The organism is Lysobacter sp. ISL-50 (genome assembly GCF_018612875.1).
Classification (GTDB): Bacteria; Pseudomonadota; Gammaproteobacteria; order Xanthomonadales; family Xanthomonadaceae; genus Lysobacter.
The window spans coordinates 1-57671 of the sequence record NZ_JAGGRI010000026.1; the positions used below are offsets into that span (position 1 = coordinate 1).

At 67.0% G+C, this 57671-nt stretch carries 44 protein-coding genes and 1 pseudogene (1 of these 45 running past the window's edge); 17 read left to right on the forward strand and 28 right to left on the reverse strand.

The window, feature by feature from the left end:
* Positions 1-93 precede the first annotated feature (93 nt).
* From J7J50_RS16130 to J7J50_RS16165, 8 genes are all read right to left on the reverse strand, one after another.
* A complete protein-coding gene (locus tag J7J50_RS16130; RefSeq protein ID WP_215058332.1) occupies positions 94-1107 on the reverse strand; it encodes a diguanylate cyclase in 1014 nt (337 codons plus the stop codon).
* Positions 1104-2123, reverse strand: a complete 1020-nt coding sequence (locus tag J7J50_RS16135) for a chemotaxis response regulator protein-glutamate methylesterase (RefSeq protein WP_215058333.1) — start codon at positions 2121-2123, stop codon at positions 1104-1106. Before J7J50_RS16135 ends, J7J50_RS16130 begins: the two co-directional genes overlap by 4 nt.
* Positions 2120-4360, reverse strand: a complete 2241-nt coding sequence (locus J7J50_RS16140) for a hybrid sensor histidine kinase/response regulator (protein WP_215058334.1) — start codon at positions 4358-4360, stop codon at positions 2120-2122. Before J7J50_RS16140 ends, J7J50_RS16135 begins: the two co-directional genes overlap by 4 nt.
* On the reverse strand, positions 4357-4947 hold the full coding sequence (locus J7J50_RS16145) for a chemotaxis protein CheW (protein ID WP_215058335.1): 591 nt from the start codon (positions 4945-4947) through the stop codon (positions 4357-4359). Before J7J50_RS16145 ends, J7J50_RS16140 begins: the two co-directional genes overlap by 4 nt.
* Complete coding sequence (locus J7J50_RS16150; protein WP_215058336.1) at positions 4944-6227, reverse strand: protein-glutamate O-methyltransferase CheR; 1284 nt, start codon at positions 6225-6227, stop codon at positions 4944-4946. Before J7J50_RS16150 ends, J7J50_RS16145 begins: the two co-directional genes overlap by 4 nt.
* Positions 6224-6688: a chemotaxis protein CheW gene (locus J7J50_RS16155; RefSeq protein ID WP_215058337.1), complete on the reverse strand. Its 465-nt coding sequence runs from the start codon at positions 6686-6688 to the stop codon at positions 6224-6226. Before J7J50_RS16155 ends, J7J50_RS16150 begins: the two co-directional genes overlap by 4 nt.
* A gap of 47 nt (positions 6689-6735) precedes the next feature.
* A complete protein-coding gene (locus tag J7J50_RS16160) occupies positions 6736-8355 on the reverse strand; it encodes a methyl-accepting chemotaxis protein (RefSeq protein ID WP_215058338.1) in 1620 nt (539 codons plus the stop codon).
* An 815-nt stretch (positions 8356-9170) separates the two neighbouring features.
* Positions 9171-10679 carry an XVIPCD domain-containing protein gene (locus J7J50_RS16165; protein WP_215058339.1) on the reverse strand — a complete coding sequence of 503 codons (1509 nt, stop codon included), beginning with the start codon at positions 10677-10679 and terminating at the stop codon, positions 9171-9173.
* Positions 10680-11001: 322 nt separating this feature from the next.
* On the opposite strand from J7J50_RS16165, the gene J7J50_RS16170 reads away from it, so the two are divergent.
* From J7J50_RS16170 to J7J50_RS16180, 3 genes are all read left to right on the forward strand, one after another.
* Entirely contained in the window at positions 11002-12168 is a 1167-nt protein-coding gene (locus J7J50_RS16170) for a benzoate/H(+) symporter BenE family transporter (protein WP_215058384.1), read from the forward strand.
* A gap of 391 nt (positions 12169-12559) precedes the next feature.
* Positions 12560-12889 (forward strand): hypothetical protein, encoded by a 330-nt coding sequence (locus J7J50_RS16175; protein ID WP_215058340.1) that lies wholly within the window; start codon positions 12560-12562, stop codon positions 12887-12889.
* A gap of 191 nt (positions 12890-13080) precedes the next feature.
* Positions 13081-14094: a transporter gene (locus J7J50_RS16180; RefSeq protein WP_215058341.1), complete on the forward strand. Its 1014-nt coding sequence runs from the start codon at positions 13081-13083 to the stop codon at positions 14092-14094.
* A 10-nt stretch (positions 14095-14104) separates the two neighbouring features.
* On the opposite strand, the gene J7J50_RS16185 is transcribed toward J7J50_RS16180, so the two are convergent.
* The 7 genes from J7J50_RS16185 to J7J50_RS16215 form a co-directional block, all read right to left on the reverse strand.
* The gene (locus tag J7J50_RS16185) at positions 14105-15238 is read right to left on the reverse strand and encodes a M23 family metallopeptidase (protein WP_215058342.1); all 1134 of its coding nucleotides are present in this window, start codon (positions 15236-15238) and stop codon (positions 14105-14107) included.
* 102 nt (positions 15239-15340) lie between these two features.
* Positions 15341-16789, reverse strand: coding sequence for a hypothetical protein (locus J7J50_RS16190; protein ID WP_215058343.1), 1449 nt, complete (start codon positions 16787-16789; stop codon positions 15341-15343).
* 110 nt (positions 16790-16899) lie between these two features.
* Complete coding sequence (locus J7J50_RS16195) at positions 16900-17649, reverse strand: glycoside hydrolase family 16 protein (protein WP_215058344.1); 750 nt, start codon at positions 17647-17649, stop codon at positions 16900-16902.
* Positions 17650-17787: 138 nt separating this feature from the next.
* Entirely contained in the window at positions 17788-19188 is a 1401-nt protein-coding gene (locus tag J7J50_RS16200) for an efflux transporter outer membrane subunit (RefSeq protein WP_215058345.1), read from the reverse strand.
* 8 nt (positions 19189-19196) lie between these two features.
* Positions 19197-22406, reverse strand: a complete 3210-nt coding sequence (locus J7J50_RS16205) for an efflux RND transporter permease subunit (protein ID WP_215058346.1) — start codon at positions 22404-22406, stop codon at positions 19197-19199.
* Positions 22403-25504: an efflux RND transporter permease subunit gene (locus J7J50_RS16210; protein ID WP_215058347.1), complete on the reverse strand. Its 3102-nt coding sequence runs from the start codon at positions 25502-25504 to the stop codon at positions 22403-22405. The genes J7J50_RS16205 and J7J50_RS16210 overlap by 4 nt, the downstream gene beginning before the upstream one ends.
* Positions 25501-26646, reverse strand: coding sequence for an efflux RND transporter periplasmic adaptor subunit (locus J7J50_RS16215; protein ID WP_215058348.1), 1146 nt, complete (start codon positions 26644-26646; stop codon positions 25501-25503). Before J7J50_RS16215 ends, J7J50_RS16210 begins: the two co-directional genes overlap by 4 nt.
* 1046 nt (positions 26647-27692) lie before the next feature.
* Between J7J50_RS16215 and J7J50_RS16220 the strand changes: the two genes are divergently transcribed.
* Positions 27693-29294, forward strand: coding sequence for an alkaline phosphatase D family protein (locus J7J50_RS16220; RefSeq protein ID WP_215058349.1), 1602 nt, complete (start codon positions 27693-27695; stop codon positions 29292-29294).
* A 436-nt stretch (positions 29295-29730) separates the two neighbouring features.
* Here the strand turns inward: J7J50_RS16220 and J7J50_RS16225 are convergent, their stop codons facing one another.
* The 3 genes from J7J50_RS16225 to J7J50_RS16235 all read right to left on the reverse strand — a co-directional run bounded on the left by J7J50_RS16225 (position 29731) and on the right by J7J50_RS16235 (position 34669).
* Positions 29731-30699, reverse strand: coding sequence for a glycosyltransferase family 2 protein (locus J7J50_RS16225; protein ID WP_215058350.1), 969 nt, complete (start codon positions 30697-30699; stop codon positions 29731-29733).
* Positions 30696-33020, reverse strand: a complete 2325-nt coding sequence (locus tag J7J50_RS16230) for a hypothetical protein (RefSeq protein WP_215058351.1) — start codon at positions 33018-33020, stop codon at positions 30696-30698. Before J7J50_RS16230 ends, J7J50_RS16225 begins: the two co-directional genes overlap by 4 nt.
* 323 nt (positions 33021-33343) lie before the next feature.
* Positions 33344-34669 carry an MFS transporter gene (locus tag J7J50_RS16235; RefSeq protein WP_215058352.1) on the reverse strand — a complete coding sequence of 442 codons (1326 nt, stop codon included), beginning with the start codon at positions 34667-34669 and terminating at the stop codon, positions 33344-33346.
* Between the two features lie 407 nt (positions 34670-35076).
* Here J7J50_RS16235 and cyoA point away from each other — a divergent pair, with 407 nt between their 5' ends.
* From cyoA to J7J50_RS16285, 10 genes are all read left to right on the forward strand, one after another.
* Entirely contained in the window at positions 35077-36126 is a 1050-nt protein-coding gene (gene cyoA, locus J7J50_RS16240; protein ID WP_215058353.1) for a ubiquinol oxidase subunit II, read from the forward strand.
* A 72-nt stretch (positions 36127-36198) separates the two neighbouring features.
* The gene (gene cyoB / locus J7J50_RS16245; protein WP_251044601.1) at positions 36199-38205 is read left to right on the forward strand and encodes a cytochrome o ubiquinol oxidase subunit I; all 2007 of its coding nucleotides are present in this window, start codon (positions 36199-36201) and stop codon (positions 38203-38205) included.
* 92 nt (positions 38206-38297) lie between these two features.
* Complete coding sequence (gene cyoC, locus J7J50_RS16250; protein WP_215058354.1) at positions 38298-38927, forward strand: cytochrome o ubiquinol oxidase subunit III; 630 nt, start codon at positions 38298-38300, stop codon at positions 38925-38927.
* The gene (gene cyoD / locus J7J50_RS16255) at positions 38924-39337 is read left to right on the forward strand and encodes a cytochrome o ubiquinol oxidase subunit IV (RefSeq protein ID WP_215058355.1); all 414 of its coding nucleotides are present in this window, start codon (positions 38924-38926) and stop codon (positions 39335-39337) included. Before cyoC ends, cyoD begins: the two co-directional genes overlap by 4 nt.
* A 208-nt stretch (positions 39338-39545) precedes the next feature.
* On the forward strand, positions 39546-40325 hold the full coding sequence (locus J7J50_RS16260; RefSeq protein WP_215058356.1) for an SURF1 family protein: 780 nt from the start codon (positions 39546-39548) through the stop codon (positions 40323-40325).
* A 9-nt stretch (positions 40326-40334) separates the two neighbouring features.
* Positions 40335-41717, forward strand: a complete 1383-nt coding sequence (locus J7J50_RS16265) for an ATP-binding protein (protein ID WP_215058357.1) — start codon at positions 40335-40337, stop codon at positions 41715-41717.
* Positions 41710-42291, forward strand: coding sequence for a response regulator transcription factor (locus tag J7J50_RS16270; RefSeq protein ID WP_215058358.1), 582 nt, complete (start codon positions 41710-41712; stop codon positions 42289-42291). The genes J7J50_RS16265 and J7J50_RS16270 overlap by 8 nt, the downstream gene beginning before the upstream one ends.
* Before the next feature lie 147 nt (positions 42292-42438).
* Entirely contained in the window at positions 42439-42606 is a 168-nt protein-coding gene (locus tag J7J50_RS16275) for a hypothetical protein (protein WP_215058359.1), read from the forward strand.
* Positions 42607-42806: 200 nt separating this feature from the next.
* On the forward strand, positions 42807-45143 hold the full coding sequence (locus tag J7J50_RS16280; RefSeq protein WP_215058360.1) for an isoamylase: 2337 nt from the start codon (positions 42807-42809) through the stop codon (positions 45141-45143).
* A 436-nt stretch (positions 45144-45579) separates the two neighbouring features.
* Entirely contained in the window at positions 45580-46272 is a 693-nt protein-coding gene (locus tag J7J50_RS16285; RefSeq protein ID WP_215058361.1) for an alpha/beta hydrolase, read from the forward strand.
* 165 nt (positions 46273-46437) lie between these two features.
* On the opposite strand, the gene J7J50_RS16290 is transcribed toward J7J50_RS16285, so the two are convergent.
* Positions 46438-47217 (reverse strand): helix-turn-helix transcriptional regulator, encoded by a 780-nt coding sequence (locus J7J50_RS16290; RefSeq protein WP_215058362.1) that lies wholly within the window; start codon positions 47215-47217, stop codon positions 46438-46440.
* Positions 47218-47454: 237 nt separating this feature from the next.
* Here J7J50_RS16290 and J7J50_RS16295 point away from each other — a divergent pair, with 237 nt between their 5' ends.
* Both J7J50_RS16295 and J7J50_RS16300 read left to right on the forward strand, forming a co-directional pair.
* Positions 47455-48606, forward strand: a complete 1152-nt coding sequence (locus J7J50_RS16295; protein WP_251044606.1) for an MFS transporter — start codon at positions 47455-47457, stop codon at positions 48604-48606.
* A gap of 131 nt (positions 48607-48737) precedes the next feature.
* Positions 48738-49325: an alpha-ketoglutarate-dependent dioxygenase AlkB gene (locus tag J7J50_RS16300; RefSeq protein WP_215058364.1), complete on the forward strand. Its 588-nt coding sequence runs from the start codon at positions 48738-48740 to the stop codon at positions 49323-49325.
* A 211-nt stretch (positions 49326-49536) separates the two neighbouring features.
* Here J7J50_RS16300 and J7J50_RS16305 read toward each other — a convergent pair whose 3' ends face one another.
* The 4 genes and pseudogenes from J7J50_RS16305 to J7J50_RS16320 form a co-directional block, all read right to left on the reverse strand.
* Positions 49537-49728 carry a hypothetical protein gene (locus J7J50_RS16305; protein WP_215058365.1) on the reverse strand — a complete coding sequence of 64 codons (192 nt, stop codon included), beginning with the start codon at positions 49726-49728 and terminating at the stop codon, positions 49537-49539.
* A gap of 70 nt (positions 49729-49798) precedes the next feature.
* Positions 49799-50413, reverse strand: a complete 615-nt coding sequence (locus tag J7J50_RS16310) for a GIY-YIG nuclease family protein (RefSeq protein WP_215058366.1) — start codon at positions 50411-50413, stop codon at positions 49799-49801.
* 215 nt (positions 50414-50628) lie between these two features.
* Entirely contained in the window at positions 50629-50997 is a 369-nt protein-coding gene (locus tag J7J50_RS16315) for a BON domain-containing protein (protein WP_215058367.1), read from the reverse strand.
* A 113-nt stretch (positions 50998-51110) separates the two neighbouring features.
* Positions 51111-51281 (reverse strand): annotated as a pseudogene (locus tag J7J50_RS16320) (HupB); the annotation flags it as partial.
* Positions 51282-51553: 272 nt separating this feature from the next.
* On the opposite strand from J7J50_RS16320, the gene J7J50_RS16325 reads away from it, so the two are divergent.
* The gene (locus J7J50_RS16325) at positions 51554-52033 is read left to right on the forward strand and encodes an MgtC/SapB family protein (protein ID WP_215058369.1); all 480 of its coding nucleotides are present in this window, start codon (positions 51554-51556) and stop codon (positions 52031-52033) included.
* 9 nt (positions 52034-52042) lie between these two features.
* On the opposite strand, the gene ligD is transcribed toward J7J50_RS16325, so the two are convergent.
* From ligD to J7J50_RS16350, 5 genes are all read right to left on the reverse strand, one after another.
* On the reverse strand, positions 52043-54640 hold the full coding sequence (gene ligD, locus J7J50_RS16330; RefSeq protein WP_215058370.1) for a DNA ligase D: 2598 nt from the start codon (positions 54638-54640) through the stop codon (positions 52043-52045).
* Positions 54641-54680: 40 nt separating this feature from the next.
* A complete protein-coding gene (locus tag J7J50_RS16335; protein ID WP_215058371.1) occupies positions 54681-55586 on the reverse strand; it encodes a Ku protein in 906 nt (301 codons plus the stop codon).
* A gap of 2 nt (positions 55587-55588) precedes the next feature.
* Entirely contained in the window at positions 55589-56161 is a 573-nt protein-coding gene (locus J7J50_RS16340) for a low affinity iron permease family protein (RefSeq protein WP_215058372.1), read from the reverse strand.
* Entirely contained in the window at positions 56158-56544 is a 387-nt protein-coding gene (locus J7J50_RS16345; protein ID WP_215058373.1) for a hypothetical protein, read from the reverse strand. The genes J7J50_RS16340 and J7J50_RS16345 overlap by 4 nt, the downstream gene beginning before the upstream one ends.
* Positions 56545-56946: 402 nt before the next feature.
* A protein-coding gene (locus J7J50_RS16350) for a DEAD/DEAH box helicase (RefSeq protein WP_215058386.1) crosses the window boundary here: on the reverse strand, positions 56947-57671 show its 3' end. 3724 nt of this gene lie beyond the right edge of the window; only the last 725 of its 4449 coding nucleotides appear in the window; its start codon lies off the right edge, out of view — the gene reads right to left on this strand; the stop codon is at positions 56947-56949.

Here is a 57671-nt window from a genome sequence, read left to right on the forward strand (position 1 = left end):
GCCGCGATCGGAAAAGAAAGCATCGGGGGCGGTCGCTTCGGCGATCGCCCCTTTCAGGGGCTCATTGCCCTGCCCTCGCCTCGCGCCGCCGGCTCAGCCCAGCTCGCGCAGGACCGCCTGGTTCTTGCCCAGGCGCTTGGCCTCGTACAGCGCCAGATCCGCGCTCTCCAGCAACGGGCCGTAGGAGTCGATGCGGCTGAGCGCGCACGAGGCGCCGCCGACGCTGACGGTGATGCGCTCGGTCGTCGCGCCCTTGTTCGGAATGCCCAGCTCGTAGACGCTGGTGCAGATCTGCTCGGCCACGCGGCTGGCGCCTTCGAACGACGTCGACGGCAGGATCAGCGAGAACTCTTCGCCGCCGTAACGCGCGGCCACGTCGGCCGGACGCTGCGCGCAGCGCTGGATCGCCAGCGCGACCGCCTTGAGCGCTTCGTCGCCGGCCAGATGGCCGTAGATGTCGTTGTAGACCTTGAAGTTGTCCACATCGATCATGAGGATGGAAAAATCGCTGCGCTCGTTCGCGGCCCGGCGCCATTCCTTATCGAGGTAACTGTCGAGGTAACGCCGGTTGTTGAGGCCGGTGAGTCCGTCCACGTCGCTGAGCCGGCGCAGGGTCTCGTTCAATTCCAGCAGCATCTGCTGGCTCTCGCGCAGGGCCTGATAGGCGATGTCGCGCTCGACCTGGTTGAGATAGGCCTGGGAATGATGGCGGATGCGCGCGATCAGCTCGATCGGATCGGGCAGCTTGACCAGATAGTCGGCCGCGCCGGTGGCGAAGGCCTGACTCTTGACCGCGGCGTCCTCCTTGCTCGACAGCACCACGATCGGCACGTTGCGCAAGGTGGCGTGGACCCGATACAGGTGCACCAGGGTCATGCCGTCCACGTCCGGCATCACCAGGTCCTGCATGATCACCGTGGGCTGCAGCGCTTCGGCCATCGCGATGGCGTCGGCCGCCGAGCCGCAGTAATGGAATTCGATGTCCTGTTCTTTCGCGATGGCGCGGCGCACCGCTTCGCCGATGAACGGCTGGTCATCGACCAGCAGCACGCGGCAGCGGCGTTCGTGCGGCAATCCGGACGGACGATTCAAGGGAGGTACGGTCATGTGGATACGTTCCTGGTGTCTGCGCAGAGCATCCGCAGCTTTGAGGCGATTTGATTCAAGGCGAGGATATCGACCGCGGCGCCGCGATCGGCGGCGGCCTTGGGCATGCCGTACACGGCGCTGCTGGCGCGGTCCTGGGCGATGGTGTGATGGCCGCGCAGGCGCAGCGATTCCAGGCCGCGGGCGCCGTCGCGGCCCATGCCGGTCAGCAGCACGCCGACGATTTCGCCGGACCACTGCCGGTTGATGCTGTCGAAGAACACATCGACCGAAGGCCGGTACGGTTGATCGACCGGTTCGCGGGTGTATTCCAGGGTGCCGCCGGCTTCCATCACCAGATGTTCGTTGGTTCCGGCCAACAGCACCGTGCCGGCGACGGGGCGCTCGCCCGGAATCGCCAGACGCACCGGATTGCTCGAATAACGATTCAGCCAGTCGGCCATGCTCAAGGCGAATTTTTCGTCGATGTGCTGGACGATGACGATCGCGGCGGGAAAGTTCGCCGGCAATCCGCCGAGCAATTCCACCAGCGCGGCCGGGCCGCCCGCGGACGCGCCGATGGCGATCAGCCGCTTGGTGCCGTTGGCGCGCGCGGGCGCGCGTTGCGGCCGGCGCGCCGGCGCGTCGCCGATCAAGCGGCCGATCAGGTCGATCTTGGCCAGCAGTTCCATCGCCCCGGCCTGATCGCCGTTGGCCAGGCTGGGAACGTCGGTGGCGTCCATCGCGCCGTAGCCCATCGCTTCGAACACCAGCGGCGCGTTGCCGCCGACGCTGGCGGTCACGATCAGGATCGCGCACGGGCTGGCGGCCATGATCTGCCGGGTCGCCTCGACGCCGCCGATGCCGGGCATCAGCAGATCCATCAACACCAGATCCGGCGGGTCCTGCGCGCAGCGCTTGACCGCATCCTCGCCGTTGGACGCGGTCCAGGCCACGCTGTGTTCGCGGCGCGGGGCGATGGCGCGGCGCAAGGCCTCCACCGCGAGCGCCAGATCGTTGACGATGCCGATCCTCATGGCGCGGCCTCGCCGATCAGATCCACCACCGCCTGCAGCAACGCTTCTTCATGGAAGCCGCCCTTGGTCAGATAGAAATCCGCGCCGGCTTCCAGGCCGCGGCGGCGGTCTTCCTCGCGATCCTTGTACGACACGATCATCACCGGCACCGCGCGCAGGCGCGGGTCTTTCTTGATCAGGCTCACCAGCTCGATGCCGTCCATGCGCGGCATGTCGATATCGGTGACCACCAGATCGAAATGCCCGGTGCGCACCGCGTTCCAGCCGTCCATTCCGTCCACCGCCACCTCGACGGCGTAGCCGCCGTTCTCGATCAGTTTGCGTTCCAGTTCGCGCACGGTCAGCGAATCGTCCACCACCAGCACACGCTTGCGTTCGGCCATGCGCGCGTGATCCTGATAGCGCAGCTGGGCGAGGCGGCCGGTGGAGACCAGACGCTCGACCGAGCGCACCAGATCGTCGACATCGACGATCAGCACCGGCGTGCCGTCGTCGAGCAAGGCGCCGGCACTGATGTCCTTGACCTTGCCCAACTGCCCAGGCAGCGGCTGCACCACCAGTTCGCTGACGCCGCGATAGCGATCCACGGCCAGGCCGTATTCGTGCACGCTGCCGGCGGTGCCGACCACGATCACCTGCAGTTGCTCCGGCGAGGTCTGCGCGTCGGCGCCGCCGAGCACCTGCGAGGCCGATACCAGGCCGATGCCGCGGCCGTTCAACTGGAAGTGCTGGCGGCCTTCGAGCATGCGCACCTCATCGCGCGGCACCATCACCGTGCAGGTGATCTGGGTCAGCGGGAACGCATACGGTTCGCCGCCGATTTCCACCACCAGCGCGCGCAGCACCGAGGTGGTCAGCGGCAATTGCAACTGGAAACGCGAGCCGCCGCCGGGCCGCGAGGACAGGCGCACGCTGCCGCGCAGTTGCTTGACCATGTTCTGGACCGCGTCCAGGCCGACGCCGCGTCCGGAGATTTCCGTGACCACTTCGCGCAGGGTGAAACCGGGCAGGAACAGGAATTCCATCAACTCCGCTTCGCTGAGCCGGGCGGCGGTGGCTTCGTCGGCGAGGCGGCGGGCAACGACGATCTGGCGGATGCGTTCCAGGTCGATGCCGCGGCCGTCGTCTTCGACGGTGATTTCCAGCAGCCCGGAGACGTGATGCGCTTCCAGGCGGACGGTGCCGGCGGCCGGCTTGTCGGCGGCGTCGCGCTGCTCGGCCGATTCGATGCCGTGATCGACCGCGTTGCGCAGCAGATGGCCCAGCGGCGCTTCCAGCTTAGCCAGCACATCGCGATCGACCTGGGTCTTGGCGCCGACGATTTCCAGGCGCGCCTGCTTGCCCAACTCGCGCGCCAGATCGCGGACCATGCGCTTGAAGCCGTGGGTGCCGTCGGCGAACGGGCGCATGTGGCTGGACAAGGCTTCGTCGTACAGACGATGGGCGACGCTGGCGGTGCGGCGTTCGAACAAATCCAGTTGGGCGATGCGATCGGCCAGCAGCCGCTGCGATTCGGCCGCCAGCGAGCGTGCTTCCATCAACAAGGCGGTGGCGCGCTGATCGCGCGACAGGCCGGGCGTGTCGGCCAGCTTGTCCAGCGCCAGCGCGTTGTCGCGCTGCAGGCGCTTGAGCCGGCTCAGCGAGCGGATGTACGGATCGAGCCAGCGCGACACCACCAGCGATTCGCCGGCCAGTCCGAGCAGGCGGTTGAGGCTGCGCGCGGTGATGCGCAGGACGCGCTCGTCGTCGGATTGATCGCCGGCCGGCGCCGGATCGGCCGCGGCCGCAGTTTCGCTCGCGGGCGCCGGCTGCGGCGCGGACTGAGCATCGGGCGTCAGCGCCGCGGCCAAGCTCGCGCAATAGCTTTGCGCTTGCGGCGCGTCGTCGCGCATCCACGGTTCGGATTCTTCCGCCGGGGTGGCGGCGATGCGGCTGAGCAGGTCCACGCCGCTCAACAGCGCGTCGATGGCCTGATGGCCCAGCACGATCCGTCGTTCCTGCGCGGCGACCAGGCAATCTTCCATGACGTGCGCGATCGCCACCGCCGCCGACAGGCCCAGGATGCGCGCGGCGCCCTTGATCGAATGGGCCGCGCGCATGCACGACTCCAGCTCCGCGGCCGCGCCGGGCTGGGTTTCCAGCACCAGCAGGCCTTCGGTCAATACCTGCGCCTGCCCTTCCACTTCCATCCGGAACAGGTCGTGCAGCGAATAATCCTGGAGATTGCCTGTGCTCATCCCAGCCGCCGGTTGATCGCGCTCAACACCAGATCGCCGTCGAGCAGGCCGGCGTTGCGTTCGCCGACCGCCACCACGCCGGTGCTGAAGGGAGAGTCCGACAACGCCACCGTGCCCGGCACGTTGCCGACGCCGGCCGGATCGTAGCGATGCGAGCCGTGCACTTCGTCGGATTCGAACGCCAGCCGCTGCTCGCGCGCCGACAACACCACCAGCCGCTTGCTCAGCAGATTGCGCCCGCGCTCCGGCGCCGGCTGGCTCGTATCGAGCTGCAGCAGCGCTTCCAGGGCGACGCAGACGGTGAGCTGGCCGCGCACATTGACCAGACCGCGCACCAGCCCTTCGCGCCGGTGCGGCAGGCTGTGGATCGGCCGCGGCTCGATGACTTCATCGACCATCCACGCCGGCAGCCCGAGCCATTCGCCGCCCAGGCGGAACACGAACAGCGAACCGGTCAGGGCGCGCAAGTCCTCGGCGCGGGTGGCGATGTGGCGCGCGGCCTGCCGCAGTTCCTCGCCTTCCGGCGCGCGCCCGAGCAGCCGGGCGACGGCGCTTTGCGCGGCTTCGCTCGCGGGCTTGTCGTTCATTGCGACTCCTGCCTGCCGGCGGCGGCGCTGCGGCAGCGTTGCGCGCGCAGTCGCAGTACGCGCGCGCCGGCCGCGTCGCCGCGGGTTTCGAGCAGCAAGGCCAGGTGCATCAGTGCCTCTTCATGGCAAGGCTCCAGGTACAGGACCTTGCGAAAATGATCTTCGGCGGCGCTGTCGCGGCCGAGCGCGCCGTGGATCAGGCCGCTCAGGTACAGCGCGCGCGCCGACGCGGAATGCGTCTGCAAGTAGGCCTCGCATGCCGTCGCCGCCTCAGTGAAGCGGCCGTTGTCGGCCAGGGCCTGGGCGCGGTCGAGCAAGGATTCGTCCACGGCGTGCGCGAGCTGCGGCGGCGGCGGTGCCGGCCGCACCGGCGCTGTCGGCCGCGGCACCGCCGACAGCGCGCGCGGCGACGGCGCGGGCCGGGCCGCTGCGATCGCGGCGACCGTCTTGCGCGGCGCCGGCGCGGTGATGTCCAGCCCCGGCTTGGGCGGCGCCTTGCGGAAGGCGAACGCCATCGGGAACTGCGCGGAGACGAAACCCTCCGCCAGCATCAGGCTCGCTTCGGAAGGACCGACGAACAACAGACCCTGCGGCCGCAACAGGCGGCGCAGGATCTCGACCGTGCGCACCTGGGTCTGGGCATCGAAATAGATCAGCAGATTGCGGCAGAAGATCGCGTCGTACAGCGCTTCTCCGGGCAGGAAAGCGATATCGAGTACGTTGCCCTGGATGAAGCGCACCCGCGAGCGGATCGACGCCGGCAAGCGCCAGGCGCCGTCTTCGAGTTGGAAATGACGATCGCGAAAGCCCAGCTCGCGGCCGCGGAACGAGTTGTTGCCGTAGGCGCCGTGACGGGCCTTGCTCAGCGCGCGTTCGCTGATGTCGACCGCATCCACGTCGAGCCGGTCGATCGGGAATCCCGCATCGAGCAGCGCCATCACCACCGTGTACGGTTCTTCGCCGCTGGAGCACGGCAGGCTCAGCGCGCGCAGGCGTTCGCCCGGATGGCCGGCCGCCCATAGCGGATCGTAGTGATGGCTCAACGCGGCGAAGGCCTGGCTGTCGCGGAAGAACCAGGTCTCCGGCACCACCACCGCTTCGATCAGTTCCTGCTGCTCCAACTGCGAGGCGCGCAGCAGATGCCAGTACGCGGTGAGGTCGGCGCGATCGCTGGCGCTCATGCGCCGCTGCACCGCGCGTTCGACCACGCCCGGGCCGATACTGGCCGCGTCCAGCCCCATCGTGTGCTTGAGCCATTGCTGGAAACCGTCCGGCGTCATGCGTCGGCGGCCGTCGGCTGGAACAGAATCCGCTGCACCGATTCGGGCAGCAGGCTGCGCACGCGCACGCGCTGGATCAGGCCGCGCGCGTCGCTGGCGACCTCGCCCAGGTACGGCGCCTGCGGATGATCGACGCCGGCGGCTTCGAACGCGGCCGGCTCCATCCGCACCGTTTCCAGCACCTGCTCGGCGATCAGTCCCAGCTTGCGCGTGGCGCCGTCGTCCATCGGGTAATGCACCACGATCACCCGGGTGCTGCGCAGCGCGCGCGCGTCGCGGCCCAGCGCCAGCCGGCACAGATCGATCAGCGGCACCAGTTCGCCGCGGTAATCGAACACGCCGGCCACCGCCGCCGGCGCCTGCGGGATCGCCTTGGCCTGCATCAGCGGCAACACCGACACCACCTGCGCCGCTTCGATGGCGTAACGGTCGCGGTCCAGATGGAAGACGAGCAGCAACACGGCATCGCTCTCCGGAGAATGGGCTTGCCCGGCCATGCGTTCGCGGGTCAGGCCTGCAACTTGAACTTCGAGACTCCGTCGCGCAGTCCGGCGCTGACCTGATGCAACTCGTCGATCGCCTGATTGGACTGCTTGAGCGCATCCACCGTCTGCTGCGCGGCTTCGCTGAGCTGCACCAGCGCCAGATTGATCTGCTCGGCGCCCGCGGCCTGCGCCTGCACGCCTTCGTTGGCGGTCTCGAAACGCGGCACCATCGCCTGCACGTGTTCGATCACCTTCGACAACTGGCCGCCGACCTGCTGCACATCGCCGGTACCGCGGCGCACTTCCTCGGAGAACTTGTCCATGCCCATCACGCCGGCCGACACCGCCGACTGGATCTCACGCACCATCTGCTCGATGTCCAATGTCGCCACCGCGGTCTGATCGGCGAGGCGGCGGATTTCCACCGCCACCACCGAGAACCCGCGGCCGTATTCGCCGGCCTTTTCCGCCTCGATGGCGGCGTTGAGCGACAGCAGGTTGGTCTGGTCGGCGACCTTGGTGATGGTGGTGACGACCTGGCTGATGTTGCTGGCCTTCTCGGCCAGCACCGCGAGCTTGCCGCTGATCGTCGCGGTGGCGTCGATCATGCGGCCCATCGTCTCTTCCATCTGCGCCACCCCGTCCTGGCCGTTGCCGGCCAGCATCGCGGTCTGTTCGGCGCTGGTCGCGACCGCGCCCATGGTCCGCGCCAGTTCCTTGGAGGTGGCGGCGATCTCGCGCGAGGTCGCGCCGATCTCGGTGGTGGTCGCGGCGATCTGCGCGGCGGTGGCCTGCTGCTCGCGCAGCGTGGCGGTGATTTCGTTGATCGAGGAATTGACCTGGATGCCGGAGGTCTGGATCTGCCCGACCAGCTCGGACAAATCCGTGCTCATGCGGTCGTAGCCTTGCGCCACCGCGCCGAACTCGTCCGCGCGGGTGAAGCCCAGGCGCTGGCTGAAATCGCCCTTGGCCATGATCCCGGAGGCGCGCGTCAGCCGGTCCAGCGGCAGCGTGATCGCGCGCCACAGGTAGAACCCGGCCAGGACCGCCAGCGCCAGCGCGCCGGCGAAGGTGACGGTGATTCCGATCTGCGCCGAGATCACCGCATCGTCGATGCGCTGGCCCGAGGCGACCGCCTGGGTGTAGTTGAACTTGATGACGGTGGCGATCAACTCCACCGACTTGTTGAAGGTCGGCGTGACTTGCGCGTTGAGCATCCGCTGCAGCGCGGCCGTATCGGATTCGCCCAGTTTGATCAGCTCGGGCTGCAGCGCGAACACTTGCGCGCTCATGCTGGTCAGCGAATCGAAATTGCGGCGGTCGCCGGGGTCGTTGATGGTGACGCGATAACGGTTCATCGCCTCGTCGAAGGCCGCGCGGCGCGAGCGCATGCGCTCGGCGGCCTGGGCGCGGTCCTTGGCGTTGGACGAGGCCAGCCCGTTCATGGCCGTGTTATAGGCATGCCACTGGGTTTCTATCTGTCCCGAGGCATACAACCCGGGGACGGAGTCGCTGCGCAGCCGGGTTTCTTCGGCCTGGATGCGATTCAACCGCTGCAGGGCGAGACCGCCCATCAGCAGCATGACCGCGATGATCACCGCGAAACTCAACATGATTCGCTGGCGAATCGTGAGATTACTCATGGCTGGTTCCCGTGAGACGCATGAAACGAATGGCCTACCGTGATTGCTTGCCGCACCCGCGCTTTCACCGGCGGCGGCGCGAGGACGCGTATTCGCGCCGGTCCGCCGCGGTAACCGGCGCTTGCCGCGGATGAAACCACCGACCCCCCTGGTCGGCGCCTGCCTCACGGTCGGCCGGTTATGAACGCACCGACGACTTAATTTACACGTCTTGACACGATAGAGGCATATTTACAGACATAGCCCGGCGTTTTTCAGTTCGCGGATCATCACGTGAAATTGACCTGGGCTGACGATTGCGCGGTGCGGCAATATGCCGGCGGGCTGCCGTGATAACTGAACAACCGGTGGCGCCGGGCGGCCGGGTGAGGTACGGCCCGAGTTGGGTGAGAGGGTTTTATCGTGCCGCCGCGTGGATATGGCGCGGATTTTCGAACCAAGGGGCGGACGTGGAAACTGCGGGCGGCGGCGGGCTAATGTGACAGCGAGGCTGCGCTCGGCCACACGTAGCGAATGCCTTGATTGGGACTTGCGTAAATTGAGAGCGGCTACAAGCCTCCCTCTCCCGCTTGCGGGGGGAGTGTGGCTCCACGGCGCGCCCCTTCGTCAGATAGCTTCGTCAGCGATTTGCCCCACGGCATCAAGAGCCAGCATCGGCAAATCCAAAACTCAAACTGGAGAACACCGTTTCATAATCCGTCTCGCTGGATTGCGGCAGGGGCTGAGTCCAGATCGCGTTCAGCAACCAGCGGCCGCGGCCCGGCATGGCGAAACCCGCGCGGCCGGCGGCCGCGCCGTCGCAAGAGCGGCCGGGCTCACTGGCCCGGATGACGTCCCGGATGCGCGTGTTGCGAATCGGTCTGCATCGCCGCGACCTGGGTTTGCGTTTGCGGGTTCGACGGCGCCGGCGCGTTCGCCGCGAGTTGACTGGCCTCGCGCGAACTTTGCTGGATCGGCTTGACCATCGCTTCGGCGGTGGTCACGCCGGCCCATTGCATCGATTCGCCATGGCCGTGGATCGCGAACAGTTTGCCCGGCTGCTGATCGGTCACGCCGTCGATGGACGGCAAGCGATTGTGCTTGGCCGCCAACGCCAGCGCCGCCGAGGCGTTGTCGAGTTGGGCCGCGCTCATGCCCAGGCCGTGGTCGCGGTTCAAGGCGCCGACATGGCCCTTGGCCTGCTCGAACAAACCGTTGTCGGGATTGCGCGCATCGCTGAGCACGTAGCGCGGCTGCAGCTGATGCACCGGCGCGTCGGGATCGAAGGCGCGCACCGGCTGCGGCTGGCGATCGAGCAGGCCCGGCAGCATGTCGAGCGCCTGCTGATCCTCGCGCGTCGCCGGCCCGTGCTCGACGAAGGCGCGGTCGTGTTCGGTTTCCGGCGCTTCGCGGTCGCGGAATTCGCCGCGCGCGTCGAGTTCCCATTCGTGCGAGCAGTTGGCGCTGCGGCTCACCAGGCGCAGGTTGGCGGTGTCGTTGTACAGATCCAGCGCGTCGGCCTTGCTGATGCTGCCGCCGGCGCGCTCCAGGCGCTCGCGGGCGACGTCCTCGAACGGCCGCACGTGATCGATGTCGAACGCGTCGCGGGTCACCAGTTGCCCGGTCGCGGGGCAATGGAACAGCGGCACCTGCCGCGCATAGCCGTCCTCGCCGTTGATCGGGACGCTGCCAGCGTAGCGTTCGGAGAGCTGATGCTCGAACCACTTGCCGGACACGCGCGTGTCGAAACTCAGGCCGGCGCGGCCGTCTTCCAGGGCCCAGGTTTGATCGCGCGTGGTGGTGCGGCGCGCGCTGTCGCGGGCCGGATCGAACGGCGGATGCGGCGCGGCCGGATCGTAGTGGAAATGTTCGCGCGACCAGTCCTGCCAGGCCGGCGAATCCACGCCCTGGTTCAGGGCGCGTTCGGCGCTGTTGCGGGCGCGGTTGATCACCGCCGGCAGCGCGCGCAGATTACCGACGTCGTTATAGGCCTGGTGGGCGTCGGCCATGCTGCGGGTGCCGACATCGTGCAGGTGCTGCTTCCACGGTTGCACGTGGTCGATGTCCAGCGCTTCGGCGGTATGCCAGGTGTCGGTTTCGCGATTGCGGTACAGCAGCAGATTGTGCTGGCCCGCGCTCACCGGCAGCACGTCCATGTTTTCGCGCGCCCAGTCGTTGCGCATGTAGTGCACGGTGGAATCGTAGAAGGCCAGCGCGGTGCGGCTGTCGTTGGGATTCCAGGGGCGTTGCCGTAGATCCTCGCCGTGGGCCGGCGGGCTCAGATCGTCCCACCGCGCCAATTGCACCTGACGGCCGCCGCTGAGTGGTTGCTGGAACGTTCCCATTGCGCGGTTTCCCTTCGGTTTTAATGTCAGCACGAACGCAGGATGCGGACGCGGGCGGCCATGCGCCGGCCGCGCGAGCGGCGCTCATGATCGCGGCGGCGGCGGAATTTTTTGCCCGCCGCGGTCACGGTTCCGCCGCCAGGCCAAGGTTCGCAACGGCAATCGCCGTGCGTGGCGCCGCCGCCCCGCCACTGTGATCGCGGTCGTGCGCCGGCGCCGATAACCGGCATGCGATGCGCGCGGCTTGCGAAAATCTCCCGCCGCTGCGCACGGCCGCCGCGATTGCCGCATCATGGCGGCCTTCCCCGCCGGCCGTTCCTGCATGCGTGTGTTGCGCGATTTGTCTGTGTCCGCGGTCGTCGCGGGTTTCGTCGCCGTCCTGGTCGGTTTCACCAGTTCGGCCGCCATCGTGTTCAGCGCGGCCCAGGCCTCCGGCGCCGACGAGGCGCAGATCGCCTCGTGGATGTGGGCGCTGGGCCTGGGCATGGGCCTGACCTGCATCGGCCTGTCGCTGCGCTACAAGGTTCCGGTGGTCACCGCCTGGTCCACGCCGGGCGCGGCGATGTTGATCACCGCGGCGGCCGGGCTGCCGCTGGCGGAAGTGATCGGCGCGTTCCTGGTCAGCGCCTTGCTGACCACCCTGCTCGGCTTCAGCGGCTGGCTGGAGCGCGCGCTCAGCCGGCTGCCGGTGAGTCTGGCCTCGGGCATGCTGGCCGGGGTCTTGCTGCGCTTCGGCTTGAACGTGTTCACCTCGATGGAGCAACGCTTCTGGCTGGTGGCGGCGATGTTCCTGAGCTGGCTGCTGGCGCGGCGCTGGAGCCCGCGCTACGCGGTAGTGATCACGTTAGCGGTCGGCATCGTCATCGCCGCCGCGCAGGGCGAGCTGCACTTCGAGCGGCTGAAGTTCGCCATCGCCACGCCGGTGTGGGTGACGCCGCGGTTCTCGCTGGCGGCGATCGTCGGCGTGGCGATTCCGTTGTTCGTGGTGACCATGGCGTCGCAGAACATTCCCGGCATCGCCATCCTGCGCGCGCACGGCTACCAGGACACGCCGGTGTCGCCGCTGATCGGCTGGACCGGGCTGACCACCTTGCTGCTGGCGCCGTTCGGCGCGTTCGCGCTGAACCTCGCCGCGATCACCGCGGCGATCTGCATGGGCCACGACGCCCACGAAGACCCGCGCAAACGCTACATGGCGGCGGTGGCCGCGGGATTGTTCTATCTGCTGACCGGCGTGTTCGGCGCCACCGTGGCGGCGCTGTTCGCCGCCTTTCCGCAGCCGCTGGTGCTGGCGATCGCCGGCATCGCCTTGTTCACCACCATCGGCAACGGTCTGGCCGCGGCGGTGCACGATCCGCAGGAGCGCGAGCCGGCGCTGATCACGTTCCTGGTCACCGCATCGGGCGTCAGCGCGTTCCAGATCGGCTCGGTGTTCTGGGGAATGCTGGCCGGGTTGTTGGCTCTGGGTATCGCGCGCTACAAGAAATAACCGCGATGCGCGTATCCACTATCCGCCGTGCTTGCAACGAACATCGTCCGAGCCGCCGCGCGGGGCCGCGCCGATGAAGCCGGCCCAGTACAGCAGTGCGAACAGGCGGGCGAAGACCTGCGACAGGCGGCGCGCGGCCGGCGCAGGTTCGCGCTGAACGCGGTCGCGCTCGCTCGCAGCGGGAGGAACGGGTTCGGCAAGACGGACGCGGGACGGGGCATGAAGGGCTCCGGCGGCTGGGGAGCCGCAGTGTCCGGGTCCATGCCGGCGCGAGGCTTGAACGAACGGCGCGTCCGCGCGGGCGGCGGCTTCGCCCAAACTGAGCAGTGCCTCGCGTTGTCGGAGTCGGACGCCGGCTATGCTCCGGCGATTCGATCCGGGAGAACGGGGCATGGAAGCGAGCGAACATCGGCCTGTCGTACTCGCCGCGCCGATCGACTGGCTCAGCCCGAGCCTGATCGTGAGCCTGTCGCTGGCGCTGCTGGCGGCGCTGCTGGCCTCGGTCTATCTGCTGCAGCGCGACCCGGCCCCGCGAACCTCGGTGTCGGCGCTGCCGGCCGCCGATGCGGCGCGGGCGCGAACGCAGCCGGCCCCCGCCCGCATTCGCGTCGATCCGGTCACCGGCCAGGAAGTGGTCGAGGAAGCGGTGGAATTCCGTTGCGTGCAGGGGATGCGGGTGCGCAAGCAGGGGAGCAGTTATTCGTCGGCTGGGCATTGCTGACAGGGGCCTCGGCTGCCCTCATCCGCCCTCCGGGCACCTTCTCCCGCAGGCGGGAGAAGGGCTGTATCAACCTCCGCTAGTCGTGACAAGCGTCTCTGCCATCGGCAGTACCCACTTCGTCTCCCCGCAATGACGCAGTCGCCCCTTTCCGCTAGCGTATGCGGCAACCTCCCGCCCGCGCGGTTTCAGCAATGCGAATCACCGACGCCAGCTACGGTTCCAACGAAGACGGCCTGATCTGGGGCTACCGCTTCGAACCGGAGCAGCCGGCGCAGTCCATCGACACCCACGCGGTCGCGCAATTCCTCGCCACGCCGGCGCAGGAAGGCGGCGGCTTCCTGTGGCTGCACTTCTCGCTGTCCAACACCGGCAGCGAGCGCTACCTGCGCCGCGCCCTGGAACTGCCGGACGCGTTCTACGACAGCCTGCGCAGCGAAGTCGGCTCGACCCGGCTGGAGCTGGACGACGGCGCGCTGATCGCGGTCATCCACGATGTCCTGTTCGATTCCAGCTTCGACGCCTCCGAGGTCGGCACCACCAGCCTGTGCATCGGCCCGAGACTACTGGTGAGCGCGCGCCTGCGGCCGCTGCGTTCGGTCGATCAACTGCGCGCGGCGGTGCGTTCGGGCCAGAGCTTCCGCTCGCCGGTGGAACTGCTCGCGCATCTGCTGCGCGACCAGGCCAGCGTGCTCGGCGACATCCTGCGCAAATCCACTCAGCAGGTCGATCGGATCGAAGACCGGCTGCTGGCCAACCGCATCTCCACCGACCGCACCCAACTGGGCGCGCTGCGGCGCAGTCTGGTGCGGCTGCAGCGGCTGCTGGCGCCGGAGCCGACCGCGCTGTTCCGCCTGCTCAACCGCCCGCCGGACTGGATCAGCCACGACGACATCCAGGACCTGCAGCAGGCGGCGGAGGAATTCTCCACCGCCATCGGCGATTCGGCGGCGCTGGTGGAACGAGTCAAGCTGATCCAGGAAGAACTGGCCGCGCTGGTCAACGAGCAGACTGGCCGCACCTTGTTCGTGCTGACCGTGGTCACCGTGCTGGCGCTGCCGATCAATCTGATCGCCGGCCTGTTCGGCATGAACGTCGGCGGCATGCCGCTGGCCGAGAGCCGGCACGGCTTCTGGACGGTGGTGGTGGCCTTGTTCGTGCTGACCGCGATCCTGGCCTACGCCGCGTTCGGCCGCCGCCGCGACTGAAGCGCCGGGCTCAGCGCGGAAATTCCACCACGGCATTGGACGCGGGCAATTCGCCGCGGCGCTCAGGCGCGAGGCCCGCTTCCAGCGCCTGCCAGGGCTGTTTGCCCAGGCGATCGAGTTGCGGGTAATGGCCAAGCAGGCGGAAGCCGGCGAAGCCGTAGCCCACGCCTTCCGAAGCCAGCGGCTTGCGCCCGTCGGCGAGATGGAAATGCAGATGCGGGCCGGTGGAATCGCCGGTGAAACCCAACTCGCCGATGGTCTGACCGATGCGCACCTTGTCGCCTTCGCGCAGCGTCACGCTGCCCGGGCGCAGATGCTCGTAGGTCGCGTAGCGGCCGTCGGCCAGCGCCAGCACCACGTAGTTGCCGGCGGCTTCGTCGAAATCGTGTTTGGGATTGAGCGATACGCGCGCGGTCTCGGCCACGCCGTCGCGCGCGGCGGCGACGGTGGCGTCGGCCACCGCCAGCACCGGTTCGCCGTAGCCCAGCGAATCGGCGGTGAGATCCTTATCGCCGCGGCTGGTGCGGCCCTGATCGTCGAGTTTGACCCAGTCGATGGCGTAACGCCCCGGCAGGCGCGCGCGTCCGTCCAGGGCGTAGAACACCCGGCGATGGCCGCGCGGCCACTGCGGCGCATAGATCGCGATCCACGGCCCGCCGCGCAACGGCGGCCCCAGTTGCAGCCTGGGCGCGGCGGACAGCGCGATCGCCGCGCCTTCGACGGCGACCGGCGCATCGCTGCCGGCGGCCTTGAACTCAAGGACATGGCGCAAGCCCTTGGGCGTGCGCCGCGGCTCGAACTCCAGATAGATCACTTCGCGCTCGCCGGGACGGATCGCGCCTGCATCGCCGCTCTTGCGCCCGATCACCCGGCTGCGCGCGGCCAAGTCCTCGCCGCTGAAACTGGCGAGAGTGGCGCCGCCATCGGCATCGACCACGCGCAGCGCAGACGGCGTCAGCTCGCGGTCGCCGAAGTGGCTCAGGTGCAATTCGTAGATCAGGCGCGACCGCCCTTCCACCTGCACCGGCGCCGGCGCTTGCGGCACGCTCAGTTCGAAACTGTCGAACGGCGCGGCCGCGCGCGCGGTCGCCGCGGCGCTCAGCAATACGAGCAGATGCAAGGTTGTAGCGAGCGGGCGCGGCATGCGGCGGTCCTGGCAGGCGATGGAACGGCGAGGACGGCAGCTTCCGCGAGCGCCGCCGCGCCGTCCCATGCCATTTGTCATCGGCCTCGCCGACGCCAAGCTTCAGTTCACATCGATCACCACTACGCTCATCCACGGCACCGCCACGGTGATGCGCCCTTGCGAGAACGCGGCGGCGTTGGCGATCCGCGCCGGCGGCTGGTACTGCGCGCCGGTGCCGAAGTTCGCCGGGTCCATGCCGCGGGTGTAGCGCCAGGCGCTGTAGCGGCCGCTGGTGCTGCCGGTCAGCGCGATCACCGCCTGCCGGTCGGTGTTCTCCGACTTGTTGACCAGCACGATCTTCTTCGCGTTGTCGGTGGCGAACACTTCCAGACCGGCGACCTGGGTGCTGGCGCCGACCATGAACTCGCCGTACCGCCGCGACCACGCGCCGCCGCTCCAGGCCGACAGGCCCCAGTACGCTGGCAACCGCAACCGCTTGCCGGCGGGCTGGTCGTTGCGGTCGGTGCCGTCGCTGATCAAACCCAGCGGCCCGTTGTTGTCCGAATATTGGTACGCGCTGCCGCCGGCGCGCAGCACGTGGCCGATCAGCGAAGCGGTGTGCACGGTGTTGCGCGAGGTGTAGAACGAGCCGCGCCAGCCCGGGTCGTACCACGCGTTGTAGTTGAACTCGCCCAACTGGATCGCCACGCCGTTGGCGCGATCGCCGAAATACTGCGTGATCTCCTGGCGCAGCCAGGCGATCGCCGCGCCGTAGTCGGCGGTGGTGCCCAGGTTGCCCAAGGCGCTGCCGCTGCCGTACTTGTGGAAATCGACCACGTCGGTATCGGCGTGGCTGGCGGCGAAGAACTTGCGGAAGTCGCCGTACTTGTAATCGGCCCAGGTCACCAGCGACGGCCCGGCCAGCGACAGCGGCTGCGCGCTGGCCTGACGCATCGCCGTGGCGATGGCGTGGAAGCCGTCGCTGCCGTTGCCGCCGAAAATGTACGGGTCCATGCCGAAGCCGTTGTCGGGCTCGTTGCCGACGATGTAATCGACCACCGGCCCGCCGCGCTGGCCGCCGTTGTCGTTGAAGTAGCGCACCAGCGCCGCCGCGTCGCTGGCGCGGATATCGTTGTCGTTGCTGCTGCCGCCGACCGCGATCATCGCAATGCCGTTGATACCCTTGATCGCGCGGATGTAGGCCTCGCCCTCGTTGCCGCCATGGATGCCGCCGGCCGACGATCCGACCTGGCCGTCGTGATGGAACAGGGGAATGCGCCACACCAGCGGCCCCAGGTCGGCCAGGTACTGGCGCCATTGGCCGCTGTCGGGCCCCTTGATCAGGTTGCTGCCGCCCTCGGCGAAGGTGGAGATGGTCGAACCCAGCGAATACGTCGAAGTCGGTTGGCCATGCGCGGTGAAATCGACGAATACGTTCGCGGCCGGCGCGGCCGCGCGCGACGCGTCGGCCGCGGAAGACGCGACGGCCGCCGACGACAGGCCCAACAAGGCGACGCTCAACAGACCGCTCAACAGACGGCGGCGGGGCGTGGGAACAGCTCGATGCATGGGAAATCCTTGCGCTGGAGGAAAGAACGCCGCGGCGGCGGTTAGCGCGACGCCGCCGAGGCTCGTGGAAATCTTCTGGCCCGTGGTCGCGTCGCAATCGGCTGCTGGCGTCAGGGCAGCGCGGAAACGCGCACGTAGTCGATCGTCATCGTGCTGTTGAGCGCGGGATCGGGCGTGCCGGCGTAGGAACCGACGGCGATGTTGAGCAGTACCGTCGAAGGCGAGTTCGCCGGCACCGCGTACGGCAAGGTCTTCACCAGCCGGCCGTCGACGTAGAACGAGGCCTTGGCCGAGGCGCCGGCGCTCCAGCGCGCTTCATAGACATGCCATTGGCCCGGGTCGATCGCGTATTCGCCGCCTTCGCCCGAGGTGTCGGTATGCACGTGGTATTCCGGGCGCCAACGCGAACCGTTGAGCCCGTTCTCCATCAGGTCCAGCTCGCCGTGCCTGGGCCACAAGGCTTCGGGCTGGCCCAGCGTCCAGATCGCCGGCCACGCGCCGGACTGCCAGCCCGACATCTTCGCGCGCACCTGCACACGGCCCTTCGCGTGGGACGGCTTGCTCATCAAGCGCGCGGAGGTGTAGCGGTAGCCGTTGTAGTCCTCGCGGCGAGCGGTGATCACCAACTGTCCGGCGCCGTTGAGGCGGGCGTTGCGTCCGCCGTCGGTGTAGCACTGGTCTTCGGCGCCGCCGCCCCATTCGCAACCGGTCTGCTGCTCCCACTTGGCCGGATCGGGCTGGCTGCCGGCGGCGCCGTTGAATTCGTCGTTGAACACATAGGTCTGCGCTCGCGCCTGCGGAGCGGGCAGCGCGAATGCCAGCACGGCCGCGGCGACGGCGAACTTGATCGAACGGGTCATGGATTCGCTTTCGGTGGGAGACGGCGCGACCTTAGGGCCGCAAGCTGTCGCTCGCCTGTCGAATCGGTCGCTTACGCGAGAAGCGGATGTGCGCGTTGTCGAAATCGGAACGGCGCTCGCGGTTCCAGCGCCTGCCGGCTATCCGCCCTGCTCCGCATGCCAGCCGCCGCCGAGCGCCTGGATCAACGCGACCGCCGTGGTCTGCCGGTCGCGCGTGGCTTGCGCCAGCGACTGCCGCGCCGACAGCGCTGTGGCCTGGGCGACGACGACATCGGTGTAGGCGACCAGCCCGGCCTGATAACGGTTGAGCGCGATGCGCTCGGCTTCGTCGGCCGATTGCGAGGCTTGCGCGAACAAGCGGGCGCGCTCGACCAGGACGCTCGTGGCCACCAGTTGGTTCTCCACGTCCTGGAAGGCGGTCAACGCGGTCTGCCGATACAGCGCCACGCTTTGGTCGTAACCGGCGCGGGCGGCGTCGCGGCCGGCGCGGCGCGCGCCGCCGTCGAACAAGGTCTGCGCCAGCGCCACGCCCAGCGACCACAGGCTCGACGGCGCATCGAACAAACGCCCGAGTTGCGAGGCGCCGCCGCCGCGCGACGCGCTCAGGGTGAAACTCGGAAAGAACGCCGCCTGCGCCGCGCCGACCTGCGCGTTGGCCGCGGCCACGCGGCGTTCGGCGGCGGCGATGTCGGGACGGCGCTGCAACAGGTCGGACGCGATGCTGGGCGGCAGCTCGGGCACGCTCGCATGCCAGGCCGGATCGGGCGCAAGGGCGAAGTCGGCCGGCGCGCGGCCGACCAGCACCGCGATCGCATGTTCCAACTGCGCGCGCTGCTGGCCCAGATTGGCCAGACTCGCCTGCGCATTGGCCAGTTGCGTCTGCGCCTGCAGCACGTCGCTCTTGGGCGCGATCGAGGCGGCATAGCGATCGCCGGCGATCTTCCGCGAACGCTGGTACGCCGCCACCGTGGCCTGCAGCAGGCGCGTTTCGATATCGCTTTCGCGCAACTGGAAATAATTCGCCGCCAACTCGCCTTGCGCGGCCAGCCGGGCCGAGGCCAGATCGGCGGCGCTGGAATCGGCCTGCGCGCCGGCGCCTTCCACATTGCGGCGGATGCGGCCCCACAGATCGGGCTCCCAACTCGCGCCGATGTCGTAGCGATACGTCTGGCCGACGCTGGAACCGCTGCCGCCGGCGCTGCGCGCGCGCGTGCCGGAGCCGTCCAGGCTCACCGTCGGAAACAGCGAGGCGCGTTGCTCGCGCACCAGCGCCCGCGCCTGCCGGTACGCGGCCTGCGCGGCGGCGAGATTCTGGTTCGAGACCTCGACCTGCGCCATCAACGCATCCAGCGCCGGGTCCTGGAACAGGCTCCACCAGCGGCCGCGATCGAGCGCATCGGCCGGCACCGCGCGGTTCCAGCCTTCGGCCTCCTTGTACTGGGCCGGCGCGCTCACGGTCGGCCGGACGTAATCCGGGCCGGCGGCGCAGCCGCTCAACGCGGTCAACGCCAGTGCGATGGTTGCAACGCGGATGCGCATCGAATCTCCTACGCGCCGTGCGCGCGCAAACCCTCGTCGCCCAGGCGCGACAACCAGGCTTCGTTCTTGCCCGGGCGACGCAGGCGGTCGAGGTAGTAATAGACCACCGGCGTGGTCAGCAAGGTCAGCACCTGGCTGGCCATCAATCCGCCGATGATCGCCACGCCCAGCGGCTGGCGCAGCTCGGCGCCTTCGCCGAAGCCAACCGCAAGCGGCAGCGCCCCCAGGCCCGCGGCGAGCGTCGTCATCAAGATAGGCCTGAACCGCAACATCGAAGCCTCGTAAATCGCATCGCGCGCCGACAACCCGCGCGCGCGCTCCGTCTCCAGCGCGAAATCGATGATCAAGATCGCATTCTTCTTGACGATGCCGATCAACAGCACCAGCCCGATCAGCGCGATCACGGAAAACTCCATCCGCAGCAACATCAGCGCCAGCACCGCGCCGATACCGGCCGAGGGCAAGGTAGACAGCACCGTGATCGGATGGATCATGCTTTCGTACAGCACGCCCAGCACGATATAGATCGCCACCAGCGCCGCCAGGATCAGGACCGGCTGGCTCTTGGTGGTGTCCTGGAAGGCCTTGGCCGTGCCCTGGAAACTGCCGTGCACGTTGGCCGGCATGCCGATCCGCGCCTGCGCGCGCGCGATCGCGTCCTGGGCGTCGCTGAGCGAACGGCCCGGGGCCAGATTGAACGACACGGTGGTGGCCAGTTGCCCGTCCTGGTGATTGATCGAAGTCGCCGCGGCGCCGTCGGAGAAGCGCGCGATCGCCGACAGCGGCACCATCTGCCGCGCGCTTTGGGTCAGCGCGCTGCCTTGCGAGGCGTTGCGCACCGGCGAAGCGGTCGGGCCCGATTGCGCCTGCACGCCGGTGGTGGCGGCGGTCGCGGCGACATGCGCGGGCAGATAGACGTCGTTGAGCGCGGACGGCTCGCGCGCGTAGGCCGGATCGACTTCCTGGATCACGTGGTACTGGTTGAGATTCTTGTAGATGGTCGACACCTGGCGCTGGCCGAAGGCGTCGTACAGCACGTTGTCGATATCGGCCGGCGTGATGCCCAGGCGCGAGGCGCTGGCGCGATCGATATCGACGAAGGACTCCACCCCGTGCGCCTGGGTGTCGGAATCGATGTCGGTCAGTTCCGGCTGCTGCTTCATCGCCGCGGCCAGCTTGTCGGCCCAGGCGCGCAGCGCGTCGGAGCTGTCGCTCTTGAGCGTGTACTGATAACTCGCGTTGCTTTGCCGCCCGCCCAGGCGCACGTCCTGGACCGGATTGAGGAACAAGGTCGCCCCGGCGATCTTCATCAGCCGCGGGCGCAATCGCGCGATCACCTGCTCGCTGCTGTCCTTGCGCGCCGGCTTGGGCTTGAGGGTGACGAACACGAAACCGCCGCCGGCGCGCGAGCCGCCGGTGAAGCCCACCACCGTCGCCACCGCCGGGTCCGCGCGCACCACATCGACGATCTGCTTGAGCTTGCCCTGCATGGCCTGGAAGGAAATGCTCTGGTCCGCGCGCAGGCCGCCGTTCAACTGGCCGGTGTCCTGCTCGGGAAAAAATCCCTTCGGAATGGCCACGAACAAATAGCCGTTGAGCCCGATCACCAGCGCCAGGGTCGCCAGCATCAGGCCGGGATGATCCAGCGCCCAGCGCAGGCTGGCACCGTAAGCGCGATGGGCGCGGTCGAACTGGCGGTCGAAGAACGCGCCGATGCGGCCCGGCGGTTCGTCCTGCGAATGCGGCCTGAGCAGATACGCGCACATCATCGGCGTGGTGGTCAGCGAGACCAGCAGCGAGATCAGCACCGCCGCCGACAAGGTCACGGCGAATTCGCGGAACAGGCGGCCGACGATGCCGCCCATGAACAACAGCGGGATGAACACCGCCACCAGCGACAGGCTGATCGACACCACGGTGAAGCCGACCTCGCGCGCGCCCAGCAGCGCCGCCTCGAAGCGATCCATGCCGCGTTCCAGGTGACGGCTGGTGTTCTCCAGCACGACGATGGCGTCGTCGACGACGAAGCCGGTGGCGATGGTCAGCGCCATCAGGCTGAGATTGTTGAGGCTGAAGCCGAGCAGGTACATCACCCCGACCGCGCCGAGGATCGACACCGTCACCGCCACGCCCGGCACGATGGTCGCGCGCCAGCTGCGCAGGAACACGCTGACCACCAGGATCACCAGCACCAGCGCGATCACCAGGGTGGCGGCGACTTCCTCCAGCGAAGCGCGGATGGTCGTGGTGCGGTCCGAGGCGATATCCAGCTGGATATCGGCCGGCAACTGCTTGCGCAGCACCGGCAGCGCCGCGCGCACGCCGTCCACGGTCTGGATGATGTTGGCGCCGGGTTGGCGGCTGATCACCGCGACCACCGCCGACTGGCCGTTGAACAGGCCCAGCGTGTGCACGTCCTCGACGCTGTCGATGACCTTGGCCACATCGCGCAGGCGCACCGGCGAGCCGCCGCGCCAGGCGACCACCAAGTCGCGGAAATCCGCCGCGCTCTGTCCGGTGTCGTTGGTGTAGATCTGGAACGCGCGTTCGCCGGTCTCGACCACGCCCTTGGGCCGGTTGGCGTTGGCCGCGGAAATCGCCGCGCGGATGTCCTCCAGGCCGATGCCGTAGCGCGACAACGCATACGGCACGATCTCCACCCGCACCGCCGGCAGCGAGCCGCCGCCGATCTCGACATCGCCCACGCCTTCGACCTGCGACAGGGTCTGCTGGACGATGTTGGTCGCGGCCTCGTAGATCTGCCCGGGCGTGCGGCTGTGCGAGGTCATCGCCACGATCATGATCGGCGCGTCGGCCGGGTTGACCTTGCGATAAGTCGGGTTGCTCTTCAGCGTCGCCGGCAGATCGGCGCGCGCGGCGTTGATCGCCGCCATCACGTCGCGCGCGGCGCCGTCGATGCTGCGGCTCAGGTCGAACTGCAAGGTCACCCGCGCCTGGCCGGTGGAGCTTTGCGAGGTCATCTCGGTGACGTCGGCGATCGTGCCCAGGCGCCGTTCCAGCGGCGTGGCCACGTTCGACGCCATCGTCTCCGGGCTGGCGCCGGGCAGATTGGCGCTGACCGACACGGTCGGAAAATCCACCTGCGGCAGCGGCGACACCGGCAGATTGAAGAACGCCGCGATGCCGCTCAGCGCCAGTCCGACCGTCAGCAACACCGTGCCGATCGGCCGGCGCACGAACGGCGCGGACAGGTTCACGGCTGCGGCTCCGCGGCGCCGGTTGCGACGCCGCGCGCCTCACCGCGGCGCTTGGCCAGACGGTCGAAGGCCAGATACACCACCGGCGTGGTGAACAAGGTCAGGATCTGGCTCAGGATCAATCCGCCGAAAATCGCCACGCCCAGCGGCCGGCGCAACTCGGAACCCTCGCCCCAGCCCAGCATCAGCGGCAGCGCGGCGAACAACGCCGCCAGCGTGGTCATCAGGATCGGGCGGAAGCGCAGCAGCGCGGCCTGATGGATCGCCTCGCGCGGCGCGCGGCCCTGCTCGCGTTCGGCGTCGATGGCGAAGTCGATCATCATGATCGCGTTCTTCTTGACGATGCCGATCAGCAGGATGATGCCGATGATGCCGATCACGCCCAGGTCCGAACCGGTCAGCATCAACGCCAGCAGCGCGCCGACGCCGGCCGAGGGCAAGGTGGACAGAATCGTCAGCGGATGGATGTAGCTCTCGTACAGCACGCCCAGCACGATGTAGACGCAGATCACCGCGGCCAGGATCAGCCACAGCTCGTTCTGCAGCGAGGCCTCGTAGGCGTTGGCCGCGCCGAGGAAGGACAGGCTGACGCCGGCCGGCAATCCGGCCTCGCCGGCGACTTTTCGGATCGCATCCACCGCCGCGCCCAGCGACACGCCCGCGGCGGTGTCGAAGCCGACCGTCGCCGCCGGAAACTGGGCGACGTGATTGACCTGCAGGGGCGCGGCGCGTTCCTGGATCTGCGCGATCGCCGCCAGCGGCGTCGGCGCGCCGGAGGTCGGCAGATGCAGGCGGCCCAGGTCGGCCGGTTGCGCGGCCAGTCCCGGCGAAGCTTCCAGGATCACCCGGTACTGCGTGGTCTCGTTGAAGATGGTCGACACGATGCGCTGGCCGAACGCGCTGTACAGCGCTTCATCGACGGTGGACGCGCTGATGTTCAGGCGCGCGGCGCTGTCGCGGTCGATGGCCACGAACGCGGCCGAACCGGTCGCGCCGGCATCGGTGATCACGTTGCGCAACTGCGGCACGCCGCGCAGCCGCGCGACCAGATCGTTGGCGGTGCGGTCCACCGCGCTCTGGTCGGAGCCCTGGATCGAGAAACGGTTCTGGGTCGGCCCGGTCTCGGCGTCGATGGTCAGGTCCTGCACCGGCTGCACGTACAAGGTCACGCCGGCGACCGCGGCGGCGCGGTCGCGCAGATGCTGCATGATCTGTTCCTGCGAGCCGTCGCGCTCGGGCTTCAGATTGATCAGCATGCGCCCGGCCGACAGCAGCGTGGTATTGGCGCCGTCCACGCCGAGGTAGGCGCTCAGCGACGCCACGTCGGGATCGCGCAGCAGTTCGCGCGCCACGTCCTGCTGGACCTTGGCCATGCCGGCGTACGACACGTCGTGGCTGTAGCGCACTTCGGCCTGCAACTGGCCAGTGTCCTGGACCGGGAACAGGCCTTTGGGAATCAGCACGTACAACAGCACCGTCAGCGCCAAGGTGGCGACGGCGACGATCAAGGTCGCGCCCTGGCGGTCGAGCACCCAGTCCAGGGCGACGCCGTAGCGGTCGATCACCCGTTGGAACACATCCGGGCGTTCGCCCTGCCCGTCCTTGCCGCCGCCGTGTGCATGCGGCTTGAGCCAGCGCGCCGCCAGCATCGGCGTCAGGGTCAGCGACACCACCGCCGAAATCACGATGGTGATCGCCAGGGTGATGGCGAACTCGCGGAACAGGCGCCCGACCACGTCGCCCATGAACAGCAGCGGGATCAGCACCGCGATCAGCGACACCGTCAGCGAGATGATGGTGAAGCCGATCTGACGCGCGCCCTTGAGCGCGGCTTCGAACGGCGGCTCGCCTTCCTCGATGTAGCGCGAGATGTTCTCGATCATCACGATCGCATCGTCGACCACGAAACCGGTGGCGATGGTCAGCGCCATCAGGCTGAGGTTGTCCAGGCTGAACCCGAGCAGATACATCGCGCCGAAGGTGCCGATCAGCGAGATCGGCACCGCCAGACTGGCGATCACCGTCGCCGCCAGACTGCGCAAGAACACCAGGATCACCGCCACCACCAGCACGATCGCCAGCACCAGTTCGAACTCGACATCGCGCACCGAGGCGCGGATGCCGGTGGTGCGGTCGCTGAGCACATCGACCTTCAGCCCGGCCGGCAATCCGGCCTGCAGTTCGGGCAGCCTGGCCTTGATCGCATCGACCGTGGCGATCACGTTCGCGCCGGGCTGGCGTTGCACATTGACGATGATCGCCGGGGTCAGCCCGGCCCAGGCGCCGAGGCGGACGTTCTCCGCGCTTTCGATCACGTTGGCGACATCGCGCAGATGGATCGGCGCGCCGTCGCGATAGGCGACGATCAACTGCTTGTACTGCTCGGCGTTGGTGAGCTGATCGTTGGCGTCGATGGTGTAAGAACGGCTAGGCCCGTCGAAACTGCCCTTGGCGCCGCTGGCGTTGCCGCTGGCGATCACCGTGCGCAGGCTGTCGATGCCCAATCCGTACGAGGCCAGCAACTGCGGATCGGCCTGGATGCGCACCGCCGGGCGGTTGCCGCCGCTCAACGACACCAGGCCGACGCCGCTGACCTGGGAAATGCTTTGCGCCAGCCGCGTGTTGACCAGATCCTGCACCTGCGGCAGCGCGATCGTGTCGGAGGTCACCGCCAGGGTCAGCACCGGCGCGTCGGCGGGATTGACCTTGGCGTACACCGGCGGCGCCGGCAGATCGGCCGGCAGCAGATTGCCGCCGGCGTTGATCGCCGCCTGCACTTCCTGCTCGGCCACATCTAGCGTTTCGTCGAGATCGAACTGCAGAGTGATCACCGACGCGCCGGCGGCGCTGGTCGAGCTCATCCGCCGCAATCCCGACATCTGCCCGAACTGCCGCTCCAGCGGCGCGGTCACCGTGTGCGCCATCACCTCGGGGCTGGCGCCGGGGTACAGGGTCTGCACCTGGATGGTCGGGTAATCGACCTCCGGCAACGCCGACAGCGGCAACAGGCGGAAACCGGCCAGGCCGGCGAGCACGATCGCCGCCATCAGCAGCGAGGTCGCGACCGGCCGCAGGATGAAGGGGCGCGAAGGATTCATTGCGCGCTACGGCGGCCGCCGCGACGTTCGCCCTGCGACGCGCCCGTGCCGCTCTTGGCCGCGTCTTCCGGCAAACGCACTTCGGCGCCGTCGGTGAGCTGGTCGCCGCCGGAAATCACCACCTTCTCGCCGGCGCGCAAGCCTTGCGCGATCGACACGCTGTCGCCCGAGGCCGGCCCGCGTTTCACCCTGCGCAGCGAAGCCTTGTGATCGGCGCCGACCACATAGACGAAATCGCCGCTCGGTCCGCTGCGCAGCGCCGCCGACGGCACCACGATGGCGTTGTTCAAGGTATCCAGCAGCACCCGCACGTTGACGAACTGGCTCGGGAACAAACGCGCGTCGGCGTTGCCGAAGCGCGCCTTGGCCTTGACCGTGCCGGTGGTCGGGTCGATCACGTTGTCCAGGGTCAGGAACTGGCCCTGGCCGAGCACTTGCGTGCGGGTGCGATCGAGCACCGTCACCGCCGGCGCGTCGCCCTTCGCCAACCGCGCCTGGATGCGCGGCAGATCGTCCTGCGGCGCGGTGAATTCGACATCGATCGGCGTCATCGCGGCGATCACCGCGACGCCGGCGGCATCGCCGGGCGTGACGTAATTGCCCAGATCGACCACGCGCAGGCCCACGCGTCCGGCGATCGGCGCCTTGACCTGACTGTAGTCGAGATTGAGCTTGGCGGTGCCGACCGCGGCCTGATCGGTGGCCACCACGCCGGTCAACTGGCGCACGGTCGCGGCCTGGGTGTCGAAGTCCTGGCGCGCGATGGAATCCTGCGACACCAGGGTCTGATAACGCTGCAAGGTCAACTGGGCGACGCGCAACTGCGCCTCATCGCGCGCCAGACTGCCCTGCGCCTGCTGCAAAGCCAGTTGGAACCCGCGCGGGTCGATGCTCAGCAGCACCTGGCCCTTGCTCACCGTCTGCCCTTCCTTGAAAGCGATATCGACGATGTTGCCCGAGACCTGCGGCCGCACCGTCACTGTCGCCAGCGGCGTGACCGTGCCCAGGGCTTCGATGGTGATCGGGATCGAGCCGCTGGCCGCGGTCGCGGTGCCGACCGTCGCGGTGGGCCGGCGATTGCCGCGCTCCTGCGCGGCGCGCCCGTGCACCAGCCACCACACCAGCGCGATCAGCACCAGCACGCCGAGGATCGTCAGCAGCAGTCCCTGATGGCGCCGCCATCCGCCTCGGCGAGAGAGCGCATCGGATGATTGAGCTTCCCGCGTCGTGCCCATAGGCCTGCCTGCATCCGCTTGATTCGTGAGATTCGGATAAAGCTAACGCGCGAAGCCGGTTTCGGTTGTCCGCATTACAGAATCGTAATTCGCTGCCAATGTTCGGAAGACGGCGTGAACGCTATGTGGTGGCTGGCTTTGCCGCAGCCGCCGGTTGTGGCGAAATCGGCGCCACCGCCTCGGGCCGACGATCGCCGGCCCGAGCATGAAGATTGCGAACCGCAGCGGCGACGCTGTTTGATAGCGAGGCCAGACCTCGGTCGGGGCTGAAGCTCCCTCCCACAAAAGACCTCCAGCCTGCGTCGATGCAGCGAAGTCTTTTGTGGGAGAGCCTTCAGGCCCGATTGCGGACCATGACAGCGAGGTTGCTTGAGAGTGAGGCCAGACCTCGGTCGGGGCTGAAGCTCCCTCCCACAAAATATTTCCAGTCTGCGTCGATGCTGCGAAGTCTTTTGTGGGAGGGCCTTCAGGCCCGACTGCGGACCATGGCAGCGAGGTTGCTTGAAAGTGAGGCCGGACCTCGGTCGGGGCTGCAGCTCCCTCCCACAAAAGACCCCCAGCCTGCGTCGATGCTGCGAAGTCTTTTGTGGGAGGGCCTTCAGGCCCGACTGCGAACCATGGCAGCGAGGTTGCTTGAGAGTGAGGCCGGACCTCGGTCGGGGCTGCAGCTCCCTCCCACAAAAGCCCCCCAGCCTGCGTCGATGCTGCGAAGTCTTTTGTGGGAGGGCCTTCAGGCCCGACTGCGAACCATGGCAGCGAGGTTGCTGGAGATTGAGGCCGGACCTCGGTCGGCGCTGAAGCTCCCTCCCACAAAAGACTTCGAGGCCACGTCGGCGCCTCGTAATCGTTTGTAGCTTTTGCAGGCCCAAGCGCGATCCATGCGCCTACGACGGCCATACGGCTGCCATCTGCGCGAGCTAGGGTCGGATTTCCCCCTGTGCCGAGCCGACGCCATGCACGATCACGATCCCTTCCGCCGCCGCTTCCTGTCCCGATCCGGCACCGCCCTCAGCCTGGGCGCGCTCAGCGCCAGCCTGCCGCTGCTGCCCGCCATCGCCGGGCCGACGCCGATCGCCGCCGAATCGGCGCGGCCGCAATTGCCCTACGGCCTGCAATTCGGCGATGTCGGCGAACGCGGCGCCACGGTGTGGGCGCGCAGCGATCGCGCCGCGCGCCTATGGGTCGAGATCGGCGACGAAGACGGCTTCCGCCGCGCCCTGCGCCTGCGCGGTCCGCTGGCGACCACGGCCAGCGATTTCACCGCGCGCCTGGACATTCCGCGCCTGCCCGGCCCATGCCAGCGCAAAGTCCGCGTCGCTTTCGAAGACGCCCGCAGCGGCGTGCGCAGCGCCTGGAGCGAAGGCCGCCTGCGCGCGGCGCCGCACGCCCTGCCGCACGCGCGCACCCGTCCGGTGCGCTTCGTTTGGGGCGGCGACGTCGCCGGCCAGGGCTGGGGCATCAATCCCGAAATCGGCGGCATGCGCATCTTCGAAGCCATGCGCCTGCGCGATCCGGATTTCTTCCTGCACTCGGGCGACACCATCTATGCCGACGGCGCCATCGCCGCCGAAGCGCCGGCCGAGAACGGCCGCATTTGGCGCAATCTGGTCGCCGAAGGCGTGCACAAGGTCGCCGAAACCCTGGACGAATACCGCGGCCGCTATCGCTACAACCTGCTCGACGAGAATCTGCGCCGCTTCGCCGCGCAGGTACCGCAGTTGTGGCAGTGGGACGATCACGAAGTGGTGAATAACTGGTCGCCATCGAAGGACCTGCGCGCCGATCCGCGCTACACGGTCAAGGACATCGACGTGCTGGTGCGTCGCGCGCGCCAGGCCTTCCTGGAATATTCGCCGCAGCGCCGCGGTCCCGATCCGCGCGGCACCCGCATCGATCGCGTGATCCACTACGGGCCGCTGCTGGATGTGTTCATGCTCGACATGCGCAGCTATCGCGGCCCCAACACCGACAATCTGCAGGCCGCGGCCGGCGCCGACACCGCTTTTCTCGGCCGTCGCCAGTTGCGCGAACTGGCCGAGGGCCTGCGCCGTTCGCGCGCGACCTGGAAGATCGTCGCCGCCGACATGCCGCTGGGCCTGCAAGTCCCCGACGGCACCGACGCGCAAGGCCGGCCTCGCTGGGAAGCGGCGGCCAACGGCGATCCCGGCCTGCCGCGCGGCCGCGAACTGGAATTCGCCGAACTGCTGCGCGCGATCCGCGGCGTGGACAATGTGGTCTGGCTGACCGCCGACGTGCACTACTGCGCCGCGCATCACTACGATCCCAGCCGCGCCGCGTTCCAGGACTTCTCGCCGTTCTGGGAATTCGTCGCCGGCCCGCTCAACGCAGGCTCCTTCGGCCCGAACGCGCTCGACGCCAGCTTCGGCCCGAAGGTGGTGTTCCAGAAGGCGCCGCCGGCGCCGAACGCCTCGCCGCTGGCGGGCTATCAGTTCTTCGGCGAAGTCAACATCGATCCCGACAGTCGCGCGCTCAGCGTCGATCTGCGCGACCTCGACGGCGCCAGTGTGTTCGCCCAGGTGCTGCAGGCGGCCTGAGCGCTCGCATCCGCGTTCGATCCGCGCACCGCGGATCGCAAGCACTCACGACCGACAGGTGTGTGGAGGCCGGGCGGCCTGAGCGGGAGGGAACGAAAAGAGCGAGCATCAGCATCCGCTCGCTCCTCACTCTCCGTTGCTTGCCCATCAACCCGGGCTAGATACTCGCGCTTCGAACAAGGCGGGTACCACGCCCATTTCGCATTCGACGACAGACCGTGCCGAAGCAGTCGTGGCGGGCGGGTTGACGTCGGCAGGCGCATGCCTTTGGCAACCGTTAATCAGTACGAACGCGACACACAGGGCCAAACGAATCAGTACCGACATCGAAAGGCGCGGAGCAGGCGATTGCGTAAGCATAAGTTCCAAACCTCGGCAGATACGACACCGGCCGGCAGCGTCTACCCACCGGCAGGGAATTGCAAGATTACGGGCATCAGTTATCGGCGGATTCGCCGATCCTTTTCGAAACCACGCGCCTGATCAAATAAGGCGGCCTGGCTTTCGATTCGATATAGGTTCTGCCGACGTATTCGCCCAATAAACCGATACCGATAAGCTGCATTCCGCCCAAGAACATCATTCCGCAGAAAATCGATGCATAGCCGGGCAAATCCTTGCCGAACCCTATCGTTTGCAGCGCGATCCATATCGCGTAGGTCAGCGAGACAACGCCGATAACGAAACCGACCACCAACGCCACACGCAGCGGCTTAGCGGAAAAGCTGGTTATCGCGTTCAAGGCCAAGGCCAGCAAATGGCCGTAGCGGAATTTGCTTGAACCGGCGTTGCGGGTTTCGTATTCCACCGGAATTCTAAGTTGCCTGAAGCCGACCCAGGAATACAAACCCTTGGTAAACCGATGTTGCTCCCGGAGGCTGCAGATGGCTTCGACCACTTCCCGTCCCAGCAAACGGAAATCGCCGTCGCCATCGACGATGGGGATATCCGCCAGCCAGTTGATGCTTTTGTAGAACAGCTTGGTAAAGCCGCGTCTGAGCAGCGAGTCGCCGGTGCGCGATGCGCGCGAGGCGATCACGACATCGTTTCCGTTGCGATACTCCTCGATCATCATCGGTATCGCCTCGGGCGGATGCTGAAGATCGGCATCTATCATGACCACCGCATCGCAGTCGCCGCTGATGGCGGCATCAAGCCCGGCGAGCAGCGCGGCTTCCTTACCGAAGTTGCGAGTCAACTGGACCACGGCAGAACCCGGCAGATGCGGCAGTCGGGCGACAACCCGCGCAACGCTGTCGTCGGAACTTCCGTCATCGACGAAGACGAAGCTTATCCGCAAGCCGGTTTGCGCAAGCGCGAGCCCGGTACGGTCGATAAACCGGTCGATGTTCTGCGCCTCATTGAACATGGGCACGACCAGCGCCAGGGAGGTGATCGAATTCATGTGGTTTTCCTGCGATCCGCGCGCGCCATTCCGAAGAAGACCAACGCGCATAGTGCAATAAGGGATAGGACACTGGCCACGATCCCCTTGGTCAGCCGCAGGTCGTGGTAGCCGATACTGACCTTGCGGGTACCGACAGGCAACAACACCCCTAGCTGGTTGTAGTTGACTCGCGTGGTTTCGAGCTTTTTCCCATCCGCCCGGACATTCCAGTTCCGCGAGAAATTGTCGCCTACTACGAGCATGAGCGGATGAGCGACAGGTGCATCGAAGCTCACGGAGAAACCGCTGTCGCCGGTCGAATCAGTCGTATGCCGGGGAATTTCTGCTTTGCCGCTTATCTGCAGCCCCAGTTCGTTCACCAAAGCCATCGAGCGAGCCTGAAAAGGCCGGCCGTCGGGAAGCCTGGAGGTCTTCAGCGCCGCCAAAGCGCCTTCGTCGTTGACGTGGACAGTTTGATTGACCAGCCGGATCCTGGGCAGGCTGCGGGTGTTGAGAAGCAATTCACGCGGGTTGGGCGACGGCAGCGGTTTCCATCGTTGCGCGGGATAGAGCGCCTCCCGACTCTCGCTTGTAGGCGTTACCTCGGCTGGATAGGGCTCGATGACGGAGACGCCGTAGATATCCAGAACCTGATTGCGTTCGCTCAACACCTCTGGACGGGTCCACCCTCCCGAGGTGATCCCCGAAAGTTCGGCGAAGCGAGCGTTGAGCAACGGCCCATACCAGTTCAACGAAGGCATGTCCGCGGCCCTCGTGTAATCGGCAGACAAATATGGGCTTTCCCAACCGGACATGGCGAGTATGCGGCCGTGCGTCTGCGCGAGAATTCCCTTGGCTTTCGACAAGGTTTCGATCTGCGCCGCCGTGGCCGTCCCGCTATGAGCATTGGCCCAGGTCGCCTGACGCGACAGATAGGCCAACTCGCCTCCGATCAACAACGCGGGAAGGACCGCCAGCGCCATGGATCGCCGGCCCCATTCGTTGCGCAGCGCGAAGATCGTCATGGTCAAGGCCGCAAGCACCGCGAACTGGACCAGCGTTTCTCCTTGGAACAGATCGCGGATATCGATCTTGCCTCGCAATCCGCGAGAGACGTTGATCACCAGCAGCGCCGCCGGCACGATCAGCCAGGGGATGAGGGGGGCCAGGACGCTGCTGCGCGAGCTTGTTTGCCTGCCGACCAATTGAGCCAGGGCGATACAGGCCAGCTGCAGTGCGAACACCGACGAGACCAACTGCCAACGGCTCCATGCGCGGAACATGGACAACACCGGTATGCGCACCAGAATTTCCGCGCTGCCAGGCAGGGACGGCGCCACCGCCAGGAACGACGCGACAATCAGTCCGATCACGATCTTGCGATGAACCGGGTCGGCCCAGAATCCGCGCAATCCGACCATCACCAGACAGAAGATGCCGACGCCCACGTAGGCGATGTTTTCGCTCCAGCTGTTGGTCGCGTCGGCGACGATATAAGGAACCGGGCTTTGGCCGTCCCAGTCACCGCCGGCAAGGTAAGGAAACACGTCAAACCCGACTTCGAACCACCTCAGACTGAATTGCCGCAGGACGTCCGCGGACATCGTGCTGCGCAGCGACTCGCCGACGAACTTGGCGGCAGGAAAAAGGTAGATGGCGCTGAGCCCCACGCCCAGCGCAAGGCCGGCGGCTGTCTTCAGATAAACCGCTACCCAATCACGGAATTTGGCCCCGACCGGAGCCGCCATCAGCGCCGACGCCGCCAACGCATACACCGTCACCTGGGGATGGCCCGCCAGCAACGACAGGGCTGTCGAGATCGCGAACAGCGCCACCCACAGCGCCCAATCGGCACCGCGCTGGGATAGCTTCAGACCGGCAAGCACCATGAACGGTGCGTACGAAGCGGCATGCAGCATCGAAGTATGCCCGGCATGGGCGATGAAAAAACCCAACCCGGGCGCGGCGGCCACCGCCAGCAACGCTGAGCGGCGCGAATGCGTCAACGCCCAGGCAAGCAAGCCATTGCCCACGGTGAAAATCAGCGGGGCCGCAAGAACAAAATAGTCAAATGCCTCGCGAGTGGCCGGGAACAGATACCGCAACGGATAGAACGACATCGAATTGGGATCGGCGTACACAGGCCATCCACCGATGTACAAATCGCTCCAGCCGAAATTGCTTTCGAAAAACTGCGCGAACTGGCCGTCCGAGGTCGCGTTGATGTGCGACGACAAGTAAGGAAAATAGACGGCCACAACGGCTGCAACCGACAGAAACAGAATGATCAGTGGACGCCGCAGGCAGCGCGCACTTTCAGTGCTGAAAAGGAAAACCATAATTCAATCCGTATGGAAACTGGCGCGAACAGGCTCGCCGGACACGCGCCTGGGGCCCCATCGCAGGGACCTTGCCCCGTCCGTGTTCAGGTCGTCTGGTCGGAGGCCGCCAGCATAACGCCACGAGGCTCATCTCGGCGCTAAAAACCGGCGGTCAGATGAACAAAAGGAACCCCGCTGACGCAGCGCCCAACCGCCCTGCCCCTTTGCTCCCGGTCGCTCCTGCAAGCCACTTACCAAGCGCAGTTACATCGGTGGCGAAGCTTCCCCAAGAAAAGAGCCGGCCTGGGCCGGCTCTCTTCGTCGCAACCGCCGAAAACCGGTCAGCTACGGATATTCAACATCCGATTCACCCCAAGCGCCGCCATCGTGCAGATCGCGCCCGACAGCAGGTACACGCCGATGAAAGCCAGGCCGAAGTGCGCGCTCAGGCCCAGCGCGATCAGCGGCGCGAACGCGGCGCCGATCAGCCAGGCCAGGTCGGAGGTCAACGCGGCGCCGGTATAGCGGTACTTGGAACCGAAGTTGGCCGTCACCGAGCCGGCGGCCTGGCCATAGGACAAGCCCAGCAGCACGAAGCCGATCAGGATGAACACGTCCTGGCCCAGGTCGCCCGAGGCCATCAGCGTCGGCGCGAAGCCGCTGAACATCGCGATCGCCGCGGCCAGCGCGGCCAGGGTGCGCGGGCGGCCGAAACGGTCGGCGATCCAGCCCGAGGCCACCACCGCGCCGGCGGCGAGGACCGCGCCCAGGATCTGCACCATCAGGAACTGGGTCACCGACTGGTCCGAATACAGAAGTATCCACGACAGCGGGAAGATCGTGACGATATGGAACAGCGCGTAGCTGGCCAGCGCGGCGAAGGCGCCGATCACGACGTGGCGGCCCTTGGCGCTGAACAGTTCCAGCACCGGCGTGGGTTCGAGCTCGTGCTCGCCCAGTTCGCGCTCGTACTCGTGGGTGACCACCAGGCGCAGGCGCGCGAACAGCGCGACCACGTTGATGGCGAAGGCGGCGAAGAACGGATAGCGCCAGCCCCAGTCGAGGAAGTCGGCGCGCGGCAGCGCGGTGTTGAGGTAGGCGAACAGCGCCGCGGCGATGACGAAGCCGAACGGCGCGCCGAGCTGGCCCAGCATCGCGTACCAGCCACGGCGCTGCTTCGGCGCGTTCAGCGCCAGCAGCGACGGCAGGCCGTCCCAGGAACCGCCCAGGGCGATGCCCTGGCCCAGCCGGAACAGCGACAGCAGCACGATCGACAGCGCGCCGATCTTGCTGAAGCTCGGCAGGAAGGCGATGCCGGCGGTGCAGGTGCCGAGCAGGAACAAGGCGATGGTGAGCTTGGTGCTGCGATCCCAGCGGCGCTGGATCCACATGAACAAGATCGTGCCGAACGGTCGCGAGATGAAGGCCAGCGCGAAGATCGCGAACGACCACAAGGTGCCTTCGAGCTTGCCCAGGTGCGGGAAGAACACCGACGGGAACACCAGCGCCGAGGCGATGCCGTAGACGAAGAAGTCGAAGTACTCCGAGGCGCGGCCGATCACCACGCCGACGGCGATATCGCCCGGCGCCACCTCGGCATGCGAACCGGTGGAGTGCACCGATACGGTCTGGGAGGAATCCGGGTTTGCGTGATTTGGCGTATGCATCGTTGGGTCGGCTGTGGTGCGTGGAGCGATCGGGCCTGCGGTGTTTGCTTGAACAGGCGGGTACGTTCAGTTACAGCGTTCTTTCCTGTCGTCATTCCCGCGAAGGCGGGATTTCAGAGGCTTCAGGCGTTCTCGCACGAAAGGCCCTGGATTCCCGCGTTCGCGGGAATGACGGCCTGGGGAGGCACGCCGTCCCAGGGATTGCGGGAATGACGGCTTGGATGAGGCGCGCAGCAGCTGTTCGCCCAACACCCATCGCCCCGAATCCCGGGAACGGCGCTAGCTTCCCACCACCGGCCCGGCGCTGCCATAGGACAAAACGTCCAATCGTCGTCGCAGTCCGCGCGGCCTAAAGTGCGCACATCGCCGCGGCTGTCGCGGCCTTGCCGTGTACCGGCGTCAGGTTGATGAACGCTCTCAAAGCCCTGCTCCGTCCCCTGCTCCTGGCCAGCGCGCTGTTGCCGCTGACGGGCTGCAACATGCTCTTGTTGAACGCGCCCGGCGACGTGGCCGCTCAGCAAGGCAATCTCATCATCGTCTCCACCGTGCTGATGCTGTTGATCATCGTGCCGGTGATCGCGCTGACCCTGATCTTCGCCTGGCGTTACCGCGCTTCCAACAAGGCCGCGGTGTACAAGCCCGACTGGGATCACTCGACCCAGCTCGAACTGCTGATCTGGGCCGCGCCGCTGTTGATCATCATCGTGCTCGGCGCGATCACCTGGGTCAGCACGCACACGCTCGATCCCTACCGCTCGCTGAGCCGGATCAAGCCCGGCCAGCCGGTCGCCGCCGACGCCAAGCCGCTGGTGATCGAAGTGGTGGCACTGGATTGGAAATGGCTGTTCCTGTATCCGGAACAGAACATCGCCACGGTCAACGAAATCGCCGCACCGGTGGATCGCCCGATCCAGTTCAAGATCACCGCTTCCACGGTCATGAACTCGTTCTACATCCCCGCGCTGGCCGGCCAGATCTACGCCATGCCGGGCATGGAGACCAAGTTGCACGCGGTGATGAATCAGCCGGGCAACTACGAAGGCTTCTCCGCCAACTACAGCGGCGAAGGCTTCTCGCACATGCGCTTTCGTTTCCACGGCATGAGCCAGGCCGACTTCGACGGCTGGGTCGCGAAGAACCGCGCCGGCGGCCAGACCCTGCAGCGCGCCGACTACCTCCAACTCGAACGCCCGAGCGAGAAAGAACCGGTGCGCCGCTACGCCGCGGTCGCGCCGGGCCTGTACAAGGCCATCCTCAACCGTTGCGTGGACACCTCGAAGATGTGCATGGACGAAATGATGGCGATCGACGCCGGCGGCGGCCTGGGACTGAACACCAACGCGCTGGCGCCGCGCCGCCGCGGCGATCTGCGCGGCGGCCCGGTGGTGACCTCGGCGATGTGCGTGACCGAACCCACCGCCACGCCGAACTGGGGCGTCGCCACCCTGGCGCCGTGATCCGACCTAGCAACGCATTCAACAGGCGCGCGCCGCGCGCGCCGAGTCCGTGAGCGGACTTCTGGAGTGAAGATGTCTGAACCGTCCAACCAAGCCTCGCTGATCTTCGGCCGGCTCAGCTGGGATTCGATCCCGCTGCACGAGCCGATCCTGATCGCCACCTTCGCCATGGTCGTGATCGGCGGCATCGCCGTGCTCGGCGCGGTCACCTACTACAGGCTGTGGAGCTACCTGTGGAAGGAGTGGTTCACCAGCATCGATCACAAGAAGATCGGCATCATGTACATCATCCTGGGTCTGGTGATGCTGCTGCGCGGCTTCGCCGACGCGATCATGATGCGCCTGCAACAGGCCATGGCCTTCGGCGACAACGCCGGCTACCTGCCGCCGGAACACTACGACCAGATATTCACCGCCCACGGCGTGATCATGATCTTCTTCGTGGCCATGCCGCTGGTCACCGGCTTCATGAACTACCTGGTGCCGCTGCAGATCGGCGCGCGCGACGTGGCCTTCCCCTTCCTCAACAACTTCAGCTTCTGGATGACCGCCTGCGGCGCGGCGCTGGTGATGGCCTCGTTGTTCATCGGCGAATTCGCCAAGACCGGCTGGCTGGCGTATCCGCCGCTGTCGGGCATCGCCTACAGTCCCGGGGTCGGCGTCGATTACTACATCTGGGCGCTGCAGATAGCCGGCGTCGGCACTTTGCTGTCGGGCATCAACCTGATCGCGACCATCGTCAAGATGCGCGCGCCGGGCATGAGCATGATGAAGATGCCGGTGTTCACCTGGACCTCGCTGTGCACCAACGTGCTGATCGTCGCCGCATTCCCGGTGCTGACCGCGGTGCTGGGCCTGCTGTCGCTGGACCGTTACGCCGGCACCAACTTCTTCACGAACGATCTGGGCGGCAACCCCATGATGTACGTGAACCTGATCTGGATCTGGGGCCACCCGGAGGTCTACATCCTGATCCTGCCGTGCTTCGGCATCTTCTCCGAGATCGTCTCGACCTTCAGCGGCAAGCGCCTGTTCGGCTACGCCTCGATGGTCTACGCGACCGTGGTCATCACCATCCTGTCTTACCTGGTGTGGCTGCACCACTTCTTCACCATGGGCTCGGGCGCCAGCGTCAACTCGTTCTTCGGCATCACCACGATGATCATCTCGATCCCGACGGGCGCGAAGATCTTCAACTGGCTGTTCACCATGTACCGCGGCCGCATCCGCTTCGAAGTGCCGATGCTGTGGACGATCGGCTTCATGGTCACCTTCACCATCGGCGGCATGACCGGCGTGCTGCTGGCGGTGCCGCCGGCCGACTTCGCCCTGCACAACAGCCTGTTCCTGATCGCCCACTTCCATAACGTGATCATCGGCGGCGTGCTGTTCGGCCTGTTCGCCGGCATCAACTTCTGGTGGCCGAAGGCGTTCGGCTTCAAGCTCGATCCGTTCTGGGGCAAGTGCTCGTTCTGGTTCTGGATCACCGGCTTCTTCTTCGCCTTCATGCCGCTGTACGTGCTGGGCCTGATGGGCGTGACCCGGCGCATGAACCATTTCGAAGACCCCTCGCTGCAGATCTGGTTCATCATCGCCGCCTTCGGCGCGGTGCTGATCGCGCTGGGCATCCTCAGCATGATCATCCAGTTCGCGGTGAGCATCCGCCGCCGCCACGAGCTGCGCGACGAAACCGGCGACCCGTGGCAGGCGCGCACCCTGGAATGGTCGACGTCCTCGCCGCCGCCGGACTACAACTTCGCCTTCACTCCGGTCGTGCACGACAACGACGCCTGGCACGACATGAAGCAGCGCGGCTTCGAGCGTCCGCAGGCGGGCTTCGGCGCGATCCACATGCCGAAAAATACCGGCGCGGGCGTGGTGATCGCCGGCCTGAGCACGCTGTGCGCGTTCGCGATGATCTGGCAGATGTGGCTGGTCGCGGGCGTGTCCTTCGCCGCCATGCTGGTCGCCGCGATCGTCCACACCTTCAACTACAAGCGCGACTACTACATCCCGGCGGAGCAAGTGACCGCCACGGAAACCGCGCGCACGCGGCAGTTGGCTGCCGCCTGGGAGTGAGTTCACAGGAGCGAGGAACGAGCAACAGCCTGTCCTCGCCCTTCTGATCGACTCACTCCTCACCCCTTCGAACTCACTCCCGGCCCCACCCCATGTCCTCTTCAATCGCCTCGCACCAGCCCGACGGAAGCCCTGTCTTCCTCGACCTGAAGGGCAAGCACCATCCGCAGAACGGCACCCTGCTCGGGTTCTGGCTGTACCTGATGAGCGACTGCCTGGTGTTCGCCTGCCTGTTCGCCGTCTACGGCGTGCTCGGCCGCAACTACGCGGCCGGCCCGTCGGGCGCGGATCTGTTCGATCTGCAACTGGTGGCGATCAATACCTCGATGCTGCTGCTGTCGTCGATCACCTACGGCTTCGCGATGATCGCGATGCAGAAGCGCAAGATCGCCGCGGTGCAAGGCTGGCTGGCGATCACCGGTCTGTTCGGCCTGGCCTTCATCGGCCTGGAACTGTACGAGTTCGCGCACCTCATCCACGAGGGCGCCGGCCCGCAGCGCAGCGCGTTCCTGTCCTCGTTCTTCGCCCTGGTCGGCACCCACGGCCTGCACGTGACCTTCGGCATCGTCTGGCTGGTCACGCTGATGGCGCAGGTCGGCAAGCACGGCCTGACGGTCGAGAACCGCCGCCGCCTGCTGTGCCTGTCGATGTTCTGGCATTTCCTCGACGTCGTGTGGATCGGCGTCTTCACCTTCGTCTATCTGATGGGAGTGCTGCCGTGAGCCAACCGGTCGCCACGCAACACCACGACAACGGCCACGATCACGAGCATGGCCACGACGATCACGATCACGACGACGGCGCCCACGGCAGCGTAGGCAGCTACACCATCGGCTTCGTGCTGTCGCTGATCCTGACCGCGATTCCGTTCTGGCTGGTGATGGCCAAGGTCATCCCCAGCTCTGGCCTGACCGCGTTCGTGATCCTGGCCTTCGCCGTCGTGCAGATCGTCGTGCACATGGTCTACTTCCTGCACATGAACACGAAGTCGGAGGGCGGCTGGAACATGCTCGCGCTGATCTTCACCCTGGTGCTGGTGGTGATCATGCTGGCCGGCTCGTTGTGGGTCATGCATCACCTCAACGCGAACATGATGCCGACGATGATGCACGATATGCGGAATATGCCCTGATTCGGGATTCGGGATTCGGGATTCGGGAATCGGGAATCGGGAATCGGGAATCCAGGCTCGAGCGTATGCTTTTTGCTCGTCATTCCCGCGAAGGCGGGAATCCAGGGCCTTTCGTGCGAGAACGCCTGAAGTCTCTGGATTCCCGCCTTCGCGGGAATGACGAGCAAAAAGCCAACGCCCGCTGGCGACCATTGAAGAGGCCACGACCATGACCGCAACCCCTGCCAAGCGCCCCCGCGGCCGCTTCGCGCTGGCGGTCCTGTCGCTGCTCTTCATCGCCGTCTTCCTCGGCCTGATCGCATTGGGCGCGTGGCAGGTGCAACGCCGCGCCTGGAAACTCGACCTGATCCAGCGCGTGGAAGCGCGCGTGCACGCCCTGCCCGGCGCGGCGCCAGGGCCGGCTGAATGGCCGACGGTCGGCGCCGCGCGCGACGAGTACAGGCACGTGCGCCTGCAAGGCCGCTACCTGCCCGCGCACGACACCCTGACCCAGGCGGTGACCGAACTCGGCCCGGGTTTCTGGCTGCTGACGCCGTTCCAAACCCAGGACGGCAACATCGTTCTGGTCAATCGCGGCTTCGTGCCGAACGCGCGCGCAGCCGCCGCTTCGCCGCCGCCCACCGACACGCAGGTCACCGGCCTGCTACGCCTGAGCGAACCCGGCGGCGGTTTCCTGCGCGACAACGCGCCGGCCCGGGATCGCTGGTACTCGCGCGATGTCCAGGCCATCGCCGCCGCGCGCGGCCTGCGGCCGGTCGCGCCCTACTTCATCGACGCCGACCGCGCCGCGCCCCTGCCGCGCGATCCAGGCACGCAGCCGGCCTGGCCGGTCGGCGGCCTGACGGTGATAAAGTTTCCCAACAATCATCTGCAATACGCGCTGACATGGTTCGCGCTGGCGTTGATGGTGGTCGCGGCCGCCGGGCGCGTGGCGCTGGAAGAACGCCGCTTGCGCCGCGCCGCGCGCGCGTCCGATGGGCTTCAATGAGGTACGCCGATGCGCGACACACCGCTTTCCCGCGCTGCTGAGGTCCGCTCCGCATCGCCCTCGACCGATGAGGCGAGCCCACACGCCGAACTCGGCCAATCGCGCACGGACTCCGGCACCCGCGACAACGCCGGCGTCAAGAACATGCACCAGCTGATCCAGCTGCGATGGATCGCGGTGATCGGCCAGGTTGCCACCATCGTCTTCGTCCACTTCGGCTTCAACATCAAGCTGCCGCTGATGCCGATGGCGATCGTGCTGGCCTGTCTGGCCGCGTTCAACCTGGTCAGCATGCTGCGCTGGCGCCGCCGCGAGAAAGTCACCAACGGCGCGCTGTTCCTGGCCTTGCTGGTCGATATCCTCACCCTGACCGCGCAGCTGTATTTGAGCGGCGGCGCGGCCAATCCCTTCGTGTTCCTGTATCTGCTGCAAGTGGTGCTGGCGGCGGTGCTGCTGCGCACCTGGGCGAGCTGGGCGGTGGTGGTCGTCACCAGCGCGTGCTTCATCGCCTTGACCGCGTTCGCCGGCCCGGTGGTGATTCCGGCCGACCCGACCCGCGGCCTGGCCGATCCCTATGTGCAGGGCATGTTGCTGTGCTTCGTGCTCAACGCGACCTTGCTGGTGGTGTTCATCACCCGCATCGGCCGCATCCTGCGCGCGCGCGACGCGCGCCTGGCCGATCTGCGCCAACGCGCCGCCGAGGAAGAACACATCGTGCGCATGGGCCTGCTGGCCTCCGGCGCCGCGCACGAGCTGGGCACGCCGCTGGCGACGCTGTCGGTGATCCTCGGCGACTGGCGGCGCATGCCGCCGTTCACGCAGCAGCCCGAGCTGCTGCAGGAACTCGACGAAATGCAGACCCAGCTGACCCGCTGCAAGAGCATCGTCACCGGCATCCTGCTGTCGGCCGGCGAAGCGCGCGGCGAGGCGCCGGCGCAGACCACGGTGGTGGCCTTTCTCGACGATCTGGTGGCGCAATGGCGCGGCACCCGCCCGGTGCGCGGATTCGACTACGAGAACGGCTTCGGCGAGGATGTGGCGATCATTTCCGATTCCGGCCTGAAGCAGATGATCTGCAACGTGCTCGACAACGCGCTGGAGGCCTCGCCCGGCTGGGTCGGCCTGGAGTCGTGGCGCGACGGCGACAAGCTGGTGCTGCGCGTCAGCGACGCCGGCCCGGGTTTCGCCCCGGCGATGCTGTCGCATTTCGGCAAGCCGTATCAGTCCAGCAAGGGCCGCCCCGGCGGCGGCCTGGGCCTGTTCCTGGCGCTCAACGTCGCCCGCCAGCTCGGCGGCAGCATCGTCGCGCGCAATCGCGAACCCAGCGGCGCGGTGGTGACCATGAACCTGCCGCTGTCGCCCCTGACCCTCAGCGAGGCCGGCGATGAGTGACACCGATCCGCGCGACGGCGATCGCGCCGAGCCCGGCGACGACGAACCGCGGCGCCTGTTGATCGTCGAGGACGACGCCGCCTTCGCGCGCACGCTCAGCCGTTCGTTCGAGCGCCGCGGCTACATCGTCCACAACGCCGCGCAACTGAGCGAAGTCGAAGCGCTGCTGCGCGAGCACAGCCCCGGCTACGCGGTGGTCGATCTGAAACTGGCCGGCGGCGATTCCGGCCTGACCTGCGTGCAGGCGCTGCACGAACACGATCCGGACATGCTGATCGTGGTGTTGACCGGCTACGCCAGCATCGCCACCGCGGTGGAGGCGATCAAGCTCGGCGCCTGCCATTACCTGGCGAAGCCTTCCAACACCGACGACATCGAGGCCGCCTTCGGCCGCGCCGAGGGCGATGCGACGGTGGAACTCACCGAGCGCCAGACCTCGATCAAGACCCTGGAGTGGGAACGCATCCACGAGATGCTGGCGCAGACCGACTTCAACATCTCCGAGACCGCGCGCCGGCTCGGCATGCACCGCCGCACCCTGGCGCGCAAGCTCGGCAAGCATCGGGTGAAGTAAGTCGGCGACGCCGCTCGCGCCGGCCGCCGCCGGAATCGTTTGCGCGAACGGCAAAAGACGCGTCCGAACCGAGAACGCGTTTTCCCCGCCGGCCACGCGCCCGCACCTTAAAGCGAAGGCCGTCGCAGCTGCGCCGGAATGTTGCTTATGCGTACTCTGCATGCGCTCTCGCACAGCGGCGGCTTCCTCCGGGACCTGTACTACCGTCTCAACGTGCTCAACCTGCATCTGCCGCCGCTGCGCGACAACCTGATCGTCGCCGCATCGATTGCCGCGAGGCGCGGGTCAGGCAATACGGCTACAACATCTCGGTGATCGTTCCGGCGCGGCGGGCGCAGCCGGCCGCCGCGCGAGTCTTCAGCGAACTGTGAGGCAAGCCGCGAATGAGCGTCCACAGCAGCGCTCGGCGTTCATTGAATACGATTGCAATCGGAATTGTGCGCCCCGAGGCGAGCGTAGAGTTGGCCCGCATGCGCGCCTCGCGCGCGTTCCGACCTCGAAGGGAGTACGCGGCGATGGGCAAGGGTTTGCGTGGGTTGAGCATGCGGTCGGCCGGCGCCGCCGCCGTACTCGGGTTGATGTTGATAGCCGCGCCGCCGTTCGAGGCGCGCGCCGCCGTCGATGCGCAGCAACTGGGCGCGCGCTACGACGCCTCGCAGAGCAATCTCAACTTCCGCGTGTACTCCTCGCGCGCCAGCCGCTTGGAAGTGTTCCTGTACGCCAGCCCGAGCGGCGCGCAGGAAGTCGCGCGGCTGCCGCTCAGCAAGGACGCGGCCACCCAGGTCTGGTCGCTCTCGGTGCCGGTCTCCACGATCAAAACCAGCTACGGCATCACCGGCACGGTCTACTACGGTTACCGCGCCTGGGGACCGAACTGGCCGTACAACGCGGCCTGGACCAAGGGCAGCGCCAGCGGCTTCGTCAGCGATGTCGACAGCGCCGGCAACCGCTTCAATCCCAACAAGCTGCTGATCGATCCTTACGCGCGCGAAATCAGCCAGGACCCGAACACAGCCGCCTGCACCGACGGCACGATCTACGCCACCGGCGCCGTTCACCGCAACAAGGACAGCGGCGCGTGCGCGAGCAAGAGCATCGCGCTGCTGCCCGATACCAGCGCGGTCGGCAGCAAGCCCGCGCGCGCGCTCAAGGACGAGGTGATCTACGAAGTCCATGTGCGCGGCCTGACCCGCAACGACAGCGGCGTGCCCGCGGCCGAACGCGGCACCTACAAGGGCGCGGCGCGCAAGGCCGCGGCGCTGGCGGCGCTGGGCGTCACCGCGGTGGAATTCCTGCCGGTGCAGGAAACCCAGAACGATCAGAACGACGTCGCGCCGAACTCGACCGCCGACGATAACTATTGGGGCTACATGACCCTGAATTATTTCGCCCCGGATCGGCGCTACGCCTACGACAAGACCCCCGGCGGGCCGACGCGCGAGTGGAAGGCGATGGTCAAGGCCTATCACGACGCCGGAATCAAGGTGTATATCGACGTGGTCTACAACCACACCGGCGAAGGCGGGCCGTGGGGCGGCAGTGACGGCTTGACGGTCTACAACCTGCTGTCGTGGCGCGGACTCGACAATCCGGCCTATTACTCGCTCAGCAGCGACTTCCAACATCCCTGGGACAACACCGGCGTCGGCGGCAACTACAACACCCGCCATCCGACCGCGCAGAATCTGATCGTCGATTCGCTGGCTTACTGGCGCGACAGCCTGGGCGTGGACGGCTTCCGTTTCGACCTCGCTTCGGTACTGGGCAACAGCTGCCAGCACGGCTGTTTCAACTTCGACAAGAACGACGGCGGCAACGCGCTCAACCGCATCGTCGCCGAACTGCCGCCGCGTCCGGCCGCGGGCGGCGCGGGCCTGGACCTGATCGCCGAGCCGTGGGCGATCGGCGGCAATTCGTATCAGGTCGGCGGTTTCCCGGCCGGCTGGGCGGAATGGAACGGCCTGTACCGCGACGCGCTGCGCAAGAAGCAGAACAAGCTCGGCATGGAGACAGTGACGCCAGGAACCTTGGCCTCGCGCTTCGCCGGCTCCAGCGATCTGTACGGCGACGACGGCCGCAAGCCCTGGCACTCGATCAACTTCATGGTCGCCCACGACGGCTTCACCTTGAACGATCTGTATGCCTATAACAGCAAGCAGAACAATCAGCCCTGGCCCTACGGCCCGTCCGACGGCGGCGAAGACAACAACATCAGCTGGAATCAGGCCGGCGTGGTCGCCGAGCAACGCAAGGCCGCGCGCACCGGCCTCGCTTTCATGATGCTGAGCGCGGGCGTGCCGATGATCACCGGCGGCGATGAGGCCCTGCGCACCCAGTTCGGCAACAACAACACCTACAACCTGGATTCGGCGGCGAACTGGCTGTACTGGACGCGCAGCGCGATCGAGACCGACCACGAAACCTACACCCGGCGCCTGATCGCGTTCCGCAAGGCGCATCCGGCCTTGCGTCCGGCCGGGTTTTATTCCGGCACGGACGGCAACGGCAACGTGATGGAGCAGCTGCGCTGGTTCAAGCCCGACGGCGCGCAGGCCGATACGGCTTATTTCAACGACGCCAATAGTCATGCCTTGGCCTGGCGTGTCGATGGCAGCGAATTCGGCGACAGCGCCGGCGCGATCTATGTCGCCTACAACGGCTGGTCGGCGCCGGTGAATTTCGTTCTGCCATGGCCGGGCAGCGGCAAGCAGTGGTATCGGGTGACGGATACGGCGACGTGGAACGAGGGGCCGAACGCGGTGGCGGTGCCGGGCAGCGAGACGTTGATTGGCGGGGAGAATGCGACTTATGGGTTGCAGGCGCGGTCGGTGTTGTTGTTGATTGCGAAGTAGGTAGATTCTTTCGTCGGATCAGACTTTGCCGCGCCCTTTCCAGACCGTCATTCCCGCGAACGCGGGCTCCGCTTTACTTCGGCGGAGCCGAACATCCAGTGACTTTAGACGTCCTCGCAAGATCAGGGCGAATCCCCCAGACCGTCATTCCCGCGAAGGCGGGAATCCAGGGCATTTCGTGCGAGAACGTTTGAGGCCCTGGATTCCCGCCTTCGCGGGAATGACGGTCTGGGGGATTCGCCTGTGAACGTTTACTGCGTCGTAGTTGAACCCAAACGGAGCAGTTCAACCCAAACGGATTTGCCCCATCCAGCGATTCACCCCGTCTCACGCCAAGACACAATATCGAAGCCCTCCAGTAACGTCGCCATGACACACCCAGGACTAAGTTAGGCCCCCACCCGCCCTACCCCAGGGCCGCCAGAGGAGCCGCGCCATGTCCGCCAAACCCACCATCGTTCTCGTGCACGGCTTCTGGGGCGGCGCGGCGCACTGGGCCAAGACCATCGCCGAGCTGTCGCGCAAGGGCTATCGCGACATCAAGGCGGTCGAGCTGCCGTTGACCTCGCTGGCCGACGACGCCGAACGCACGCGCAAGATGGTCGCTCAGGTCGGCGGGCCGGTGCTGCTGGTGGGCCATTCCTACGGCGGCGCGGTCATCAGCGAAGCCGGCAATCACGACAACGTGGTCGGACTGGTGTACATCGCCGCGTTCGCGCCGGACGCGGGCGAGAGCCCGGGCGGCATCACGCAGGAACATGTGCCGGACGCGGCGGCGAATCTGGCGCCGGACAGCGACGGTTATCTGTGGCTGAAGGCGGACAAGTTCCATGAGAGCTTCTGCCAGGATCTCAGCGCCGAGGAAGGCCTGATCATGGGCGTCACCCAGAAGGCGCCGCTGGCCAGCGCCTTCGGCGACACCGTCGCCACGCCGGCGTGGCGCTCCAAGCCGAGCTGGTATCAGGTCTCCAGCCAGGACCGCATGATCGCGCCGCAGAATCAGCAGCGCATGTCGGCGCGCATGAATGCGAAGAAGGTCATCACGCTCGACGCCGGCCATGCTTCGCTGGCGTCGCGCCCGGTCGAGGTGGCGGCGCTGATCGATGAGGCGGCGCAGGCGGTGGGTTGAGCGGCGGGGCCTCGCTTTTGTAGGAGGGGCTTCAGCCCCGATGCTTTTGTCTCAGGTAGCGGCGATCAGATCTGAAAGGAAAGCATCGGGGCTGAAGCCCCTCCCACATAAGCTAAAAAGCATCGGGGCTGAAGCCTCTCCCACAAAAGCCCTCTCCCACATAAGCTAAAGCGACATCGCCAGATAACGGCTCGGCGGCATGCCGATCAAGCGCTTGAACATGGTCGTGAACGCCGACGCGCTTTCGTAACCCAGATCCAGCGCCAGCGCGGTGATCGCCTCGCCCGCGGCCAGACGCGGCAACGCGGCGAAGATCGCCGCCTGCCGGCACCACTGGCCGAAGCTGGTGCCGGTCTGCGCGCGGAAACGCCGGGTGAAGGTGCGCCGGCTCATCGCCAGGTCGCGGCACCAGTCGTCGATGCTGTCGTGCGGCGACGGATGGGCCAGGTACGCGCGGCAGCGCCTGGCCAGGCGCGGATCGGCCGGAAACGGGATGTCCAGCGGCAGCACCGGCGCGCGTTCGATCTCGTGCACGATCAGCGAATAGATCAGGTCCGGACGCGAACCGCTGCCTGCGTCGACCAGCAGCGGCAGATCCAGGGTTTCCAGCAGCAGATGACGCATCAGCGGCGACACGCCGATCACCCGGCAGTCGCGCGGCAAGGCCGCGCTGACTTCGGGTTCGATATAGATGCTGCGTGTGCTGATCTGCGCCAGCACATGCACGTCGTGGCTCATGCCGGCCGGAATCCACGCCGCGCGCTCGGGCGGTACGATCCAGCGGCCGGTCTGCGTGCCCACCACCATGATCCCGTGCGCGGCATACAGCAACTGCGAGCGGCGATGATCGTGCCGGGCGATGCGGTGATGGGTCGGGTGCTCGTTCGACGTCGCGACGATGCGCCCGGGCAGACTGTCGGCCTGGACCGCAAGGACGTTGCGCATTGGCCCGTTCTCGAAGATTGTTGACCTGAATGATAGTGCGGGCAGGATAAAGGCGGCGTCTACTGGAGGGGTTCAGCCCCTCCCCACTCGCCGCGACCGATGACCACTCTGGATTCCACCGCGACCGCGACGGCCGAGCTGGCCGACGCGGCGACCACGCCGCAGATTCCCGCTTTCGAAGCCCCCCAGGCGCCGGCCGCCGAAGCCGCGAACAAGATCGCTTTGCCGATCCTGGCGATGCTGAGCGTCTGCCACCTGCTCAACGACATGATCCAGTCGCTGCTGCCGGCGCTGTATCCGTTGCTCAAGCAGTCGTTCCAGCTCGATTTCGGCCAGATCGGCCTGATCACCCTGACCTTCCAGGTCACCGCCTCGCTGCTGCAGCCGCTGGTCGGCATCTACACCGACAAGCGGCCGATGCCGTGGTCGCTGGCGATCGGCATGGGCTTCACCCTCAGCGGCTTGTTGCTGCTGTCGCGGGCGACGACGTTCGAGATGCTGCTGCTGGCCGCGGCGCTGGTCGGCTCGGGCTCGTCGGTGTTCCATCCCGAATCCTCGCGGATCGCGCGCATGGCCTCCGGCGGCCGCCACGGCCTGGCGCAATCGCTGTTCCAGGTCGGCGGCAATCTGGGCTCGGCGCTGGGGCCGCTGCTGGCGGCGTACATCGTCATGCCGCGCGGCCAGGGCAGCGTCGCCTGGTTCGCGTTCGCGGCGCTGACCGCGATGGTGATCCTCAGCCGCATCGGCCTGTGGTACCGCGAACAGATTCCGGCGCAGCGCAAGGCCGGCGCGCGCGCGGTCGCGGCGCCGCGGCTGCCGCGTAAAACCATCGTCGCGACCATGGTCGTGCTGGGCCTGCTGATCTTCAGCAAGTATTTCTACATGGCCAGCCTGTCGAGCTATTACACCTTCTACCTGATGCACAAGTTCGGCGTGACCGCGCAGAGCGCGCAGGTGCATCTGTTCGTGTTCCTCGGCGCGGTCGCGCTGGGCACCCTGGCCGGCGGGCCGATCGGCGACCGCATCGGCCGCCGCTACGTCATCTGGTTCTCGATCCTGGGCGTGCTGCCGTTCACGCTGATCCTGCCGCACGCCAATCTGGCCTGGACCACGGTGCTGACGGTGATCATCGGCCTGATCCTGTCCTCGGCGTTCTCCGCGATCCTGGTCTACGCGCAGGAACTCGTGCCCGGCCGCACCGGCGTGATCGCCGGGCTGTTCTTCGGGTTCGCCTTCGGCATGGGCGGGCTGGGCGCGGCGGCGCTGGGACAGCTGGCCGACCATATCGGCATCGAGGCGGTGTACCGGATCTGCGCCTATCTGCCGGCGATCGGCCTGCTCGCGTGGTTCCTGCCGAAGCTGGAGAAGCGCGAGGCGGTCGCGGGCTGAATCCGCGGCGGTGTTGAAGCAAGCGCTTCGCGCACTTGCAAGCGGCGCGATCCGGCGCCATCTGAGCAGGACCGTTTCGATGCCGGCGCGTCTCATCCGACGCGACCGGCCCCGGGCATCCTCGCGCGGCCATGCACCAGAATTCGCTGTTCGACACCACCGATCCGCAGCACCCGATCGACGACGCCGAAGGCGGCGTGCGTTACCTGCCGGGCGTGTTCGATCGCGACTGGTGCCAGCGCCTGTTCGAAGTGCTGTGGCATCAGGCCGAATGGAACAGCCAGCAGCGGATGATGTACGAGCGTCTGGTCGAGGTGCCGCGGCGCATGGCCTCGTACCGGCTCGACCGCGAGCGCGAGCGATTGCCGCCGATGCTGGAAGAAACCGCGCAGCTGGTCGGCGAGCGGCTGGCGGCGCCGTTCAACAGCGTCGGCCTGAATCTTTATCGCGACGGCCGCGACAGCGTCGCCCCGCATAACGACAAGCTGCACGATCTGGTGCCGCGTCAGCCCATCGCGGTGCTGTCGCTTGGCGCGACCCGGCGCATGACCCTCCGCGCCAAGCGCGCGCCGCACACGCAGTGGCATATGGAGTTGGAAGCCGGCAGCCTGGTGGTGATGAGCCACGCTTCGCAACATCACTACGATCATGGCATTCCCAAATCGCCGGGGGTGGGCGATGCGCGCATCAGTATTGCTTTGCGGGTGCGGCAGCCTTAGGCCGTTCAGACCTCGAAAAAAACAAGGCCGGCATTCCCGCGAAGGCAGGTTCCACTTTACTTCGGCGGAGCCGAACATCCAGTGACTTCAGCGTCATCCTTCCAGAACGTCATTCCCGCGAACGCGGGAATGACGGGCAAAAAAAGCGAAATGCTCGCTCGGGTACGAAGCAGAGACTTGAGCGGGCTTTGAGCAGCCCGCTCCGCCGCGGTCAGAGTTCGACCGAAGCCTGCAGCGCCGCCGCCAGCGCCGCATCCCCGGAGGCCAGCTCGGTCCAGCTCAGGGCTAGGCCTTTGCGCCGGCCTTTCTCGGACAACTTCAAGCCGTCCGGGTCGATCGTCAGGGTATAGAGCTTGCCTTCGATTTCCAGTTCGCGCCGTATCGGTTTGTCGAGTCGGGTCATGGTCGTCTCCCTAAGTAGAACGCCATAGAACACAGTGCCGCCGATCGCTACCGCCACCGTCGTTCACGGCTCAGTCGCGCCGGTACCAGTGCAACAAGGGTTCGGGTAATCGCGGCGCCAGATCGATGCCCAGCGCCGCGTGCGCGTCCAGGGTGTCGAGCAGGTTGCGCCGCAGCCGCGCCAGCGGCGGTTGATCCAGCAGTTCGGGCTCGCCCTGCAATTGGTCGAGCAGTTCGCTGGCGCGGGCGAACAGCTGATCGCCCTGTTCGGCCAGTTCCCGGCCCAGCCACGGCCGCAGCGGACGATGCACGAGGTGGCCCTGAGCCTGCATGGCCTGCGCCTGCGCGTCGAGAATCGCGTACGCGCCGCGATACCACTCGCTGTGCCCGGCCGCTTCGACGCGGATGGTCAGCGGCGCCGGCGCGTTGTGTTCGGTCAGGGCGCGGCGCAGTCGCAGTTCCATGGCGCGCGCCTCGCGCACGCTGTCGGTCTGCACCGCGAACGCGCGATCCAGATCGAAGAATTCGAAATAGCGCGGCTGCAGCTGCTGGGCGCGCGAAAGCGGATTGCGCGAAAACCCCAGCTTGAGCAGATCCTCGTAGGCGCACGGCAGCACGTAGAGATAGCAGCGCCCTTGGCTGGCGCTGTGGACCTTCTCCGGCTCGGCGCTGCTCAGGAACGACATGCGGGCATGATCGCGCGGGAATGTCGCATCGGGTGATGCCGGCTGCGCAAATCGGCGGATATCGGCGACCGCCGGTCGGAGGCGCCGCCTCCCCTGCCCCGCCGCGAACCGCGGCAAGGCCCGCGAAAGCGCCTGCGCATCGGCCGACCGTGCGCAATGAACCGCACGGCCGGCCACTGTCCGCTGAAGCACCTGTCCGCTCAGCGATGCCCGGCTTACTTATGGTGCGCACTCTTGGCCGAAACCAGGGCGCTGGTATCGACCTTCTTCACGCCGTCGATATTCTTCGCGATCGAGGCGGCCTTGTCGGCCTGGGTCTTATCGACGTTGCCGGACAGCTTGACCACGCCGTTGACGGTCTCGACGTTGATGTCGGTGCCGGCGACCTCGCTCGACGCCATCAGTTCGGCCTTGACCTTGGTGGTGATCCAGGTGTCGCTGACCGGTTGATTGGAATCGCCACTGGCGGCGGCCGTCGCCGGATCGGTCGCGTCGGCCTTGGTGCCGGCGGTCTGCGGAGCGGCCCAGGCGGCGCCGGACAGGGCGAAGGTCAGGGCGAGGGTTGCGATGATCGGAGTTTTCATGAGGCATCCTCTGGTGATCGATGCAGGCGCTCGACAGCGGCGCGGCTGCGGGATTCAAGCGTTACGGCGATGGGACTCGCGCGGATCGGCGATGCGGCGCGTCAGTGATGCGACTTGCGCCCGGAGCCGGATTTCTTGCCGCCGTGATCTTGTTTGTTGACGGTGCGCCAGGCGCGTTCCTCGGCTTCCTTCTTCGACACGCCTTCCTCGATATAGCCTTTTTCGATGTGCTCGGCCTGACGTTTCTGCTTGTCGGTATAGGACGTTTTGTCGCCGCGGGGCATGGGACTCTCCTTCTCGTTCTCGTCGGTTCTCTCAGCGGGTGCGGGTGTAAGATTGCGTCCCGGCGCATCTCACCGGATCGTTCGAAGTCGTTGCGTTTGCCGTGGCAACGACGCTACGCGCCGCGAAGTTAAGCCGTGCGTAGCATGGTGTTAGCGCGGCGTGTTGCGTTCATGCTCGTCGCGCGAAGGTGATGGCGCCCGCTGTGCGCGATCACGATCGAGTCACGAGCGCGCGGTTATCAAAGACACGGTCACCCTCGTGGAGCGCATTCATGTCCGTCATGGAGCAACTGTGGGTCGTCGGCGCCACGGCCTACGCGATGATGCTGGGCGGCGCGATCGGTTACGAACGCGAACTCAAGAACCGGCCGGCGGGATTCCGCACGCACATGCTGGTGGCCGGCGCGTCGTCGCTGTTGATCGGGATGGGCCAACTGGCGATCGCCGATCCGCGTTTCCGCATGCCGCTGCTGATCAACATGGACCCGATGCGATTGGTCGAAGCGGTCGTCGCCGGCGTGTCCTTCATCGGCGCCGGCACCATCTTCGCCTCGCGCGGCGGCAAGGACGTCGCCGGCATCACCACCGCCGCCTCGCTGCTGATGGTCGCGGTGATCGGCGCCTGCGCCGGGCTGCGCTATCACTTGCTGGCGCTGGCGTCGGCGGTGCTGACCCTGCTGGTGCTGGTGGCGCTGGATGTCTTCGAACGGCGCTGGCGGACGAAGCCGACGCCGACACGGAACGGCCGGTAGCCGCCGCGGCTACAAATCCGGCAGCGTCTGTTCGGCCTGGGCGAAGCCTTCCCAGGGATCGCTGCTCAGGCGCGAAGCGCGGCGCTTGGCCTTGGCCAGATCGAAATCGGTCGAGGAACGGCTGCGCGAAAACTCGTCCCAGCGCAGCGGCATCGCCACCGGCGCGCCGCTGCGCGCGCGCAACGACCAACTGGTGACGCTGGTCGCGCCGCGGGCGTTGCGCAGCCAGTCGATGAAGATGCGGTCCTTGCGCGCGGCCTTGGAGGCGGTGGCGAGGTAACGCAGCGGCGATTGCTCGACCATCGCGCCGGCGAAGGCTTCGCTGAAAGTCTTGACCCGGGCCCAGTCCGGCCCGCGGCGGATCGGCACGCACACATGCACGCCCTTGCCGCCGGACAGCCGCACCCAACTGTCCAGGCCGATTTCGCTCAGGCGATCGCGCACCTCGCGCGCGGCGCGCTTGATCTCGCTCCAGGCCAGTCCTTGCGCCGGATCGAGATCGAACACGATGCGATCGGGGCGGTCGGGTTTGTCGCGGCGCGCGCCCCAGGGATGGAATTCCAACGTGTTCATCTGCACCAGCGCCATCACGCCCTCGATGTCGCGCACGTAGACGTAGTCGGCCTTGCCGCTGGACTCGCGCAGATTCACCGGGTGCACGTGCGGGCCGAAACTGTCGCTGTGGTGCTTCTGGAAAAAACACTGCGAGCCGATGCCGTCGGGACAACGCAGCAACGAGATCGGCCGGTCGATCAACTCCGGAAGCAGCCATCGCTCGACCGCGCGATAGTAGTCGGCGACCTCGCCCTTGCTGATGCCCGGGTCGGGGAACACGATGCGTTCGGGATGGGTGATGTTCGTGTGCGCCATCTTCGACTCCTGGTTCGTTGCGCGGCCCGACGCGGCGGGCGTCCGCTTCGCGGCGCCGGTTTTCCGCCCCGCGCCCGCCAACGCCGCGCTCAGATCGGCCGCGCGCTTGTCCTCGCGCAACCGCATGAAGCTGGCCTGGCGGACCAGCCCTTCCTTGCCGCGTCCGCGCGAATGCACATCGACGACCAGTTCCGGCTCGACCCAGCGCACCTGCCGCGTCGGGAAGGGTACGTGCGCCGGCAAGGCCAGTGTCGGCTGCGCGCGATGCAGGGTCTTGAGCCGCCGCGTCAGCGAGCGCAGCGTGGCGTCGTCGAATCCGCTGCCGACCCGGCCGACATACTCCAGCCCCTGCGGGCCGGGTTGCGCCAACAGCAACGAGCCGAACCCGTGCCGGCTGTTCTTCGGCGGCGTATGCCCGACCACGATGAATTCTTCGTCGGCGACATGCTTGAGCTTGATCCAGGCCTGCGTGCGCCCGCCGCGATACGGCGCGTCGGCGCGCTTGCTGATGATGCCTTCCAGGCCGGCGCGGGCGCTGGCCGCCAGCACCTCGTCGGCCGCGCCTTCGACGTGTTCGCTGAACGCCAGCGCCGGCGAATCCGAAGTCGCCAGCAACTCGCGCAACAGATCGCGGCGCCGCGATTGCGCCGCGCCGCGCAGGTCGATGCCGTCCAGGTACAGCAGATCGAACAGCACGTAGCGCAGGGCCTGCACCTGCCCGGATTCGAGCAGGCGCTGCAATTGGCCGAAATCGCTGTGGCCGTCGCGGCCGGGCGCGATCAGTTCGCCGTCCACGATCAGGCTGCGCACCGGCAACGCGCGCAGCGCTTCGGCCAGATGCGGGAAGCGCTCGGTCCAGTCCTGGCGGTTACGCGATTCCAGCCGCAGTTTGCGTTGGCGATAGGCGAGCAGACGGTAGCCGTCCCATTTGACCTCGTGCAGCCAGCCCTCGCCTGCCGGCGGATGTTCGCGCAGGGTCGCCAGTTGCAGTTCGATCTGGTCCGGCATCGCCGCGGCCTTGGCGCCGTCGAGCGCGAGCGCGGTCTTGCGCCAACCGTCGCGAGACAATGGCCGCACGGGGTTTTCCGCTTTCGCGGCGGCGGCCGGTACGGTGGCCTTCGGGCCGGGTCGGCTTGCACGTGTAGTAGCAGTCGCTTTGCGTTTCCCCGCGCTCGCATCCGCCTTGCCGTTGCGAGCCGGCTTCGCCGTGGTCTCGCGCAGGATCTCGTCCGCATCGCTGTCGCGCGCATAGTCGTCGTTGCGTTTGATCAGCAGCCACTGCCGCTGGTGCCCGGACGGCTTGGTCCGCACCAGGGTGAAGGCGCCGCGCAGGTGTTCGCCGCGCAGCGAGAAATCCAGCTTGCCCGCGCCGATCTGTTCGAGCGCGTCCTCATCGGTGTGCCACACGCCGCGATCGAAGATATCGACGTGGCCGGCGCCGTAGTGGCCTTGCGGAATATCGCCGTGGAAGTCGGCGTAATCGAGCGGATGATCCTCGACTTCGACCGCCAGCCGCCGCTCGCCGGCGCGCAGCGACGGCCCCTTTGGCACCGCCCAGCTCTTGAGCGCGCCGTCGGCTTCCAGACGAAAATCGTAGTGGCGCGCGCGGGCATGGTGCAGTTGCACGACGAAGATCGGCTCATCGCGGCGCTTGCGCGAGCCCTTGGCACCGGCTTCCGCCGCCGGTTCCGGCGTGACGCCCAGGCGGCGCTTGCGCACGTAATCGCGCAGGCTCATGGATGCCGGTCTCGCCGCATGGACTCAGTCACGGCCATCCTCAGGCCGATTTGCGCGCGCGCTTCTTCGCGGCTTTCCTGGCGGTTTTCTTAGCCGCCTTGGCCGGCGCCTTGCGCGCGGCCTTCTTCGCCGCGGCCGCCTGCCCGCCCTTCTTGGCCAGGCTGCGCTTGAGCAGTTCGGCGAAGTCGATGACGTTGGTGGCGGCGTTCTCCGGCAGTTTGGATTCCTCGGTCTGCTTGCCGCGCACGACCTTCTTCGACTTCACCCGTTGCTCGATCACTTTATGCAGGCGCGCGCGGAAGTCGTCCTTGTAGCTTTCCGGCTTCCATTGCCCGCTCATCGAATCGATCAACTGCTCGGCCATGTCGATCTCGCGCGGGGAAATCTTCCACTTCGCCAAACCGCCCTCGGGCAGTTTGTAGTCGGCCGGATCGATGATCTCCTGCGCGTAGCGCAGGATCAGCAGCAGCAAGGCGTCGCCCTGCGGCGCCACCGCGGCCAGGTATTCGCGGGTGCGGATCACCACCCGGCCGATGCCGACCTTGCCGCTGCGCTTGAGCACCTCGCGCAGCAGCACGTAGCCCTTTTCGGCCTTCTTGCCCGGTTCCAGCACATACGGCTTTTCGTAGAACTCCGCGCCGATCGAGGCGGCATCGACGAAGGTGTCGATGTCCACGGTTTCCTTGTGATCGGGCGAGGCCGCGGCGATATCGGCTTCCTCGATCACCACGTAGCTGCCCTTGTCGTACTCGAAGGCCTTGACGATCTCCTTCCACGGCACTTCCTCGCCGGTCTCCTCGTTGATCCGCTCGTAGCGGATCGGCGACTTGTTGCGGCTGTCGAGCATGCGGAAATGCAGATCGACCCGGCGCTCGCCGGTCATCAGCTTGACCGGGATGTTGAGCAGTCCGAACGACAGGGTTCCGGTCCAGATCGGGCGCGCCATGGTCAGTCCTCGGAGGTGGGCCAGACCGGACGCGGCCGGTCCGGCGCGGTGGGTCGGCGATCGGCGGCGGCGCGCGAATCGGTTGCCGCGCCGGGCCGGCGCGCGTCTTCGCTGTCGCCGGAAGCGCGCGGGTCGGCGCGCGCGGTCGGATCGGGGCGATCGTCGCCGCTGTCCGCGTCCTGCGCCCGCTTCGTCTCGTCCAGCAGATCGCGCGCCTTGCAGGCGAGTTGCTCATAACGCGCGCGGAACTCTTCCAGCGTGACTTCGTCGAGTTCTTCCAGGTCCAGCAGGCTGTTCTCCGCGCTCTCGGTGGCGCGGATCAGTTCGTCGAGCTTGATCTGCACCGCGGTCGAGTCGCGGTTCTGCGAGTTCTGGATCAGGAACACCATCAGGAAGGTGACGATGGTGGTGCCGGTGTTGATCACCAGTTGCCAGGTATCGCTGAAACCGAACAACGGCCCGGAGATCACCCACACCAGCACGACCCCGACCGCGAGGCCGAAACACAACGGTTGCCCGGTGAAGCGCGCGGCCGCCTTGGCCCCGCGCTCGAACGCGCGGTGCAGTGCATTCATTGCGCGCGCCTGTGCAGGCGCAGGCGTTCGCAGGCCGCGGCCACGACGATGCGCGCCTCGTCCCAATCCAGGCGCGATACGCCGCGCACGCGCCGGTAACATCCGCGCAATTCTTCTTCCATGTCGGAAAAACTGCGGCCGTGGCCGCGCATGTAGGCGTCCAGGCCCAGCTTCAGGGCCGGCTCGTAGTCGCCAAAACGCAGGCCGGTGCGATCGATCAGAAGACCGCGGTGATGGCGGCGCCAGTGCGACAGCTCCGCATCCAGATCGACGGCGTCGGGCGAAAGAATCGAATCCAGCGGCCTGGAGAAACGGCCGGCGCCGATCGCACCGGAGGAAACGACGAAACCGCTGTGATGGGTACGATGGCTTTCGAAGCGCATGCTTGACTCCTTGCGGTGCATCGCGTGCATGGGTGGCATGGACGAATGTTTCCGACTGGCAACCGTTTCGCGCTCAAATCGATGCACGAAGTGCGGCTGCGAGCCCGGATGCATCCGGTCGATCACGGCCCCCTGGCGTACCTTGCCATCGCAGCGCGCGAAGACCGCGTCAGTACGGACGCGGCGAATTACCCGAGCGTTCAGTTGCGCTCACGCGGCCGCGCGCCGCGCATGGGCGATGCGCGGCGCGCGCGCGACGGGATTGGAACAACGCGCGCATGGCGCGCGGATTGGTTCGTCCGGCGGCGCCTTTGCATACGCGGCCGTTACATCGGATCTACGCGGTCTTAACCCGCCCGACCATCGTCACGGTTTGAGCCTGAATCGGCTAAAAAGCCGCAGTCATCCACTCGAACGCGCGGCGAGATTGCGCAGCACCTGATCGATGCTCGACTCCGCCGCCGCGCTCGCCGTGCCCGGCCGCCGCACCAGCAGGCGGTGCACTTCGCGCTGATCCTGCGCCGGCAGGGTTTCGATGTCCTCCACCTGTCCGGCCAGCAGGCTCGCCACCGCGACGCCGTCGCGCAGGGCGATGCGCGCGCCGGGAATGCGCGCGACCTTGGTTCCGGCCAACACGCTGCCGGTGAGGTTCAAGGGATCAGCCGCGGACACGCAGACGATTTCGCCGTCGTGTTCGCGCTGGCGCACCTGGCGCAGGGCGTTGACCGCGTCGGGCAAGGCGTATTGCTCGCCGGTCATGCCGGCGATGAAACGGCCGCCGCGGATTTCGCCGCGCGCTTCCAGGCGGCGATAGACCCGCAACAGATCGCGCCACGGCGGCAGCCAGCCGGCTTCGCGCTGGATCAGCCGCCAGAACACCACGCCGTAGCGTTCGAGCAGGCGCCAGGCGATGTGTTCGATCGCTTCCGCGCCGCGCGCGGCCTGAGCCGGCGCGCTCGCGGCATCGGCGGCCGGCGGCGGCGCCGCGGCGGTCAGCGACCAGCGCCCGGCGTCCTGCAGATCGGTGAGCATCGCGCGGCGGCGGCGATGGCCGTGGGTCGAGGCGCGCTTGGACGGCGGCACCAGCAAAGCGCGCAGGCCGGCGAAACTGTCGCAGGTGATGCGGC

Bases quoted from the DNA above. Each gene is read 5' to 3' on its own strand.
- J7J50_RS16130 (WP_215058332.1), bottom strand. From the start codon at position 1,107: ATGACCGTACCTCCCTTGAATCGTCCGTCCGGATTGCCGCACGAACGC.
- J7J50_RS16135 (WP_215058333.1), bottom strand. From the start codon at position 2,123: ATGAGGATCGGCATCGTCAACGATCTGGCGCTCGCGGTGGAGGCCTTG.
- J7J50_RS16140 (WP_215058334.1), bottom strand. From the start codon at position 4,360: ATGAGCACAGGCAATCTCCAGGATTATTCGCTGCACGACCTGTTCCGG.
- J7J50_RS16145 (WP_215058335.1), bottom strand. From the start codon at position 4,947: ATGAACGACAAGCCCGCGAGCGAAGCCGCGCAAAGCGCCGTCGCCCGG.
- J7J50_RS16150 (WP_215058336.1), bottom strand. From the start codon at position 6,227: ATGACGCCGGACGGTTTCCAGCAATGGCTCAAGCACACGATGGGGCTG.
- J7J50_RS16160 (WP_215058338.1), bottom strand. From the start codon at position 8,355: ATGAGTAATCTCACGATTCGCCAGCGAATCATGTTGAGTTTCGCGGTG.
- J7J50_RS16165 (WP_215058339.1), bottom strand. From the start codon at position 10,679: ATGGGAACGTTCCAGCAACCACTCAGCGGCGGCCGTCAGGTGCAATTG.
- J7J50_RS16170 (WP_215058384.1), top strand. From the start codon at position 11,002: ATGCGTGTGTTGCGCGATTTGTCTGTGTCCGCGGTCGTCGCGGGTTTC.
- J7J50_RS16175 (WP_215058340.1), top strand. From the start codon at position 12,560: ATGGAAGCGAGCGAACATCGGCCTGTCGTACTCGCCGCGCCGATCGAC.
- J7J50_RS16180 (WP_215058341.1), top strand. From the start codon at position 13,081: ATGCGAATCACCGACGCCAGCTACGGTTCCAACGAAGACGGCCTGATC.
- J7J50_RS16185 (WP_215058342.1), bottom strand. From the start codon at position 15,238: ATGCCGCGCCCGCTCGCTACAACCTTGCATCTGCTCGTATTGCTGAGC.
- J7J50_RS16190 (WP_215058343.1), bottom strand. From the start codon at position 16,789: ATGCATCGAGCTGTTCCCACGCCCCGCCGCCGTCTGTTGAGCGGTCTG.
- J7J50_RS16195 (WP_215058344.1), bottom strand. From the start codon at position 17,649: ATGACCCGTTCGATCAAGTTCGCCGTCGCCGCGGCCGTGCTGGCATTC.
- J7J50_RS16200 (WP_215058345.1), bottom strand. From the start codon at position 19,188: ATGCGCATCCGCGTTGCAACCATCGCACTGGCGTTGACCGCGTTGAGC.
- J7J50_RS16210 (WP_215058347.1), bottom strand. From the start codon at position 25,504: ATGAATCCTTCGCGCCCCTTCATCCTGCGGCCGGTCGCGACCTCGCTG.
- J7J50_RS16220 (WP_215058349.1), top strand. From the start codon at position 27,693: ATGCACGATCACGATCCCTTCCGCCGCCGCTTCCTGTCCCGATCCGGC.
- J7J50_RS16225 (WP_215058350.1), bottom strand. From the start codon at position 30,699: ATGAATTCGATCACCTCCCTGGCGCTGGTCGTGCCCATGTTCAATGAG.
- J7J50_RS16230 (WP_215058351.1), bottom strand. From the start codon at position 33,020: ATGGTTTTCCTTTTCAGCACTGAAAGTGCGCGCTGCCTGCGGCGTCCA.
- J7J50_RS16235 (WP_215058352.1), bottom strand. From the start codon at position 34,669: ATGCATACGCCAAATCACGCAAACCCGGATTCCTCCCAGACCGTATCG.
- cyoA (WP_215058353.1), top strand. From the start codon at position 35,077: ATGAACGCTCTCAAAGCCCTGCTCCGTCCCCTGCTCCTGGCCAGCGCG.
- cyoB (WP_251044601.1), top strand. From the start codon at position 36,199: ATGTCTGAACCGTCCAACCAAGCCTCGCTGATCTTCGGCCGGCTCAGC.
- cyoC (WP_215058354.1), top strand. From the start codon at position 38,298: ATGTCCTCTTCAATCGCCTCGCACCAGCCCGACGGAAGCCCTGTCTTC.
- J7J50_RS16260 (WP_215058356.1), top strand. From the start codon at position 39,546: ATGACCGCAACCCCTGCCAAGCGCCCCCGCGGCCGCTTCGCGCTGGCG.
- J7J50_RS16265 (WP_215058357.1), top strand. From the start codon at position 40,335: ATGCGCGACACACCGCTTTCCCGCGCTGCTGAGGTCCGCTCCGCATCG.
- J7J50_RS16270 (WP_215058358.1), top strand. From the start codon at position 41,710: ATGAGTGACACCGATCCGCGCGACGGCGATCGCGCCGAGCCCGGCGAC.
- J7J50_RS16275 (WP_215058359.1), top strand. From the start codon at position 42,439: ATGCGTACTCTGCATGCGCTCTCGCACAGCGGCGGCTTCCTCCGGGAC.
- J7J50_RS16280 (WP_215058360.1), top strand. From the start codon at position 42,807: ATGGGCAAGGGTTTGCGTGGGTTGAGCATGCGGTCGGCCGGCGCCGCC.
- J7J50_RS16285 (WP_215058361.1), top strand. From the start codon at position 45,580: ATGTCCGCCAAACCCACCATCGTTCTCGTGCACGGCTTCTGGGGCGGC.
- J7J50_RS16290 (WP_215058362.1), bottom strand. From the start codon at position 47,217: ATGCGCAACGTCCTTGCGGTCCAGGCCGACAGTCTGCCCGGGCGCATC.
- J7J50_RS16295 (WP_251044606.1), top strand. From the start codon at position 47,455: ATGCTGAGCGTCTGCCACCTGCTCAACGACATGATCCAGTCGCTGCTG.
- J7J50_RS16300 (WP_215058364.1), top strand. From the start codon at position 48,738: ATGCACCAGAATTCGCTGTTCGACACCACCGATCCGCAGCACCCGATC.
- J7J50_RS16305 (WP_215058365.1), bottom strand. From the start codon at position 49,728: ATGACCCGACTCGACAAACCGATACGGCGCGAACTGGAAATCGAAGGC.
- J7J50_RS16310 (WP_215058366.1), bottom strand. From the start codon at position 50,413: ATGTCGTTCCTGAGCAGCGCCGAGCCGGAGAAGGTCCACAGCGCCAGC.
- J7J50_RS16315 (WP_215058367.1), bottom strand. From the start codon at position 50,997: ATGAAAACTCCGATCATCGCAACCCTCGCCCTGACCTTCGCCCTGTCC.
- J7J50_RS16325 (WP_215058369.1), top strand. From the start codon at position 51,554: ATGTCCGTCATGGAGCAACTGTGGGTCGTCGGCGCCACGGCCTACGCG.
- ligD (WP_215058370.1), bottom strand. From the start codon at position 54,640: ATGAGCCTGCGCGATTACGTGCGCAAGCGCCGCCTGGGCGTCACGCCG.
- J7J50_RS16335 (WP_215058371.1), bottom strand. From the start codon at position 55,586: ATGGCGCGCCCGATCTGGACCGGAACCCTGTCGTTCGGACTGCTCAAC.
- J7J50_RS16340 (WP_215058372.1), bottom strand. From the start codon at position 56,161: ATGAATGCACTGCACCGCGCGTTCGAGCGCGGGGCCAAGGCGGCCGCG.
- J7J50_RS16345 (WP_215058373.1), bottom strand. From the start codon at position 56,544: ATGCGCTTCGAAAGCCATCGTACCCATCACAGCGGTTTCGTCGTTTCC.